This window comes from Pantoea sp. Lu_F5_004 (assembly GCF_051136245.1).
In the GTDB taxonomy this organism is placed as follows: domain Bacteria; phylum Pseudomonadota; class Gammaproteobacteria; order Enterobacterales; family Enterobacteriaceae; genus Pantoea; species Pantoea agglomerans.
Genome location: NZ_CP194946.1, coordinates 2975512 through 3030534, shown reverse-complemented (window position 1 = coordinate 3030534; position 55023 = coordinate 2975512). Strand labels below are relative to the sequence as shown.

Here is a 55023-nt window from a genome sequence, read left to right as displayed (position 1 = left end):
TTTCGTCCAGCTCCATGCTGCCAAGCACGGTACGCATATTGGTCATGGTCAGGTTCAGAATCGCCTGCTCAAGATTGCTGACTTCATACGCGGCACGCGCCGGGTCAACGACCTGAATAAAGCAGACTGCATCGATGGTGACGTTGGCATTGTCTTTGGAGATGATCTCCTGCGAGGGAATATCGAGTACCTGTTCCATCATGTTGATCTTACGACCCACTCGATCCATGAACGGCACCACCAGGCTTAATCCTGGCTGCAGGGTGCGGGTATAACGGCCAAAGCGCTCAACCGTCCATTGAAAACCTTGTGGCACGATCTTAACGGTGGCCCAGACCGCCACCAGCGCCAGAATAATCAGGGCAGGAATTACAGTTATCATACAACCTCCGCGTTGTCAGATTAACGGGCCGAGTCGCTTCGGCCCGTGGTGCTGCCGCTTAGTAGAGCAGGGAATAGAGCTGACGGCGATAACGCGCGGCAAGTGCATCGCCGGTACCCAGCGCCGCCAGAATCTCCTGCAGCATTTTACGCGCCTGGCCATCAGCGGCATTAAGATCGGATTTCAGGAAGCTGAACAGCAGTTCCAGCGCTTCTTCATTACGACCCACCTGATGCAGCTGTAACGAAAGTTTAGCAGCCAGCCCGGCGTTAGTCGGGTCAGCCTCCAGCTGGGATTGCAGCTGCTGAATCTCCGGCGTATCCGCTGCCTGTTTCAGCAGATCGATCTGCGCCATCAGGCTCTGATAGCGGGTATCCTGATCCTGCAATGGCACCACTTTCAGCACCGCTTCCGCTTCATCGCTGCGGTTAAGGGTAATCAGTACGTCAGCCAGCAGGAAACCGATCTCGCTGGACTGGTTGCTCAGCTGCCACGCATCCTTTAACAGCGGCAGCGCCTCCAGCGGTTTACCTTCCTGCATCAGCGCCATCGCCTGCTGCGCTTTCAGCTCTTCTTCGCGCGGCAGGACTTTTTCCAGCAGGGCGCGGATCGCTTCTTCCGGCTGCGGTCCCTGGAAGCCATCAACCGGCTGACCATCCTGGAACAGATAGACGGTCGGGATTGAACGCAGACCAAACTGCGACGCCACCCTTTGCTCTTTGTCGCAATCCAGTTTTGCGAGAATAAACTGACCCGCGTACTCCTGCGCCAGGCGCTCCAGCACAGGCGTCAGCTCCTGACAGTGCTGGCTGCGCTCAGACCAGAAGTAGAACAGCACCGGCAGCTGCATCGACTGCTCAAGGGTCTGCTGCAGGTTAGATTCGTTGATGTCGATGATAGAAGCTTGTGGTGACATGGATAAGTCTCTTTGCAAAAAGTGTTCTAAGAATATGGGGCCAACTGGCCCGGCTTCAAGCGCTATTGCGCATGGCTGATTAATGGCTGCGCAAAATGCGATCCAGCATCCAGCCGGGCAGTAACCGTTTTAGCAGGCTCATTATGTGTGCGACCAGTGTCACCGGATAGCGTAAACGCGGATGTTTACTCTCGAGTGCATGACGAAGTTTAGGCAGAATGGCTTCCGGTGGCAGGGTAAAACGTGCCGCGATGCCAGGGTTGCGCACCGGGTTATGCTGTTCGCCCTGCGTCACATTGTCGGTAAAACGGGTCTGAATCGGACCCGGTTCAATCAGGCTGACCCGGATTCCGCGGCTGCGCACTTCAAGCCGCAGCGCATCGCTCCAGGCTTCCAGCGCATATTTACTGGCGGCATAGGCACCCCGGCCTGGTGTGGAGATCAGCCCCAGCACCGAGCTGGTATTAATAATGCGGCCGTCGCCGCTGGCCTGCAACGCCGGTAACAGACGCAGTGTCAGCTGATGGACGCCGAAAAAGTTGCTGGAAAACTGCTGTTCCAGCTGCTGGCGGGAGAGGGTGTGCAGCGGGCCATAGAGACCAAATCCGGCGTTGTTAAATAGCGCCGTCAGACGGTTATCGCAGAGCGCGATAACCGTGTCGGCAGCCTGATCCACACTTTGCGGATCGTCGAGATCCAGTTGCAGCCCGGTAAAGCCCACTGTTTCCATGCGGGCGACATCCTCTGCTTTACGGCAGGCGGCGATCACCCGGTAACCCCGCGCCAGTAAATCGTGGGCGGCAACCAGGCCAATACCGCTGGAACAACCTGTAATCAGAATGGTTTTTTGCACAAATTTACACCCTTTTAATTAGCTTTAATAATCAATAAGTTAAGTTATACCCGTTAATGCTTTTATGTTGTGGATTAACAGTTTGTCGCCCGCATCGGCTGGCAGAACGGGCGGTAAACGGGGCTATACAGCCCCGCAAAAATGCCCGGTTTCAGATTTTACGTCTGAGCAGAAAGACCAGTGTGCTTAATTGACGGGTGGCAGTCCCATTTGTGTGATTTCAGCAGAATGGTTTTTGTTCAGATTAATTTGGCACTGGTCGATATATGACTGGTAGTCGTATGCGTCCTCGTTAAGCTCTGTAGCTACAGACAGGCAAAGTTGAGTCCGGTAATCCTTCCATTTTTTTTGCGCATCCAGAAAGCGCCGAGAGTAAACGTCTCCGGACGTTTCTTTGCTGGACTCTTTTCCATTAAAAGGGCCGACATTATTGGCTTTGATTCTCTTAACTGTATCCGCTATTAGCGCATCCAGCGCTTTATTGCTGTTGTCTCTTTTGGCAGACAGACAGTTATATGCAGTTGGTATGTCTTCATTCTGTTTGAAGCAGGCGTCACGTTCTGGCCCTGATGATAATTCAGCCTGCGCCATAGCAGGTGCAATAAGAGCGACCATTAGAATTAAGACTTTTTTCACTGTAGATACCTTATTCTGTTTCTGTAGTTTTCGTAGGTCATGTATGTAGGACTACTTTTAATATGGGCTATTAATGCGGGCTTACCTTCAATTGCGGCCTGAAACAGTGCTCTGGCATTGTGAACACCCTGATAGAAAATATCGGTTACGACATCTCGAATTTTGGGGTCTAACTGTTCCCATGCCGGGGCAGAAGGCATGGATTGTGCTATTCGCCGATAAAGGTTAAGGGCTTCGTTCCGTTTAACCCTGTATGCAATTTCAAAAAGTCGGATTTGTTGATTGTGGGTTATCTCGCCGACCAACGGACCATAAACCTTAACAAACTGTTCTGCGTGCCGCCCTTTCAGACCAGCTGCTTTAGAGCACAGAACGGCTTTATATTCTTCAATCCCAGCTTGCCTTAGTGTGGAGTAGATTTCACCAGCAGATCTACTGCCCATATCATAGCCTCGACCAAGTGTAACCCCCGAAAAACTCGTGGGCGGCCATTGAAGAATGCGTGAAAAATTGGGATAGCGGCGCTGTTTGAAGGGCTCCACGGCGGTTATATAGTCGGTGCCTTCGGCGTCAAAAGTAATTTGTCCCTGGCTGACTCGTAAGGGGCCAGAGGTATTAGAAGGCCGCCAGCCAGGTGTGGTTGCTTCACTTATTGCCCTGATAAACCATGTGTCGGCTGGCTGAACCAATCCACTCGGCGAGAGGTTCAGCAACGGCTGATACCAGCGTATAGCCTCAGTGGTGGCAGTATCGCATTGTCCATTTGTTGGGAGCCTGCGACCCGTTGCGAACTGATAGCCAGCATCATTTATCAGGCGTTGGATTGATTTAACTTCATCGGGATTATTGGTCCCACAAGCGCCGACAGATGAAGTCAGGCGAAATATGCGAGGGACGTGATAGCGGTGATAGGGCATATACATTCCTTTGCAGCTAAAATTCCGTGCAGAAATATTAACCAGTTGGAGAGGGCAGCGCCAACTTATATGCGACTGTTAAAATGCTAATTTAAGATGCATTAAAGTGAATTTTAAGGAACGGCAGAATTATCTTTTCGCATTGATATTGTTTAGAGAGGAAGCCTGGACTCTTAGAGATGGCAAAGCGGTCGAAAATCTCCGTCGCCACCTTGCCGTTATTTAATGCTTTTGCATTTCTTTACCCTTTTTGCGCATCCCGGCGCGCTACGGCTGCTTAACTAAGGGGGCAAGATCTTTTGCCATCAACTGGGCGATAAAAGGCTGGGCATCAGGATTAGGATGAATACCATCCTGCTGCATCCACTCGGGTTTCAGATAAACCTGCTCCATGAAAAAGGGCACCAGAGGAATGTTATGCTGCTGCGCTAATCTGGGATAGATGCCGCTGAACGCTTCGGTGTAGCGGCGGCCATAGCTGGCAGGCAGACGAATCTGCATCAGTAGCGGCTTCGCATTGGCGGCTTTAACGTCGTCGATAACTTTACTCAGATTCTGCGCGATATCGTCGGGCGGGAAACCGCGCAGACCATCGTTACCGCCCAATTCGATTAACACCCATTGCGGCTGATGCTGTTTTAATAGTGCGGGCAGGCGCGCCAGCCCCTGTGCAGCCGTATCACCGCTGATACTGGCGTTGATCACTTTAGGTTTTTGCTGCCACTGCTTATCGAGCAGGCTGGGCCATGCCGCAGTGGCAGACATGCGATAGCCCGCACTCAGGCTGTCGCCCAGCACCATCAGCGTATCTGCAGTAGCAAGACGCGACACCAGCAGAAGAATCAATAACAGGAAGGGATAATGCCAGCGGAAAACATTGTTGAAGTTCATCATCTTACTAAGTCCGTCGGTCAGGGAGAGCATCAGCTAACCATCCTTACCGGAGTTGAGTTGGTTGTCAAACCAGCTGAGACCATTGCGCTGATTGGCGAGTCCGGTTCCGGCAAGTCAACCCTGCTCGGAATTCTGGCCGGGCTGGACGATGGCAGCAGCGGCGAAGTCCACTTGCTGGGGCAGCCCCTGCACCAGATGAATGAAGAGCAGCGCGCGGCCCTGCGTGCCCGGCAGGTCGGCTTTGTGTTTCAGTCATTTATGCTGGTGCCGACCCTGAATGCCCAGGAGAACGTGCAGTTGCCGTCGCTGCTGCGCGGCGACAGCGACCGTCAGAGCCGTGAACAGGCGAAAGAGCTTCTGACGCTGCTCGGACTGGGTGAACGTCTGCATCATCTGCCCGCCCAGCTTTCAGGCGGCGAGCAGCAGCGGGTGGCGCTGGCCCGCGCCTTCAGTGGCCGTCCTGGTCTGCTGTTTGCCGATGAGCCGACCGGCAATCTCGATCGTAAAACCGGTGACCGCATCGCCGATCTGCTGTTTTCCCTTAACCGCGATTTTGCCACCACGCTGATTCTGGTGACGCATGACGAGCAACTGGCGGCGCGCTGCGATCGTCGCCTGCGGCTGCGCGACGGTAAATTGTGGGAGGAGCAATGATCTGGCGCTGGTTCTGGCGCGAGTGGCGTTCGCCTTCGCTGCTGATTGTCTGGCTGGCCCTGACGCTGGCGGTGGCCTGCGTGCTGGCGCTGGGGTCGATCAGCGATCGCATGGAAAAAGGGCTGAATCAGCAGAGCCGTGATTTTATGGCCGGTGACCGTACGCTGCGCAGCAGTGATGCAGCGCCAGAAGCCTGGCTGGCAAAAGCAGCTGAAACCGGTCTGACGGTCAGCCGTCAGCTGACCTTTATGACCATGACCTTTGCCGATCAGTCACCGCAGCTTGCCTCAGTAAAAGCGGTGGACGATCGCTACCCGATGTTTGGCACGCTGCAGACGCAGCCGCCAGGGCTGAGGCCGCAGGCGGGTACCGCGCTGGCGGCACCGCGCCTGATGGCGCTGCTGAACCTGAAAGTGGGCGACACGCTGGAAGTGGGTGATACCCAGCTGCGCATCAGCGGGGAGGTGATCCAGGAGCCGGATGGCGGCTTTAACCCGTTTGAGATGGCGCCGCGTCTGCTGATCAATCTGGCGGATGCCGCCAAAACTGGTGCGATTCAGCCAGGCAGCCGCATCACCTGGCGCTATAAGTTCTCCGGTAATCCCGATCAGCTGGCCAGCTATGACCGCTGGATTGAACCGCAGCTGAAGGCGGACCAGCGCTGGATCAGCGTGGAGAACTCGGAAGATGCATTAGGCCGTTCGATGCAGCGGGCACAGCAGTTCCTGCTGCTCTCGGCCTTGCTGACGCTGATGCTGGCGATTGCGGCCGTGGCGGTCGCCATGAGCCACTATTGTCGCAGCCGCTACGATCTGTTGGCGGTGCTGAAAACCCTGGGTGCGACGCACGGCGCGTTGCAGCGGCTGATCATCGGTCAGTGGCTGGCGGTGCTGCTGCTGGCGGCGATTGCCGGTGGCCTGGTGGGGCAGGGCGTGGAAGCGATCCTGATGGCGATGCTGAAACCCGTGCTGCCTGCCAGCTTACCGGCGGCGAGCGTCTGGCCGTGGATCTGGGCGGTGGGATCGCTGTTTGTGATTTCGCTGCTGGTGGGTCTGCGCCCTTATCGTCTGCTGCTGGCGACGCAGCCGCTGCGGGTGTTGCGACGTGATGCGGTGGCGAATCTCTGGCCGCTGAAGATCTATATTCCGGTGATGATCGCGGTGGTGGTGACGCTGTTAGCGCTGCTGGTTGGCGGCAGTAAAATGCTCTGGGCGCTGCTGGCGGGTGTGGTAGTGCTGGCGGGATTGCTGGCACTACTCGGCTGGGGAACCCTGCTGCTGCTGCGTCGGCTGGTAGTGCGCAACCTGGCGTTACGACTGGCGATCAACCGGCTGCTGCGCCAGCCCGGCATGACGCTGAGCCAGCTTGCGGCCTTTTCGCTGTCGTTCATGTTGCTGGCGCTGCTGCTGGTAATGCGTGGCGATCTGCTGGATCGCTGGCAGCAGCAGTTACCGGCGGATAGCCCGAACTTCTTTCTGCTGAACATGACGGCAGATCAGGTGCCGCAGGTGCGTGATTTCCTGCAGTCGCATCAGATCACGCCCGGGACCTTTTACCCGATTGCGCGGGTACGGCTCAGTGAACTCAACGGTAAACCGGCCGATCCGAAGCTGGATAATGCCCTGAACCGTGAACTCAACCTGACGGAACTGGCCGATCGCCCGGATCATAATCCGCTGGTGGCAGGCAACTGGCCACCCAAAGCGGGTGAAGTGTCGATGGAAGTGGAACTGGCGGATCGGCTGGGGCTGAAGCTCGGTGATACCCTGACGTTCGATGGCGATACGCAGACCTTCAGCGCGCGCATTACCAGCTTGCGTAAAGTGGACTGGGAAAGCCTGAAGCCGAACTTCTTCTTTATCTTCCCGCCGGGCGCGCTCGACAGCCAGCCGCAGACCTGGCTCACCAGCTTCCGCATGGAGGCGAATCCTGTTCTGCTGGCGCAGCTTAACCGTGCTTTTCCGGCGCTGAGTCTGCTGGATATCGGCAGCATTATGCGGCAGATCGGTCAGGTGCTGGCGCAGGTCAGCCAGGCACTGGAGATCATGGTGGTGCTGGTGACCGCCTGTGGCGTGTTGCTGCTGCTGGCGCAGATTCAGGTCGGTATGCGTCAGCGGCGCCAGGAGCTGGTGGTCTATCGCACGCTGGGTGCCGGTAAACGCCTGCTGCGTACGACGCTGTGGTGTGAGTTTGCATTGCTCGGCGTGGTCTCCGGCGTGGCAGCGGCGATGGGGGCAGAAGCGGCACTGTGGGGATTACAGACTAAGATTTTCGACTTCCCGTGGCAGCCTGACTGGACCCTGTGGCTGGCGCTGCCGTTGTGTGGCGCGCTGCTGTTGTCGCTGTGCGGTGGCTGGCTGGGGATCCGATTACTGAAAGGGAAGGCGCTGTTCAGGAAGTTTGATGCGGCGTAAGGGAGTGCTGGAATAAGGCGGCACAGGCCGCCTTTGACCTTGAACCCGATCGCACCGTTACCGGCGACTGAATCTGTCTGACCGGTGTCGACCCTGGCTCACCGGCGTATGCGTCCATCACATTAATCTTCTGAGCCGCCTGATAAAGGCATTATCAGGCGGTGCGGAGGATTACAGTTTTTCAACCGCCCAGGCGATGCCGCTGGCGTACTCTTCCGGTAGCTGCGGCACCAGCGCGTTAAGGGCAGCACTGAGCCGTTCTGTATCGCTGTCGGTCAGATTCAGATGGCCCACTTTACGACCCGGACGCACCTCTTTGTCATACCAGTGCAGATGCACCAGCGGTTGTTGCAGCCAGCTCAGATTCACGTCAGTACCAATCAGATTAACCATCGCCGACGGCGCAAACACCACCGGCTGCGGTAATGCCAGGCCAAGAATGGCGCGCAGATGCAGCTCAAACTGGCTGATCGACGCACCGTTCTGCGTCCAGTGCCCGCTGTTGTGGACGCGCGGCGCCAGCTCATTGATCAGCAATCCGTCTGGCGTAACGAAACACTCCATCGCCATTACGCCGACGTAGTTCAGTTCCTGCATTATAGCGCTCAGCATCGCTTCAGCCTGCTGCTGCTGTGCCTGATCCGCCTGCGGCAGCGCAACGCTGGTGCGCAGAATGCCATCCTGATGCAGGTTATGCGTCAGCGGATAGAACACCACCTGGCCATCGTGACCGCGCGCCCCCACCAGTGAGACTTCACCGGAAAAGTTGATGCCCTGCTCAACGATACATTCGCCGTAGCACGCCTCCGGCAGGGTGTGAGTCTCATCGGCACGCAGACGCCACTGACCCCGGCCGTCGTAACCGCCGGTGCGGCTTTTCACAATCGCTAACTCGCCCAGCGAGTCAAACACCGCTGGCCATTCGCTTTTGTCCGCCAGCAACTGCCACGGCGCGGTGGCCAGTCCCAGCTGATCCAGCAGCTGTTTCTGCGTCAGACGATCTGCCAGACGCGGAAATATATCGCGGTTAACAAAGGCCGGATGGCTGGCCAGCTCTCGCGTCAGCGCCGTCTCCGGCCAGCGTTCGATTTCGGCGGTGATCACGCTGTCGGCGATAGGGAGCGCGGTGGGATCGGCGTCCAGGCCTACCGGATACACCGCGATGCCCAGCGGCTCACCCGCCTGACGCAGCATACGACCTAACTGGCCGTTGCCCAGTACGCAAACCGGCTTCATGCATCCACCCGCGGATCGGGATGGTTCAGCACCTCATCGGTCTGGCTCTGACGCCAGGTGGTCAGGCGTAACGCCAGCGCACTGTCATGCAGCGCCAGAATCTGCGCCGCCAGCAGCGCGGCATTGGCTGCGCCCGCCTTGCCAATCGCCAGCGTACCGACCGGAATACCGCGCGGCATCTGCACAATTGAATAGAGGCTATCGACGCCGCTCAGTGCTGCGCTCTGAACCGGCACACCCAGCACCGGCACCAGCGTTTTTGCCGCCAGCATACCCGGCAGATGTGCCGCGCCACCTGCGCCAGCAATAATCACCTGAAGACCCTTGTCGGCTGCCGTTTCGGCGAAGCTGAACAGTTTATCCGGGGTGCGGTGCGCAGAGACCACTTCAACATCAAAAGGGACGTCCAGGCTGGAGAGGATTTCAGCGGCGAACTGCATGGTGGCCCAGTCACTTCTGGAACCCATAACAATGGCGATGCGGGCCGGGGCGTTGGATGACATGCGGTCAACTCCTGTGAATGAACAAACAGACCTGGCCGGGCGGACAGGTTTTGAAGGGCACCGAGAATAGCATGAGAAGCACGCAAGGAAAACGGTTGCGTCGGGCTTAAAGTCGTGGATTTAACCGCAGATTAAAAGTCGAAATGGATAAGCTGAATGCCACTGGCGTCGAGCTGGATCATGGAACCCCGGCTGTGCCAGGCACCCAGCACCGCGCGTTGCGCCGGTTCACCCTGCAGGCTCAGCGTATGAATCGCAGGGCGATGAGTGTGACCGTGAATCAACAGCGGCACCTGCTGGCGCAGCATAGTGGCGACGACTGCTTCCTGATTCACATCCATGATGGTCTGGGATTTATGCTGGTTGGCCTGTTTACTGTCGGCGCGCATCCGGGCGGCAATGCGTTTACGGATCCACAACGGCAACGCGAGAAACAGCCGCTGGATCCAGGGATTATGCACTTTGGCCCGAAAACGCAGGTAACCCGCATCGTCGGTACAGAGCGTATCGCCGTGCATGATCAGCAACCGATGGCCGTAGAGCGTCAGCACCTGCTCTTCCGGCAGCAGCGTCATGCCGCAGGCCTGCGCGAAGCGTCGGCCAATCAGGAAGTCGCGATTGCCATGGATAAAGTAGACCGGAACCGGCAGGGCGCGCAGGGCGCGGGCAACCTGCTGATGCAGTGGATTGGGATCGTCGTCGCCAATCCAGGCTTCAAACAGATCGCCGAGAATATAGAGCGCGTCGCAGTGGGGCGCTTCGCGCTGTAAAAAATGCAGAAAACCGGCGGTAATCGCCGGTTCTTCCTGACACAGATGGAGATCTGCGATAAACAGCGTGCGCGACATTACTCGCTGACGGTCACTTTCTGGATAACGACGTCGTCTTTTGGCACATCCTGGTGCATACCGCTGCGGCCGGTAGAGACCGCTTTGATCTTCTCGACCACATCCATACCTTCAACCACTTCAGCGAACACGCAGTAGCCCCAGCCCTGAACGCTTTCGTCACGGAAGTTCAGGAAGTCGTTGTCAGCTACGTTGATGAAAAACTGTGCGGTCGCAGAGTGCGGCGCAGAGGTACGTGCCATGGCCAGCGTACCTTTGGTGTTTTTCAGGCCATTGCTGGCTTCGTTCTGAATTTCGGCTTTAGTTTCTTTCTGCTTCATGCCCGGCTCGAAGCCGCCGCCCTGAATCATAAAGCCGTTGATTACGCGGTGGAAAATGGTGTTGTCGTAAAAACCTTCACGGCAGTAATCCAGGAAGTTCTGTACGGTTGCCGGCGCTTTATCATCGAAAGTTTTGATTACGATATCGCCATGGTTCGTCTGGAAAGTTACCATTTTTGTCGTCCTGTAAAGGTTGTCATCAGTTGCTGAGGTCGCTCTGTCGATGGGCGTCCCCCTTTTTGTCGACCGTTCTTATATCATAATTTCCAATGACGCGTCAGCAGCGCGGCGCAGTTGGCTTGCTTTGCGTCGCGCGAGCGATAAAAATACGGCACAATGTCTGGATACTTAAAAGTGCCAACCACACGCGAAAACGGAACCGTTCAATGCTTAAGATTTATAACACCCTGAGTCGACAGAAAGAGGAATTCAAACCCATTCATGCCGGTAAAATCGGGATGTATGTTTGCGGCATCACGGTGTATGACCTCTGTCACATTGGTCATGGGCGGACGTTCGTGGCGTTTGACGTGGTGGCGCGCTACCTGCGTTACCTCGGTTATCAGCTTAATTATGTACGTAACATCACCGACATTGATGACAAAATCATCAGGCGCGCCAACGAAAACGGCGAGAGCATCGAAACCCTGACCAACCGCATGATTGGCGAGATGCACAACGACTTCGCCGCGCTGGGGATTCTGCCGCCCGATGAGGAGCCGCGCGCTACCCGTCACATCGCTGAGATTATCGAGCTGGTGGAAACACTGATCGCTCGCGGTCACGCTTATGTGGCGGACAATGGCGACGTGATGTTCGATGTGCTCAGCGACACCGATTACGGCGCGCTGTCGCGTCAGGATCTGGAGCAGTTGCAGGCGGGTGCGCGCGTTGAAGTCGCCGACGTGAAGCGCAACCCGATGGACTTCGTGCTGTGGAAAATGTCCAAAGCGGATGAGCCAGCCTGGTCATCGCCGTGGGGTAACGGTCGTCCCGGCTGGCACATCGAGTGCTCGGCAATGAACTGCAAACAGCTGGGCACCCATTTCGATATCCACGGCGGCGGCTCCGATCTGATGTTCCCGCACCATGAAAACGAAATCGCCCAGTCGAGCTGCGCCCATGACGGCCCTTACGTCAACTACTGGATGCACTCCGGCATGGTGATGGTTGACCGCGAGAAGATGTCCAAATCGCTCGGTAACTTCTTCACCGTGCGTGACGTGCTGCAACATTATGATGCGGAGACGGTGCGTTACTTCCTGATGTCCGGTCACTATCGCAGCCAGCTTAACTACGGCGAAGATAATCTGAATCAGGCGCGTGCGGCGCTGGAGCGTCTCTATACGGCACTGCGTCACACCGACAGCAGCGTGCCTGCCCACGGCGGCGAAGCCTTTGAAGCGCGGTTCCGCAGCGCAATGGATGATGATTTCAACACCCCGGAAGCCTATTCGGTACTGTTCGACATGGCGCGAGAAGTGAACCGCCTGAAAAGTGAAGATGGCGCTTCAGCGCACGGGCTGGCGTCGAAGCTGCGCGAGATGGCCAACGTGCTGGGCATCCTTCAGCAGGATCCTGAGCTGTTCCTGCAAAGCGGCGCGCAGGTCAATGACGAAGAGGTTGCCGAGATTGAGCACTGGGTGAAAGCCCGTGCCGATGCGCGCGCCGCCAAAGCCTGGGCGGAAGCGGACATCGCGCGCGACAAGCTTAATGCGCTGGGTGTCATCGTCGAGGATGGGCCACAGGGCTCCAGCTGGCGTCGAAAATAAACCGGAGAGGGCGAGCAATCGCCCTTTTTTATTATGGCGATTGAACAGATTCAGATCCGTGGCTTCCGCTCGATACGTAACCTGACGCTGTCGCTGCAGCAGCTGAATGTGGTGAGCGGTCCTAACGGCTGCGGTAAATCCAACCTCTACAAAGCGGTGCGGCTGCTGCATGAGGCGGCCAGCGGTCGCCTGGCACTGGCGCTGGCTGAAGAAGGCGGTATTCAGAAAGCGATGTGGGCGGGCGGCTTACGCCGGGGCGATCGCCGACACGATCCAAAGCGCCTGGAGCTGGCCGTGGTGATGGATGACATGGATTACCAGCTGGAGATTGGCTTTCCCGAGCCGCTGGTGACCAGCCTGTTCAATCTTGATCCGCTGGTGAAGCAGGAGCGACTCTGGCTGAGCGGTCAGCAGCGCCGTCCTTCCGCCTGTATTATGCAGCGCGAAAATCAGACCGCCTTTCTGCACAACGTTGAGGGCGAGCGCGTCGCCTATCCGGCGGTGCTGCATCCCGAAGAGTCGCTGTTTGGTCAGCTTGGCGAACCCCATCGCTATCCGGAGCTTTCGCAGCTGCGCGAACGTCTGCAGCAGTGGCGCTTCTACCATGAGTTCGCGGTCTGGCCTGGCTCACCGATACGGGTGCCGCAGATTGGCGTGCGTGCGCCGGTGCTGAGCCATGATGGCAGCAATCTGGCGGCGGCCTGGGCGACCATTGTTGAGCGCGGTCATTCCGAACTCCTGTCTGAGGTGATGGAACAGGCGTTTCCCGACAGCCAGTTTGATGTCGATGTGCAGAATGGCCGTTTCCAGATGCTGATGTCGCGCCAGGGCATTCTGCGTCCGCTGGAGATCGCCGAGTTTTCTGATGGCACGCTGCGGTTTCTCTGTCTGGTTGTCGCACTGCTCAGCCCGCGTCCGCCGGCCTTTATGGCACTGAATGAGCCGGAAAACAGCCTGCATGAAGATCTGTTGCCTGCGCTGGCGCGCTTAATCGCCGAAGCCAGCGAGTTCAGTCAGCTCTGGATTACCAGCCATTCACCCCGGCTCGCGACGTTGATAGCGCAGCATACGGCGGTGAATCATATTGTACTGGAACAGCGGGAAGGGGAGACGTGCGTGAAGGGAGATGAGCGGGTGTAACAGCGTCCCCGCAGGGACGCCCGGAAATCACTCGACCACAGTAATGCGGAAACCCGCGAACTCTACGGTCTGACCGGCTACGATTTTGCAGCGCTTGCGGGTTTCTACCGCACCGTTGACCTTCACTTCACCCTCGGCAATCACGACTTTCGCCTGTGCGCCGCTCTGAACCCATCCTTCCAGTTTCAGCAGGTCACACAGATCAACGTGCGGGAATTTACCCAGTGAAAAACTTGTCATTTATACTACCTCTTTATCATGAAACTCTTCGCACGCCTGCAGCGTGTTTTGAATCAGTGTAGCTACTGTCATCGGACCAACACCGCCCGGCACCGGGGTAATGTAGGAGGCGCGCTCGGATGCACTGTCAAAATCAACATCACCCACGACTTTGCCGCTCTCCAGCCGGTTAATGCCCACGTCGATGACGATGGCGCCCGGTTTGATCCAGTCACCCGGAATAAACCCTGGCTTACCCACTGCAACGACCAGCAGATCGGCATGCTCAACGTGATGGCGCAGATCTTTGGTAAAGCGATGAGTGACGGTCGTGGTGCAGCCCGCCAGCAGCAGTTCCATACTCATCGGACGACCAACAATGTTGGATGCGCCAACCACCACGGCATTCAGGCCATACGTATCAATATTGTAGCGCTCCAGCAGCGTCACGATACCGCGTGGCGTGCAGGGACGCAGGGTTGGCGCACGCTGACAGAGGCGACCGACGTTATAAGGGTGGAATCCATCGACATCTTTATCAGGCGTGATGCGCTCCAGCACTTTGACATTATCAATGCCGGCTGGCAGTGGCAGCTGCACCAGAATGCCATCGATTTCGTCGTCCTGATTGAGCGCATCAATCAGCTCCAGCAGCTCAGCTTCGCGGGTCGTGGCAGGCAGATCGTAAGAGCGGGAGTGGAAACCGACCTCTTCACAGGCGCGGCGTTTGCTGGCCACGTAGATCTGCGATGCCGGGTTTTCACCCACCAGAACCACTGCCAGACCCGGCGCGCGTTTTCCGGCGGCCAGACGCTGCTTCACTTTTTCCGCAACCTCAACGCGCACCTGCTGCGCAATCGTTTTACCGTCAATAATTTTTGCTGCCATCAGAGAGGAAATCCACTGTGTTGTGTTGAATCGGGGAAGGGGGGTATTTTGTCAGAAGCGCGGCGCGCTGTCAGTTACAGTTTCAGCCGCGTATGTGCTTTCCGGCTTTTTCGTCGCGACGAGTGCCAGCCTGCATGCGTATGATATCTGCAGGACAATCCGGGGACGATGTAATGATTTGGATAATGCTTGCTACTCTGGCGGTGGTGTTTGTCGCTGGATTTCAGCTGCTCACTGCTGGCTCACGCCACGCCGCTCAGCGGCTCAGCAAACGGCTGCAGCTGCCACCTGTACAGGTGGAATCAATGATCTCTATGATGGGGAAAGAGGCGGCGAAAGAATTTACCGACTATCTCAGTAAGGATAATGAAACGCACCTGCATAATGGCGCAGCGGTACTGCTGATCTGGCAGGTGTTCATTGTTGACGGCAGCGAGGAGAACAGCCAGCGCTGGCATGCGATTCTCAGTCGAGCCGGTTTTCCACCGCTTATTAGCCGCCAGCAGCTGCTGCTCGCGCTGGGCTTTCTGCGCCAGCTGGAACCGGACATCCAGGAGCTGCATGCACTTCGTGAGCAATACAATGCGCGTTTCACAACACAAGGGATTGAGCTGGAAGGAGAATTTACCGACAACAGTAAACTCGTGTTGCTCAGCGAATGGCGCAGGCGCCACTGACGTCAATTGGTCATTACCGCAGCACTTCGCTGCGGAGAAACGGCAAAAACGTTGACGTACCCGCTTCCCGACGTATAATCCGTGCCATCTCCATGCGCCCTTAGCTCAGTTGGATAGAGCACCGGCCTTCTAAGCCGTAGGTCACAGGTTCGAATCCTGTAGGGCGTACCATATTTTCTTCTGTTAACATCCTTTCCAGTCTGCTTTTTCCTTTAAAATCAGAATATAACTATTATCTGTGGTCCAGGGTCACCTATTGCGTTCTTGTTTCGATTGGGGGCAGGATAGGGGGCATTGCCAGGTTCAATCAACTGGATGCCCCAAATGAAGCTGACAGCCCGACAAATTGACTCTGCTAAGCCAAAAGAAAAGTCATACAAACTTTCGGATGGTGGTGGTATGGATCTTGAAACATTTCCAAACGGAGCCAAAAGCTGGAGACTCAAATACCGTATAGCTGGTAAAGAGAAGCGGGTGTAGTGGCATAGTAAGCTCCGGCTCGTTCTTAGCAGATCATGAACGGTAAAATATTCAATATCACCCATAACATTGGGCGGTTGCTTCTTCCTGCCAGGCTCAATACCGCAAAGCTTCGCTATGGCCCTGTTAAGAGGGGCTTTTCCCATGTGCTGGGACTTGCTTATACGGCGATTAGTGAAGACATAATTCACTCTGACAATTAGTTCTTCCAAAAATCTCCATTAGATTTTATGTGAATTATATTGACAAAAATAAATCTGTGTTAAAGGGATTATAAATAAAAATGGAGGGTTTTATGAGTAAAGATAAAATGAAAGATGAACAAATATCATTTGCTGAGGCAAAAGGGTTTCTTAACAAAGTGCATGATTATTTAGTAGATTTACTAGAACAAAATAAAATCACTGAAAGCTATAGAATGTATCCTGCTGAAGATTTTTTATATTATTTTTAGAGAGTATTACGCCTCTCAGGATTGCTTAAATATCGTGAGCATAGTTGAATGTTTTGAATTAATCGAACTTGTTGAATGCAATAGTGTTGACTGGTGTTTTTTTTCAGCCTTAGCATCTGATGTTGATACTAATAAGATTATAAACATAATTAAAACAAAAATGGTTGAAGAAGAGAAAAGAAAAATAAATTCTGTTCTTGTTAAAGAAGATGGTGTAGTTATTAAAAAAGAATTTAGTCAAGAGAGTTTTTAAATAGCCTGACTTACCTGGTCAAACTATTTAAATTTTGAAGAGATTTGGTAAAAATATCTTTTTTATTTTAACGTTACTCTACCATCAGAACTCTGTATATATGTTTTATCGCCTATATTTATAAATGCTTTTCTGTCAAGGCTCCCTCTTATAACTAATGCTATGCTATTATATACACATTTCTTATGCTCGCCATTAGTATCATCAAAGCAGGTATAGTCATCAATTGAACCATCTCTGGTTCCTGTTGGTAACTTTTTATAACCATCGAAGTTCATGATGATAACAGTGAAGTTATCTGGGGTGTTGATAATATGATATTTATTCTGAAGCGAATCTTTGTTTTCTAACCACCATTTTAGTTTTCCTTCTGTAGTCATCGGTAAATTTTCTACAAAAACTGCACCATTATCAACTCTGACTATTTTTGCTGGTCTTACAGCAATCCATATGCAATATACTGATATTAACAAAATCAGAACTGCTCCAATCCTTTTGTATTTAAACATTGTTTTCTCCTGTCAATGTTATAGTTGCTTCGAAATTTGTGAAAAATGGCTTTTGAGCTAAATGCTTAGCCCTCTGTAGAACGAACCATATTCTAAAGAAACTAATTGAGTTGAATTTAGCTTTTAAGATATCTTGTTTATCTAAGCCAAAATGGTCTTGTGCTCTGTATTTGATAGTCGCAGTATATTTATTACCCTGGAAGGTCAGGCTTTCTATAGAAATTTCCGTGCTGTTTATGTCATGGACGGTAATGCCCATTCCATTGACGAAATCTTTCCATCTTGTGTATTTTGGTAAACGACTTTTAGATAATACATTTGAAAAATGTTCTTTCGTCAATTGTGACTTATTAAAATCAAATTGCTCGATAGTGTTTTTAATTATGGATAATGTGCTATCGACAGAGTTGTCACGCAAAATGAGATTTCTGTAGGCATTATTCATAAACGGATGCTGAAAATCATTTCCATTACTACGTTGCATGTGATTGAAAAGATTTATGATCAAGCCCTGGTATGGTCCTCGGAAAGAAAAGGCATAGGACTGAGATCGTAGCTCATCATATAACATCGCAATGGCTTTTTCTCTACTAACTGGATGTATAGAATTAGTAGCAGGATGCTGATAGGAGGGACCAAAAGTAGTCCAGTCGATGAAAGTTGATACTTGCCCGAGATGATAATGCTTTTTCAATATATCAGCATCCATGTCGCCACTTTGCATGTCATCAGCATTTCTGTCATTGAATCTTTTTTTTGTAGTGAAGATGATAAGTTTTTTGTCGATTCCTTTCATTCAAAATCAATCCCTTTCAGTCAAATGATTAAGTATTATACATTTTCTGTTTGTGAGGTAAATTAAGAATTTTTTTAACATTTACTATGTTCAGAGTCATTTACGCCCACATAATCATGCAGTGATGAACCTCAGCCGTGAGAGTGGTCGTTTTCTAAGGGGGCATTTTTGGGAGCAGATCACAAATTGAAATAAAAAAATCACATATAGAGCAGTAGACTGGTCAGAAGGTTTGAATCCTGTAGGGGTACCAAATTCTCCCTTCTGAAGCTTCTTAAAGTCTACTAATTCCGCGAATATCAAGGCGTTTAGCCAGGTTAATTTATTCGGATGTCTATTAGCATCTATTGAAAGTCACACTCATCTGGTGTGCAATCCCGTTCTGATCTGCTCCCCTCTAACCGGCATCATAGGCCACCGCGGGTTCAGCCCCTTGAGGTACTTGTGGATACCGTCGATGAACAGCTTCTTGAATGTCGCTTCGTTATCGTTGGTTAGCTTTGCGATATAGCCAGACACCGATAAAGGCCAGCAGAGCAGAAAGCACCGCCTTAACTGCAATCACTGTGAATTCGAAACTATCCATAGCGCCTTCACCATCACCGCTAATGTGGCCTTCTACCAGGGATCTGATGATGCTTTCAGGTATGAGAAACCAGGTTGCGGAGAAGATTATAATAAATATCAGTATTTTCATCGCACTACACACTTTGTGAAATCAGGAACATCAATGCGGCCGTATGCTGGTAATCCTCCTTTCATAAAACCACGTCCCATTCTTACGGCTCCTTGATCGCTGCCCTGATATCCCTTCCGACCAGCGAGTCTATTGGTTATCCCTTCTGTACAGCGCCCCCTCCTCGATGCGCTCTCCGCCTGGCAGAGTACAGTAACCTGATTCACCATCCGGGCCCTTAACTATGTCCAGCTTGCCGCCCATCTTTTCACAATACACAGAGGCTGGGTTAGCCATGCCCACAGCGTGTTGTCTGTCATTATGGGATACACAGGCTGTGAGTAAAAAAGTGGTCGCTGCGATTGTAATTGTTTTCATTTTTAACCTTATCTGAAGAGATTGAGGAGGGTTAATTGTTATATCCACGCTGCTTCATCTCGCGCTGGCTTTTCTGTTTAATTAACCGGCTATTGTGACCCTGGGTAGCCATTGAAATCAGATCATAACCTGGGCTTAATCCCGCCAGTTAGTGTGGATTTATACATGCATCGTGACCATCCGGGATGATTGCAGAAGCCGGACCAGCCAACCGGTATACATCATTTATTACTCAGTCAGACCCGATGAAGTAACTACTGTCGCGGTCAACGCCACCGATAACCGTGAATGCACATATCGAATGTCTCTTCCGTGTCCCCGAGATAATTTTAGCGTTGCAATCTGTCACCTCGCCGTTACGAGGTTTTTATATTTCCGCTTGCCAATAAAAAACCCGCCGAAGCGGGTTTTTATGTTGATAAAGTTTATGCTGCCATCTTTCGGCATTGCTCTGCACAGAGATGGCAGGCTTTTGAGCATTCCTGACAATGGTCATGTTCGTGCTTACCACACTCATCTCCGCATTTCTGACAGACATCAGCGCAAACGCGGCAAAGTTCTTTGGCAAACTCACTTTTTAAGGTCATAAACTGAGCTGCCAGGCGGCATATGTTGGCGCATTGTATGTCCATCCTGATGCATTCACGCATCATTTCAAGCTCCTCTTCAGCCAGGCATGATGCGGCACAGTTATCACAAGCTGCTGCGCAGAGATAGCAGGCTTCGATGCACTTTTTGAATTCGTCAGTCATGTTTCCTCCTTAGCTAAGGTTGACTCTTAAGTCTGAGAAAGATGCCTGATTTTGCAAGAGAGTAATAAGTTAATAACTTTTTCAGCACTTCGCTTACCTGATGATGTGCATCACATTTTTCTCTTACCTCTGGATCGTATCTCATCAGGGTATAGCCAGAGCTGCGTTGGCCACACCAACCGGCTTTCAGCAGCTGTATTGCTGGCCGCTTATTCGTCAGCAATACAGGCGCATCGATAGAGCACTTAAGGAGGGGCAGCCAACGCGGGATTAACGGGTTACACCACAGCAATGACAGCAGCCCAGACAATATCATCGGGCGGTACCGGTGCCGCCCATGTAAACAGGTGGGTTAGCCTGGCTCTGGTTCACTGTGCTATATTTTGCTCGTATCGCAACGGCATTCAGGATGAATCAGATGAGCGAATTTGAGCAAGAACTCTATAATAACGGCTTCTCCGCTAAAGAGGTCGGTAAACTCAAAAGTATTATAAAAAAAGACGAGTCAAAAAAAGATACACTTCAGAGCCTCGTAATTGATCTAAGTAAACGCTTCTGGGGCGGAGTTATTGCTCTTATTATTTTGATGCTTATTGGACTGGATGGCATTTTCAATGCAGAGGCTTCAGATTCCATTCCATATATTGTTGTTCTGACGTTTGCATTCCTTGTGGTCTATTTTGTTACGCCTCTGAACTTAGCATGGAAATCATATAAATTCACCAGAGGATGTAAGCGCTGATTTTTGTCGATTGTTAATTGCCGGATTTTTCGCACTCATTTTATAGTAGTACGATTCTTACAAAAACATAGTGGGTAAATAGAAAATCTTTATTTTGCGATAGCAATCTGATAATAACCATTTAATAATTCTCCAGAAATGATTCAAATCTGTAGGTTATCTGACCTCTCATTATAAAAGGCGATTAAAACAGGGGAGCGCTACGCTGGCGGGGAAAAACATCCTTTAAATATAAAAACGCGGCTAATCATTGCCAGCAATACTAACTTGCCGCTCCCCAATCAAAAGCGGCATCCTTTTACCTCAACGCCACTAACCCGTAACCACACCCGACAAAGCCAGAACCTGTTTCTGTTTCCTGGCGGGCAGCTTATTCAGCTGCGCTAACGCGTTAACCAGCTGCTCATCGACCGGCTCTGGTGGTTTCACGGTCAGCACAATACGGCCCGCCGTGACATTTACTTCTACTTCGGTGCCAGTGGTAAATCCGGCGGTAGCCAGCCACTGGCCTTTCATGATAATCGACGGAATAGGCGCGTAACTGGGATACCGGCTGGCATAACTCACCGTTAATTTGCGCTGGGTAACGGAAGGGGGTTCTGAATTTAAACCAACTGCATTACACTCTGATTCAGTCATGATCTCTATTCTCACTCAATAGTGGTTGTGATTAGCGATACAGGGGTGCTCCAACACCTCTGTATCGCGCTAAATACCTGTACATATAATCAACTAATACGAATAAAGTCCAGATGAAAATCAATGGAAATCAATGAAAATCAGCGAGGCTGCTCTCAATTTAAATGCTAATACTTGCGGCGTAGATCTCAAAATAAAGTAATTAACTGCAATGCTACCAGGCAGCATAAAACAGATAAATGATTTTTTTAGTGGAAATGAAATAATAGTTTTCACCTGGTCACGCTTGTTTATAAATCGCTGTAAATCCTGACGTCAGCGAAATTTTTATCGCGCCCATAACGATTACTGAAACCATAAACGCTGCCACCCAGTATCCCGGATAAAAAAATCCCATACCACGCTACAGCACAGATCATCGTCACACCTTTTTTTCCTTCCGCCGCAATGCCATGATGACCGCTTCAAAACCTCCGCTTACGACAACCCGCCACCGGGCATAAAAAGAGGGAGCACCCCATCATGGAAAGTAAAAATCTGACAGATATTGCTGAGGTATTTCCTCAGTTAGCGATCGATCTGAAATATGCCACCGCCGATAACCTGACCGGCCAGCCGATTTACAAAGACCCGCGCTGTCTGCTGCACGTTGATGCGGCTAAAGCACTGGCAAAAAGCATCGAAATTGCAAACGTTGCGGGCTATACGCTGCTGATCCTCGACGCGTACCGGCCACCCGAAGCGCAGGCAATTCTGTGGAGTGCCTGCCCGAATCAGAACTATGTTGCACCGCTGACGCGCGGATCAAACCACAGCCGCGGCACGGCGGTAGACGTTACGCTGATAGACGAGCGTGGCGAAATCGTGGATATGGGTACCGGCTTCGATGAGATGAGTGAGCACTCCCATCCTTATCATCCTGATGTGGCGGTTCAGGCGCAGCGCAACCGGCTGATGCTCAATGCCATCATGCTGGGTGGCGGCTTTAACGGCATTGCGACCGAATGGTGGCATTTTGAATTGCCTGGTTCCGAAAGTTACCTGCTGATAGACGGCGTATTCGGCTGTTATTCCGCACCGCTGGCTGAAAATATCAGTCTGTGACGGTTTCCGGCGGGCGGAATCAGGGCAGTCAATGTCCAGGTCTGTTATCGCCAGGTCGTTTTAAGCATTGTGAAATATAAAGCAGTAATAGATGAAGAATGGGCAGGGCAGTACGCAGGAGTTACTTAACAGAATTATTGAAATAAGCCGTGGCGGGCGCCACGGCTAATGTTTTAAGCAGACTGCCACTCACTTTCAACATCCGCTTTGGCTTTAGAAAGGATGACTTTATTATCATCAACTTCTTTCACCCAGCTGAATGGAATAATGTGGTGTTTGCCGCCCGCTTCAGGATCGCTTTTCGCCAGCTTAATTTTGTCGTCGCCTTCGAAGTGGTCGACAATCCCGACATGTTCGCCATTCACATCAACAACCTGCGCGTGATCTAAAATCTCTGATTTATCTACCATGGTGGCTTAATCCTTATATTTAATGAGTTCAGTTGCCCTCAGACAAAACAAGCCTGGTTGTTAAATGCTGTTTTCGCCAAGGGATTAACAAAATGAAATAGTTCAGTGAGCTGGACCTGGTCGTTGTTATTTATTGCCGGCAGGAGAATAAAGGGCATATAAGCGAAACCGCAAACAGAGCCGGAGTGTCTGCAGCCACGGGTCTGCTGACCTCACTGCCTGCCACATCGACACCATCAGATTTGCCGCAATCGTCTGCCGCCCGTTCACCAATCAACGCTATGATAATCAGGTCAATCGCCACACCGCAGATCGGCCAGCACGCGGGCGATTTAACTTACCCAAAGGAGTGCCTATGACAACAGTCAGTTCCATTACCACTGAAGGTGGCGTCTGGATTAATCAGCCGCCGGTACACAGTCTGGATGGCGATACGCTGAGGTTCGAAACCGCGCTCAACAGCGATTTCTGGCAGCGTACCTGGTATGGCTTCGAACGGCACAGCGGCCATGCTTTTGGCTTCTGGGTGGAAAACGACTTTACCGTTCAGGTGCAGGTGAGGGCGGATTTCAGTCAGCTCTACGATCAGGCCGGGCTGTTTATTCAGGATAACGAAACGCACTGGGTTAAGGCGGGCATTGAGTTTAACGATGATCAGCCCGCCATTGGCAGCGTGGTGACGCGCGAGTTTTCCGACTGGTCTACCGGCGTGTTTCCTGGCGATGCGCGACAGTTCTGGCTGCGTGCCACGCTGGAAAATGCGGCCTTAAGAATTCAGTACTCCACCGACGGCGTGAGCTGGCCGCTGTTACGGCTCTGCCCGTGGCCCGGTCAGGCACGGCGGTTTGTCGGAGTGATGGGCTGCTCGCCTGAACGTGAAGGGCTGGCGATGAGTTTTACGGACTTCGCTATTACTCCACCGCTCGGCAAAGCACTGCACGATCTCTCCTGACCCAGGCGGCGCATTGCATATCGTCGCAGAATCGGCTTAATTGTCAGGTCAGAATTTGCGGTGACGCGTCGCCCGTGCAAGACGACGCCTTTACAGGGAAAGCTATGCGTTGCGCCACCTCGTTTATCCCGCTGCTGGTCATCAGTTGCTGCGCCGGATGGGCACAGCAGGCCACTGCCGATACCGTCTGGCTGAATAATGGCGATCGGCTGACCGGCACGATTCGTTATCTCAGCGACGGCAAGCTGGCGATAGAGACACACTACGCCGGTACCGTCACGCTGGACTGGAGTGCGGTCAGTACGCTCGCCAGCGAGAATCCGGTGAATGTCGAAAACAAAAAGACCGGCGAACATTATCAGGTGCGGCTCTCCTCATCCGATCCCGGCTATGTCTGGGTGGAACGCAACGAGCAGGAGCAGCAGGTCTCGTTGCGGCGCATTGATGAGTTTATGAAAGCCAAAGTCCGCAGCGATCAGCTTGCCTGGACCGGCAACATCGATGCGGGCGTGAAGGTCAAAAAAGCCTCGACCAAAACTGACGACTACAGCTTCGCGCTTAACACGAAACTGAACCAGGGAAAATGGCGTCACGATATCGGCGCGACCTACAATCGCGAGCAGGAAAACAAGGACATCAATACCGATAACTACAGCCTGCGTTACGCCTTTGACTATCTGGTCAGAGAGCAGTTCTTCTGGCAGACCCGTGCTACCTACAAGCGCGACTGGGTGGAGAATCTGTCACGTCAGGCGCTGATCGGCACCGGGCCTGGTTATCAGTTGTGGGACACCGAACTCGGCGCGTTCTCACTCTCGGTGCTGGGCGGTGCCTTTGAGTATGGCTACAGCGATGACCGGGAAGAGCGGCACTTTGGCGGCTCGCTGCGCTGGAACTATCAGCGCTATCTGCTGGGCAAGTCGGTCACGCTTTACAGCAATGGCGATGTCGGCCATTCGCTGGATGATGACGGCGTATTTATGCTGGATGCCGAAGTCGGCCTGCGCTACAGCCTGACTTCGTGGTCAACGCTGCACGTAGGCTATCACCGTAATCTGGTCAGCGGCATACCGGATACCCTGAACGAAGGCATTTTCTCTACCGGATTGGGGCTGAAGTGGTAAGCCGCTGATCGAACAGCGTCGCAGCAAATCCTTACGGTTTTTATCCGGTTACAGGCGCGGGATTGGCTAAGCTGCATGTACTGTCACAACGGGAAAGCAGAAGATGATCGTAAGCAGCAGGGTGTATCGTCCGGGATGTGCGGGCGAAGAGGTCGAAGTCGATGATATCAGTGAAGTGATCAAAGAGCCGGAAGCATTTATCTGGCTCGGGCTGTGGCAGCCAGACGCTGAGTTTATGGCGAAGATTAAAGAGGAGTTCGGCCTTCATGAACTGGCGGTTGAGGATGCGCTCAATGCCCATCAGCGACCTAAAATCGAACACTATGGCGAATCGCTGTTTATCGTGGTGAAAACGGTGTGCGCTAAGGATGACAGCTGCGAACTGGGCGAAACGCATCTTTTTGTCGGAAAAAACTTCCTGATCAGCATCCGTCACGGCGCCTCTGAAAGCTACACCCCGGTGCGGCAGCGGGCGGCTGAAAACCCGGCGCTGCTGAAGTTTGGCCCCGCTTATCCGCTCTACTGCCTGCTCGATTTTATTGTTGATCGCTATGCTGAGCTTTCTACCTCGCTGAATGAACGGGTCGGACAGATGGAGAACGATCTCTTCACCAGTGAATTTGATCGCAAGTCGGTGCAGTCGGTCTACACCGTGCGGCGTCATCTGCTGAAACTGCGCAATGCGGCGCTGCCCGTGGAGGAGATCTGCAATCAGCTGATCCATCTGCATGAAGATCTGATCCCGCGTCCGCTGCGCGCCTACATCCGCGACGTGCAGGATCACGCCCGCCATGTCGTCACCGACGCGGAAGATATGCGCGAAATGCTGACCAGCGCCATGCAGGTCAATCTGGCGCTGGTGACGGTGCAGCAGAATGAAGTGGTGAAAAAGCTGGCAGGCTGGGGTGCGATCCTGGTGATCCCGACCGTAGTCTTCAGTATGTATGGCATGAACTTCGAGCATATGCCGGAACTGAAGTCGCTGTATGGCTATCCGCTGGCGGTAGGGCTGACCCTGCTGGCCTGCGGTGGGCTGTGGGCCAAACTGCGTCGCTCCGGCTGGCTGTAAACTAACGGAATCGCACGCTGCGGCTTATTCTGTCGCTACGCTTAGGCTTATTTAAGCGTAGCGATGAATAAGATGCGTTAATAATCCTGTCTCTCAGTAAAATAAGATAATTATGATGTAAAATAAGCCTGTTATCGCTCCGCTTATTTATTGCATGCTGCTGTTGATCTGGCCGGTTTTTTATTTTTTCGCTACGCTGATAATACAATCTTATAACCCGACCATCCCGGCGAAATAAATTTTGCAGCGCTGATCTGTGGCAACGCATCTTTATCCGGAGAAAGGCTGATGATCGAACGAACTCGCCGTCCGCGCTTATTAACATCAGGACATTGCCCGTCGCTGCCTGCGCGTGGCGCGGAGGGAAAGCCCGATTGTGAATGATCACGACTGGGTGTTAATGATTGCCCGGACGCAGTTTGCGCTAACCATGGGCATGCACATTACGCTCGCAGCACTGACGCTGGGGCTGGCCCCTTTTCTGGTGTGGTTTGAAGCGCGCTGGCTGTGGGGAAAACAGCAGGCCGCCCGTGATGCGCTGCATTTCTGGCTGACGATTTTTTCCCTGACGGTAGCGATCGGTGCGGTCTCTGGTGTGGTGATGGAATTTCAGTTCGGAACCCACTGGGCACGCTTCTCTCATCAGGTGGGTGGCGTTATCGGGCCGCTGATGTTTTATGAGGTGCTGGTCGCCTTTTTCCTTGAGTCGGCCCTGACCGGCGTGATGCTGTTTGGCTTCAATAAAATCCGGCCAGGCGTGCATTTTGCTGTGACCTGTCTGGTGGCGGTCGGGGCGCTGCTTAGCGCGTTCTGGATTCTGGCTGCAAATTCATGGATGCATACGCCGGTCGGTTTCACACGCGATCAGAACGGTGTTTTTCTTGCCGAAAGCTGGCAGTCGATATTGCTGGCCCCTTCGTTTCCGTGGCGCTTCAGCCATATGGTGGTGGCGTCGCTGATTGCAGTAGCAGTGATGATCATGGGCGTGGCGGCGTGGCGGCTGCGTCATTTCAGCGGAGAGGCTGCTTCGCGACTGATGCTCAACAGCGCGCTGACCTTTCTGTTGTTTGCCGTTCCACTGCAGATCGTACTGGGCGATCTGCACGGTGAAAACACCCGCGACTATCAGCCCGCCAAACTGGCCGCGATTGAAGGTGGCTGGCATCCTCCTGCGCCGGGCGAGGGCGAACCCCTGCGACTGTTTGCGCTGCCGGATCAGCAGGCGCAGCGCAACTATCTGGAGATTAGCCTGCCCAATCTTGGATCGCTCTATCTGCGGCACAACCTCTCCGGTCATATTAAAAGCCTGAGCGAATTTCCTGCGGATGCGATTCCACCGGTGTTACCGGTCTTTTTCGCTTTTCGCCTGATGGTGGGGCTTGGGCTGATCATATTGCTGACCACACTGGCTGCGAATTTTCAGCGCTGGCGTGGACGCATGGCGGTATCAGGGCGCTTGCTGTGCTGGATGACCTGGCTTTCACCGGCAGGCTTTATTGCACTGCTGTCAGGCTGGGTGGTGACTGAAGTCGGGCGTCAGCCGTGGACGGTTTATGGCATGGTGCGAACAGCACAGAGCGTCTCACCACTGGCCCTGAGTACCACACTGAGTATTTTCCTGGCGGTACTGATGATCTACGGCCTGGTGTTCGCCCTCGGCTTACGCTATCTGCTGCGTCGGGTTAAAGGTGAACTCCCCTCGGGTGAGCCGGTGGTCATTGAGCTGAAAACGCCCCATTAGGAGTCGCTATGGCCGATTTGTCTGCGATGATCATCTGTCTCTCTTTGCTGCTCTACCTGTTACTGGATGGCACCGATCTGGGCGTGGGTATGCTGTTTTTCTGGTTTCACGACGATCAACAGCGTGAACTGATGACGCACAGCATTCTGCCGGTCTGGGATGCGAATGAAACCTGGCTGGTGCTGGCCGCGGGCGGTTTACTGGCACTGTTTCCACCGGTCTACAGTCTGCTGCTCAGTGAGTTGAGCGCGCCGCTGTTCACCATGCTACTGGCACTGGTGATGCGGGCGATGGCGCTTGAGTATCGCGCCCAGAGCAGTACCCGGTTACGCCGCTGGCTCGACCGCATCATGGCCAGTTGTTCGGCACTGGCGACGTTTATTCAGGGCTGGTGCGCCGGCATGATCATCAGCGCTCAGCCTCAGACCGGGCTGCCCGATGGGCTGAGCCTGGTTCCGCTGATGAGCGGAGCGGGATTAATGGCAATCAATTCGCTACTGGCCTGTTGCTGGATCGGCTGGCGAATCGGCGACAGAGTGCAACCCCTGGCGGAAGCGCAAAGCTGGTTATGGTGGCTGCTGGCGCTGATAATTTTTCTGTTCGAACTCTATTTTAACGCCGATATCTGGCAGCAGAGCTGGCAGCGACCGCTGGGAAAAGTAGCTGGCGTGGCAATCGTCACGCTATGGATCGTTTTGCCGTTGGCGCTCTGGCGAGCCAGGCCGCTGCTACAGCTTATTGTTGCACTGATGCTGATCGGGGCCGTGTTTATCGGGTTGCTGTGCGGCCTTTATCCGTGGCTGGTGCCGCACCAGTTCTCCATCAGTGAAAGCGCTTCATCGCCGGTCACACAGGGATTCGTGCTGGTGGGCGCAGCGATTGCCATGCCGCTGACGCTGCTCTATCACAGCTGGTCGTTCTGGATTGAACGGCGCGCTAAATGACCCAGGTCAGCTATGCTTCAGGCAGCGAGCCGTTGAGGCTGGCGTGCTTACAGGAGGTCGTCGCAGGGTGAAAAAAGATTACACAGGCAGTCGGGATTACCCGATAAAAGAAGATATCCGCTGGATACGTCGCGAATGGCTGATTCAGCGCATCGGCGAATACGTCCTGATTGCGCTGGTGATTCTGGGGGCCTGCGGATTGTTTTCTAAAGGGGTGTTGAGTAACGGCAGCGCCGCATCGCCAGATGGCGCGATTCAGGTCGAATATGAACGTTTTGGCCGGGTTGAGAGCAATATGGACATGCGTATCCGGCTTAAATCACCGCCGGCTGAGCGGTTCAGCATCATCATTGGTAACGGCGCGCTGGATAATTTGCAGATTCAGACCCTGCAACCGCAGCCACTGGAGGCGATCACCCTTGGCAGCGATCTGCGGCTGACCTTTTCGTCGCGTGATACCGGTCCGGATCACGCGATCTGGCTGGGTCTGCAGCCCCGCAATCCCGGTCACATTGCTGTCAGCGTCAGCAGCGGCGATCATCCTCCGGCCCGTTTCAATCAATGGATCTATCCCTGACAGAGGCGCTTTATGGAAACGGTATTACGTGCGGCGGGTATCTATCTGGTGCTGATGGTGGTGATCAAAATCGCCGGCAGACGCACCCTGCTGCAGATGACCTCTTTTGATCTGATACTGCTGTTGATCATCAGTGAAGCAACCCAGCAGGCGCTGCTGGGCGACGATTTTTCGGTGACCGGCGCGGCGCTGACCATTATTACGCTGGTGACGATTGATATCGTGCTGGGCAAACTGAAAAACCGTTTTCCGGTGGTGGAGCAGGTAATCGATGGCGGCCCGGTGATCCTGGTGGAGAATGGCAATCTGCTGACCGAGCGCATGAAGATGACCGGCATCAGTCCTGATGATGTGCTGGAGGCGGCGCGATCCGGGCAGGGGCTTGAGCGGTTTGATCAGATTAAATATGCCGTGCTGGAGGTTAACGGCCATATCTCGATTATTCCCCGAACCGATAACCAGGCCTGACAGGCGATCGCCCTGGCCTGACAGGAGAGTGCCGGTGCCGGGCAGGTTACGCATGCGTGATTTGTTATGCTGCACCAGGCCATTGACGCAGCACGCATTATTACCGCGTCACGCTGCGCCTGTTCTGCCGCTTCCCTTGTAATCCTGTCGATTTCGTTCAGACTGAGTATTCCACTCATGCTTTATCATCAGAGCTGGCCTGACTATCAATCAGCGTTATGCTTTTATAGTCAGGATTAAATGAATGAATTTACGCGATTTACCTTCTACCCGGTTACCGGCTGGCATATTGGTCCCCTGAACACCCATCAGGCACTGGTAGTGAAATTCGGTTATATCGATCCCGACGCCCCGCGTGAACAGGGCCCGCAGGAGACCCTGTTTCTGGGACTCACCCTCGACATGGCGAAAAAGCTGGTCGCCAATCTTTCCGAACACATCGATTACGCAGAAAAAAAGAGCACCCAGCACTAGTTTCTCACCGCGATTGGTGACGACGCCCACGGTCGGTCTGTTTTGCTGCGCTGTCGCCCGGTGCATAAACCTGTAGTGCACTGGCGATCAAACGAAAATGCGCGGGTGTCTGACCGATAATCTCACCATCTGCATTGATGTAATGGGGACGGCGCGTCTCAATCGTCAGCTCCGTGGCGCTGAATGCCCGCACGTTACGCCAGCGACCGTGAGTGCCGCGCCGCAGAAAGGGCAGCAATGCGATGAGCTGCCAGCTATGCTGTAGCTCCAGACTGTAAACATCCAGCAACCCATCATCCGGAGCGGCACGCTGTTCCACTGTCATGCCACCCCCATAAAAGCGTCCATTGCCCACCGACACCTGAACCGTTTTGATCGGCGTCCGATGGCCCTGATGCACCAGCGTAGCGCTGAAGGGACGGCTCTGCCGCAGCACCCGCAAAGCCGCCAGTGCATAACCGCCCACTCCCCAGCGTTTTTTCGATTCCGCCGTGAGGTTGCGCGCCAGTTCCACCGAAAAGCCGATGCTGGAGACGTTCAGAAACAGATGCTGATTCACTTCACCCAGGTCCACTGCGCGCAGCTGCCCTTCAGCGATAATCTTTATCGCGGACTCCAGGCTGGCAGGAATGCCCAGCGTACGGGCAAAATCGTTGGCGGTGCCCAGCGGTAAAATACCCAGCGGCAGGCCGGTCTGCATCAGCCCCGGCGCGGCCGCATTAAGCGTGCCGTCGCCACCGCCGACGATCACCGCATCAACGCGATGGGCATACGCCGCGATTAATTCGCTGTAGCTGCGGGTATCATCTCTGGCCGGTTGCAGCAGGGTGAATCCGGCCTGAGCCAGCAGCGACTGTGCGCGGCTGGCCTCGGCGCGTCCTTTGCGTGAGCGCTGATTAATCAGCAGCAGGGCAGTTTTCTCCTGTTGAGACATACTTTTGCGTTATCCCGATGTCAAAATGGCTGTAACGAGACGGCAAGTACAGCACTGGCCTGACCGGTGAACAACCCTGCTTGCGCTACTTTACGTAACCTGTTGAGTGCCATAAGCAGCGATAAAGATCGTCTACACTGCTAAGGGTCAGATCCACACTGAGGAGTTGCGATGACAGAACACGAATTCAGAAAATTGTTAGCCGAACAGGGTTTTGACGAGCCTCTGTTGATTGAGCGTGCAGCCGACGCCCAGTTTGATAATCACGTACATCCCTTTGAAGCACTGGCACTGATTCTCAGTGGTGACATCACCATCAGTACCGAACAAGGCGATACCACCTACCATCCCGGTGAGACATTTCATCTGCAGCCCAATGAACTCCATCGTGAGGCGTTCGGGTCGCAGGGCGTACGCTATCTGGCGGGACGTAAATATGAGTGACTGGCAATCAGCATGAAGGTTTCTGACGATCTGTTTACCCGGCTGGCACGCTCGCCGTTCCGCCAGCGTTTTCGTCTGGGACGCGCGGAATATGATTATGCGAGCAGCAAAGGCGAGCCGGTATTGCGCCAGCACGCCGCTGAGTTTGTGGCACAGCGGCTGGCGCCTGCGCAGCCTGAGAATGATGGCAAGCAGACGCCGATGCGCGGCCATCCGGTGTTTATCGCTCAGCACGCCACCGCAACCTGCTGTCGTGGCTGTCTGAGCAAGTGGCACAACATCGGACAGCACCAGCCGCTGAGCGCGGAACAGGAGGCCTATGTAGTGACGGTGTTACTGCAGTGGATCACCCAGCAGATGCAGCAGCCTGCACCGCCTGCTCGCGTCACCCGAAGCCAGCCGAAACCGGACGACGATCCGCAACTCGCACTTTGGTAATGGACGAAAAAGCTACAACCGGCGGCTTTTTCTGGTGAAAACTGGCCCTTTTTCATTCCTGGTTTATTCTTAAATCTTTCCTGGGAACACTATGCCAGGATTAAAACCTACACGGCAACGATTCATACAGAGGGAATTATGAAGAAATCAATTATTGCACTGTCTGCTATTTTGCTGGCCTCGCCGGTATTTGCTGCTACCACCACAGACAACACCGTTGCGGAAGCGCATAAAGGCGCCGATACCGCGAAGGAAAAACTGCATCAGACCCAGAACGAAGGCAAAGAGCTGAAGCTGAAGTCTGAGCACGCCGCTGAAGGCAAAAGCGATACCACCGGCAGTAAAATCACCGAAGGTACGCAGAAAGGCTGGCACAAAACCAAAGAAGGCACTGAGAAAGGCTGGGATAAAACCAAGCAGGGTGCTGAAGATCTGAAAAACAAAGCGACTAACTAATTCGCGGTTGTTCTCAGGTTAAAAAAACCCACCGAAAGGTGGGTTTTTTTATGGGTGATAAAGCCGACTCGTAATGCCCCTGGCAGCAACGCATAAGCTCAACGCGCAGGGAACACGGTCAGAAGAGGAAAGCGTCCCGCGCCTGGGACAAAAACGCCGGGAGCGTTTTTGAACAACGCAAAGCGTTAGCCCGTTTACGGGCGCACCTCAGGGATGAGGTGCGTAATCGCGCGGGCCGAGCATGCCATGGATGGCGGGTTTTGCGCCTTTCCGATCTGACCGTGTTTCCTGAGCAGGCCTCGCTCTCACTGCGATACTAACCTGAGTTTGCCTGGCACGGATTACGCTTTCTTTTCCGCTGTTTCTTTCTCCGAGGCGGCTAACGCCGCGACTTTCCTTTCCGTCTCTGCAGCCGCATCGGCGGAGGCCGCCGCCGCTTCAGCCGCAGCCTCTGCCGCAGTATCGGACTGTTTCTTACCTTCTTCGATAAACTCTTCGTCGATGGCTTCGATGTTTTCGCGGTTATCGCGTCCGGAGAGCAGGTTCCAGCAGGCGATAAACAGGGCGGCAATCACCGGACCGATAACAAAACCGTTGATGCCGTAAATCTCCATGCCGCCCAGCGTGGCGATCAGAATCAGATAGTCAGGCATTTTAGTGTCTTTGCCGACCAGCAGCGGACGCAGGATGTTATCCACCAGTCCGACAATCACTACAAAGAAGCCCACCAGGAACAGCCCTTTCCACAGAGCACCGGTGGCGAAGAAGAAGATCGCCGCAGGCACCCAGATAATGGCGGAACCGACTGCCGGAATAAGAGAGAGGAAGGCCATCAGTGCGCCCCACAGCAGGCTGCCGTCGATACCGGTAAACCAGAATGCCAGCCCGCCGAGAATACCCTGAACAATACCGACCACCACCGTGCCTTTCACCGTCGCACGCGCCACGGCCGCAAACTTCACCATCAGGTGATGCTTCACGTAGGTTGAGAGCGGCAGCGCTTCCAGGATCAGATGCACCAGATAGGAGCCATCTTTCAGCAGGAAGAACAGCAGATAAAGCATCACGCCAAAGCCGACGGTGAAGCTGAATGTCCCTTTACCGATGATAAAAGCGCTGCCTGCCACATACTGACCGCCCTTGAGGGCAAACGAGGAGAGCTTCTGCTGAATCTGTTCGGCGTTATCCAGGTTATTTTCAGCCAGATAATGTTTTGCCCAGCGCGGCAGATGCTGCAACAGATCGGCGAAGACCGCCGGGAACTGCGCCGAATTGGTCTGCAGTTTGTGATAGACCGCATTGGTTTCGACGACCAGCGATGAGGCGATAATGGCCAGCGGTGTGAACACAATCAGACAGATACAGAGCAGGGTAATCAACGCGGCCAGGCCATTGCGTTCGCCCATTCGGACCCGCAGATACGTTTTCAGCGGATGGAAAATCACCGCCAGAATCGCCGCCCATAAAATCGGCGAGAAATAGGGCGAAAGCACCTCGAAAAAAGCGAGGGTGGCGATAGCCAGAATCAAAATGAAAAACCCGATGTTCAATCCTTTAAAACGCATGGAAAAACCTCATCTCGAACAAACTCTGATAAACCCGACGCGCGAATTTTCTGTGTCTGGCTTTGCTTATGCGGCGGCCTCGTCACTGATTATCGGTCAGGCTTTGCTTTTTAAACGCTGCTGATGACAGCATCATGCTGGCTAACTGTTTGAAAGGTCTGGCAGAAGTGATGAACGGGCAATGTGCGTTCGCTGCGTGACTTCTTATAGGTAACACGCTGCAACTGACAGCAGCGCGCTGGATCCTACATTAGCGTAGCGGTTTCGACCATTATTGGTAGGTCAGAGACTCATGATCCCGGAGGATGCTGCCGATAACAGTGTTAACTGGATAAAAAACAGGCAATGAAAAATGAGTAAACAGAGCGTTTTAATTGTGCTGCTGACGCTGGTATTAAGCGGCTGCGCCACAAAGCAGTATCCGCAGGCGTCCGCGGTCACCCCGGAAGAGACGGCGATGCTGAATTGCAGCGCGCTGGATCAGGAGCTGGTGAAAGCGCACAGCGTGCAGAGTGATATTGAGCAGACCGGCCAGTTCGATGCACTGACCGTACTGGGCTTTGTCGGGGATTTCGGGCTGGGCAATGGCATTGCGAAATACAATGCCAGCCAGAAGGCGGAGCGGCGACTGACTCAGCTGCAGTCGCTGAAAGCCGCGAAGTGCAGTCAGCGGCTTTCGTAGCGACTGCGCCGGGTCAGCCGAGCGTCCGCTCGCTGACATGCTGCAGCCGGACATTTTCGGCGGCGCGTTTACCGGCAAGGAAGGCGTGATCCGAGTTGTAATATTCCCACTCGCTGTAGCGGCCTGACAGATGAATGTCCTGGGTCAGCAGCCACTGGCGGATCAGCGCCACGTTAGCGCTGCGCGCATGGTCATAGACCACGTAGGCGTAGGGCATATCCACCTCTGAGGCGCAGAGCAGCGGATCGTCCGCGGTGATCATGCCAACTCTGATGCAATCCTGACGGCAGCGCTCAATCAGCGCATCCCCCGCCAGCGACAGCGGATTGGCCGCGTTATAGGTGATTTCGCAGGTTAAGCCGAAACCGCCCGGCGGGTTGCAGTGCGGACTCGCATTGCCCTGCACAAAGATGCGGTGAAACAGCGTATCGCCAGGATAGTAAATCCAGTGCTTTTCGGTCAGGTCAGCGCGGCCAATCCCCAGATTCACGCAGCGCACCGAGACAAACTGCAGCTGCTGCGCCGCCCGTTGCACACTCTCCGGCACCTCGTCGCCCATCAGTTTAATCAGCTCCGGCAGCGGCATGGTGCTGATTAATTGCTCATAACGGTAGTGGCGACCATCCGCCAGCAGCGCGACGTGCGCCTGCGGGTAGAGGCGGGTCAGGGTGGCATCCGTTTCCAGCGTACATTTCAGGTGCGGCAAAAAGCCGGACATCAGGGCCTGGAAACCACCGCGCAGCGGATAGCCGAAACGGGCGTTGGGGCCAACCGGCTTCGCCAGCGGTTGCAGCGCGCCATCAATGATCTGCGCCAGGTCGGGCAGCGGCACGCGTCCGCCCAGCCACGAGGTTTCCATGTCGGTCAGCGGCACCTTCCACAGTTTCTGGTTGTAGGGCAGGGCGAAGTGACGCGCGATGCCTTTACCCCAGGTGCGCATAATAAAGTGCTGGAAATCCTCTTCGCCTTCCACCACGCCTGTGCTGCTGCCCTCATCGGGGATCGCGCCATCCGCACAGCAGTCCCGCCGCGCCCGTGCACGGTCCAATGGGACAGCGGCGGCGGCCGTTTCACCATAACGCGCCTCGATAGCGCCCAGCACGCACTCTTTTACCACCTCGACCGGCAAGCCGTGCAGCGCGGACTGGAAAGGATAGCGGGTATAAACGCCGTCGCTGTAGACCCAGGCTTCACGCGTCTGCCAGTGCAGGTTGTCGCCCAGCAACATCTCATACAGCTGTAACACGTAGGGATCCTGCGAGAACATAATGTGACCGGCATAGTCGAAGGTAAAACCCTGATCGTCAATTGAGCGGCACCAGCCGCCAGGGGTGCTATTTTTCTCCAGCAGCACCGCGCCTTCGCCGTAATGATAACCGGCGCTCAGCCCGGTTGGCCCGGCTCCGATAATCAGGCAGGGCACGGCTTCACTCTCCAGCATCAATGGGGTTAACGGCGTGATATTCGCCTGTGCGCTGCCCTGGCTGACCGAACTTAGTGCGGGCTGACGTTGCGTCAGCGCCTGCTGGATCAGTCCATGAATCTGTTCAGCGGTGCGATCCCATGAGGTGGCGTCGACCTTTGCCTGCATCCGTCCCGCCAGCGCCAGCCGTTCTGCGGCACCGATCGCCATCGCCTGTTCACAGGCGGCAATAAATTCAGCGTGGCTCTCTGCCACCGCCACTTCCTCTGCGTAATGCCGCGCTACGTCAATAATCGCGGTACTGACAATCGGCAGCTGCGCCGCCATATACTCCAGCACCTTGGTCGGTGAGATGTAGCGCGTCGAGGCATTGATGGCAAACGGCATCAGACAGACATCCCAGCCTGCCAGAAACTGCGGCAGCGCCTGATAGGGCTGCTGTCCGAGCCAGTGAATATTGTCGCGCTGCGGCAGGCTGGCGGGATCAATTTTTACCACCGGGCCAACCATAATGATCTGCCATTCGGGGTGGCTGTCCGCCAGCGCCGCAATCAGCGGCAGGTCTATGCGCTCATCCAGCACGCCGTAATAGCCAAGACGCTGTGCCGGAATCGCATCCTGCATCGGATGACGATTGCTGCGATCGCGCGCCTGCTCAAAGTGGATAGCATCAACGCTGCTGGGAAAGCAGTAAACCTGAGGATGTTTGTCACGTTTCGCTTCATAGAGGCTGGTGCCGCCGGTAAAGACCAGATCGGCGCGGGTCATCAGCGCGGATTCGCGCTGCTGTAGCTGGCGCGGTGCATTCTGAAAAGCGGAAAGCTCATCCATGCAGTCGTAAATCACCAGTGACGGATTAAAAGGGGTCAGCAACGGCAGCGCCATCGGCGTATAGAACCAGATCAGCGGCTGTTCATCTTCCTCCAGCAGCGGCGTCAGCAACAGCAGTAGCGGGGCGATCTGGCTGTCGTGGAAACCAGGCGCGTCGCTGTCGGTATGCGGCTGGATCACCGTGATGTTAGCGGCAGGCGAGCTCTGATGCAGGCCCTGTGGCCCCGCCTGCCAGACCGGCTCTTCGACAAACAGCACGCGATAGTGCTGTGCCAGTCTTGTCAGTAGCTGCTGCGGACGCTGAAAAACAAATCCCCAGCGTAAATGGCTGAAAACAATGAGAACAGGTGGTTTCATAGGGTGCTCCTGACAGGGGTGTTTTGAGGAGTGGATGTGCTGCAAAAAGCGCTGCGCCTGACGTAATGCGTCGGCATAAGGCTGCTGTAGCTGGCGGGCATAGGGATCGGCCCCCAGCAGATCGAGATCCCACAAACCGCTGCGGGTCCAGAAAGTCGTCTCCTCCCATAAGGGACGATCGAGGATCGGATAGAGGCAGATGCCGTGCAGCTCAACGCCTGCCAGTTGCGCCTGCGCAACCTGCGCGGCGATCTCAAGGATCCAGCTTCCGCGTCCGCTGCCGACGTGGCTGGTTTCCGCCAGCAGCAGTGGCCGCTGATAGCGCTGCCAGACCTGTTGCAGCATCCGATGCAGCGGCAGGCGTCGGCTGTCGCCCAGATGCCAGTAAAGCCGCCGGTTTGATCCCTGCTCCCACTGATTGTCGTGGTAGTAATTCACGCCAATCAGATCGAGATAGCGTGGGGCGCCCCCCAGTTCCGGGTTGCGCCTGCCGCTCAGCATGTCCCATGCCTGATACTGGGTGTCACACATCTCACGTGCCAGCACGTCGCTGGCCGGATCGGCGGGATCGGGCACGATATGGATCAGTGGATCACAGTGCAGCAGACGGGCTCGCGGATCGGCCAGCCAGATGGCATCACAGGCTGCCAGCGTAGCGCGCACCAGCTGCTGCTTGGCGGCATCCGCCCGATCCGCCTCAGCGATCGCCTCACAGGTGAACAGCCCTACCGAGATACCCCAGCTGACAAAGGAGATCTCATTCATCGGAGAGTAGACCGGCGCCTGCTGATACCAGGGGGCCAGGAAGCGGGCCAGTGCGCCACAGAAGGCGGCGAAACGGCTGACAAAGTCGTGGTCAAACAGGCTGACGCCAGCGGGCCAGCCGTAGTGGCAGATTGTCCAGCTCAGCTGAATGCCCTGCTGCTCTGCGGCCTGCATCCGGGCCGCGACCGTCGAGAAGTCATAGCGGCCATCGTGCTCACATAACCGCCAGCCGACGCTTTCGCGCACTGTGCGAATGGAAAAGGGGGCCAGCGCGGCATAATCCTCTGCTGCACGCGCCTGATGCTGGTTAAGATCGTTCATCGACAGCGCAAGGCCGGCAGGATTGATATGATCGGCACCTTCGTAGCCGGCCTGCCAGAAACTGGAAAAGGGCGTCATGGCATCTCCCGAAAAAAAGCAACACGCTTCCCGCTGACGAGCCGTCGTGAAACGGGTCAGGGCGTTAGGGTATGCATTGCAGACTGATCGATCTGACCACTCTGAACGGACGGGCGATCCATGCCATAAGCCACAGACACTGAGTTGCAGGCATCAGGGCCTGTCGCGGTGTGGACGAGTGAGATAGCAGGTACAGACCAGTGACGCTATCGGCAGAAAAAGGCTGGCTTCTCTGGATGTTAACGGGGTTTACGGAAGCCTTACTGGAAAGTATAGGCAGTAAGGTTTGCTTCGCAATTTATTGAAGTAAAAAGAAAAAAGCGCAGCGGTAAAATTTATCCAGCCATAAACAGGAAGTTTTAACCTGCGGTTTTGCAAATGACTCGCTAAGCGCAGCGTGAACAGAGTCAGCGCCATTTTCAGCTTTGTTAACCTTTTCCTCAACATGCAGAGAGGTCAGACTCGCCTGCTTTCGCGTTACAGCTTCGCTTGCCTTTTAGCGGGCTGGCGACAAGATTTACTTATCACTGGCCTGAATCTGCGGGTCATCAACGGGTGATGCGACGATGCGCGCCCCCTAAAACAGGATGTTTTACAGACTATGTTCTCATTCGACTGGCACCGTTTCTTACTTAACGATCAACCGGCCACCTTTTTGTTTGAGGTGGTGGTACGGGTCATGATCGCCTATCTGGTGGTGTTCACCTTTCTGAAAATCTCAGGACGACGCGGTGTGCGCCAGCTGTCGCTGTTCGAGCTGGTGGTGATCCTGACGCTGGGTTCCGCGTCTGGTGATGTGACATTTTACGATGATGTGCCGGTGCTGCCGGTCATTATGGTGTTTGTAGTCCTGCTGGCGCTCTACCGCTTCACGACCTGGCTGACGGCGCACAGCCCGCGTTTTTCACGGTTTATTCAGGGCGACGTGATTACCCTGATTAAAGAGGGATTGTATGTGCTGGAGAGTCTGGATCGACTGAATATTTCCGAAGATGAGTTTTATATGGAGTTGCGCCAGAGTGGTGTGGAGCATCTGGGGCAGATCCGGCTGGCGCTGGTGGAGGTTGATGGTCAGCTCAGCCTCTACTTCTACGATGACGATGAGATGCGCGCCGGGTTAAGCGTACTGCCGCCCGAGCATCGGCAGGATTACAGCACTGTACCGGTCAGCGCGCTCTATGCCTGCACCCATTGCGGCCAGACGCAGATCATTGAGGCTGAGCAGCAGGCAGTCTGCCCGCGCTGTCAGCGACAGCGCTGGTCCGCGGCACTGACCGTGCGTCGGCTGCATTAGTCGCCAGCATCCGCTCCGTGTTCAGGACTTGTCGCGTTTGCATCAGCCGGGTTAACGTCGGCGAAGCAGGCACTGAGCGGGCGCTTTTGCTGCCCACCGGCAGCGAAATTATCCGCACTCAGCCAGGCACTCAGGGCGCGCTGAACATCCGGCCATTCACGGTCAATAATTGATAGCCAGTCGGTATCGCGATTACGTTGTTTACGCGTCATTACCTGACGAAAACGGCCCTCAAAGCGGAACCCCAGCCGTTCTGCCGCGCGTCGTGATGCGATATTGGTTGAATCACAGCGCCACGCCACCCGCCGATAGCCGAGCGAAAAAGCCTGTTGCAGCAGCAGATAAATCGCCTCGCTGCCGATGACACTGCGCTGCATCAGCGGCGACCAGGTGACGTGGCCGATTTCAAGCGTGCCGTGTCCGGGCTCAATGCTGGCGAAGCAGACCACACCGCAGGGCTGCTGATTTGGCGAGCAGACCGTGAAGGACACCAGGGCTGCATCTGCCACTTTATCCGCAATCCAGCGCTGCATCTGCGGCAGAGAGGCGGGCCGCTCCGCGCTCAGCCAGGTCCAGTCGCGATCATCCGGTGCGAGCATAAATGCCTGCAATAGCGGTTCTGCATGATCGATGCTCAGCGGCAGGAGAAGGCAGTGCTGACCCGTGAGTGGCATACAGGGTGGCCTGTTGACCGGTTGCCAGTCGGGCAGAGCCTCACCCACCGGCTGATCAAACTGATTGAGGTTCAATAGCATTCTCCTGAAAGAAAACGGACGGTTAGCCGGGAAACTTATGATGCCGGGCTGACTGGCTATCCTGAACCGCGGTTAAACCCGTCGCAGTTTGTTCCCGCTTACCACAAAACTTTGCCTGTTACTGACAGAAAATGAAAACCCTTCGGGCAGCATAGCGGCACCATTACCAAAGAGGTGTGCGTATGAAAGTGAGGCTGGCCAGTGCATTACTGTTTTTGCTGCTATCGTTTGGCGCGTTTTCACAACAGGTGATCAGCGAAAGTCATCCCCATTCACGCAGTGCGCGAGTGCTGGAGCAGGGCAGTCAGGTGGATACGGCGGATTCGCCGGATGAACATCTGCTGGAGAGGCGGGAGTGGCGAAGCAGCCTGCAGCGCAAGCCGTTCTGAGATGAGATCCCCGGCGGAGAACGGCCGGGGAGCCAGGGTTAAGTGTTTCAGACCCGTTGTGAAATTATATTGTGGCCTGGGTCGCTGCCATGCCCGGCACCAGAATCACCTTGCGGCACTCCTCTTCGCGTTTGGCGAAAATATCGTAGCCACGCGCAGCATCTTCCAGCGGCAGATGGTGGGTCACAATCTCTTCCGGCGTCAGATGGCCCTGTTCGATCAGCTTCAGCAGATCGGGCAGATAGGCGTGTACGTGGGTCTGTCCCATCTTAAAGGTCAGTCCTTTGTCAAAGGCGTCACCAAACAGGAAGCCATGAATGAATCCGGCGTAGACGCCCGGCACGCTGACGATACCACCACGCCGCACTGCGGCAATACACTGCCGCAATGCTTTACCGCTGCTGCCTTCCAGTTTGAGATTGGTGAGCACGGTTTCGGTCATGCTGCCTTTTGCCTCGAATCCTACTGCATCAATCACCGCATCCACACCGCGATTGCCGGTGCTGTGTTCGATAATCCAGCCGGCCGGGTCATCGATCTCATCGAAGTTAATCGGGATAACACCGTAGCGCTCGCGGGCAAAGTTTAAGCGGTAGTTGTTGTGGTCAATCATATAGATCTGTTCGGCACCCTGCTGTCGGGCGCAGGCGGCACTGAGCAGGCCAACTGGTCCGGCACCGAAAATCGCCAGGCTGGAGCCGGGTTTCACCTCGGCGTTTTTCACCGCCTGCCACGCGGTGGGCAGAATGTCTGACAGGAACAGCACTTTCTCATCCGACAGCACCGACGGCACTTTAAACGGGCCGGTATTGGCTTTCGGCACCCGGACATATTCCGCCTGTCCACCGGGCACACCGCCATAGAGTTTGCTGAAACCAAACAGGGCCGCGGGCGGCGTGATGTTCTTCCGGTTCAGGATGGCACCCCGTCCGCTGTTGGTATTTTCACAGGCAGCATACTGGCTCATCAGGCAGAAAAAACAGTCGCCACAGGCGATAACAAACGGGATCACCACCCGATCGCCTTTGGCCACGGCGGTCACTGCGCTGCCTGCCTCAACCACTTCACCCATAAACTCGTGACCAAAGATATCTCCGTGCCCGGTACCGGGGATTTTGCCGCGGTAAAGGTGCAGGTCTGAACCGCAAATGGCGGTGGCGGTCACGCGCAGAATAATGTCATCTGCGGCTTCCAGACCGGGATCGGGCACGTTATCGACGCTGACTTTATGGGGGCCGTGATAAGTTAATGCTTTCATCTGTTCATCTCCTGATGATTAGGGACGGCGGCCAGACCAGGAGGCATGGCCACGCACGGGAAAGACTCAGGAAACCTGAAATCGAAACCTGTCAGAAGTGTAGTAATCCTTTGAGAAGTAAGCAGAGCGGTGGGGCAGGCTGGCCAGTTTCAGCCGGGCTGACAGGGCGGCTGCACCTGCGCTGTGGCGACCGTTACGGCTCGGGTGTCGGGTTGCCAGAGAGCGAGGTCGGCAAACGCACGACGATAAACCGTGTCGATTTGTGCCGGAACCTGTTTGATGTAGTGCCAGGCATGCTCACGCGTTTCACCGGTGAGCTGCTGCAGATAGTGCCGCGCGTCGTCCAGCGTCGGGATCTGGCCTTCGACACCCGCCATGCGGGCAGGCAAAGCGGTCCAGATCAGACCTTCTATGCCTTTGGTCTTAGCCCACTCAGCCAGTGGCCCTGCGGAGGTCGCTGTCACCGTCATCATTCCGATGCCATCGATGCGGCTCTCCGGAATGGCCTCACGCAGGCGCAATGCGCGGCAGGCGCTCTCAAGTGAGGCGGTATTCAGCCAGGCCCAGTACACCGGCACCGGGCTGGCATTAAGGCAGATCGCGGTCGACAGCTCACCGCCGTCAGCGATGCGCACAAACTCAATCGGTAGCTCAGGACCATCATGATGCCACTGACTGGCCACCGGCAGTGCGTCAGCTTTCCAGATTAACGATCCCCATCCGAGACAGGCAATTTTCATTCTCTTCTCCTGTGCACCTGTCGGCATGATCGCGACAGAATCTGTTTAAGCGTAGCCCGTTGCGCTGAACCGTTACAGGGATCACCTTTTTAGGGGCGGTAAAATCGCCACAAAGATGGCATGATCGCCGCGCAGCCACTTTGCACAACCTGACGGTTTTTTCAGCAATTCATGCGTGTTTATCTGCACGGCTTGAACTTTTATCGTCATGTAGTGTAAAAAGTGGCGCACGCAATCGATTACCTATGCACGGGCGGATCAGCATCACGTTGACTGATCCGGTTGCAGCTGAGGCGGAGAGTGGGGCGGACATTTGCCTGCCTGACGGCTCAGGTTACTGGCGGCTTTTAAAACGGAAAATCTGATGAAAACCACGCAAACTGGCACGCTGGGCGCGCTTGAGAGTGACGTCGATACGGGATGGCGCAAAACCGACACCATGTGGATGCTGGGTTTATACGGCACGGCGATTGGGGCGGGTGTGCTGTTCCTGCCTATCAATGCCGGCGTCGGCGGGCTGATCCCACTGATTATCATGGCGATACTGGCGTTTCCGCTGACCTTTTTTGCACACCGTGCCCTGACCCGATTCGTTCTCTCCGGTAAAAATCCGGCCGGGGATATCACCGAGGTGGTCGAGGAGCATTTTGGCGTTGGTGCGGGCAAGCTGATTACGCTGCTCTATTTCTTCGCTATCTACCCGATTCTGTTGATGTACAGCGTAGCGATCACCAATACGGTTGAGAGCCTGATGGTGAATCAGCTCGGCCTGGTGCCGCCACCGCGTGTGCTGCTGTCGCTGCTGCTGATTGTCGGACTGATGACCATTGTGCGTTTCGGCGAGAAGATGATTGTCAAAGCGATGAGCGTGCTGGTTTATCCCTTTGTGGCGGTGCTGATGCTGATGGCCTGCTATCTGATCCCGCACTGGCACGGCGCTGTGCTTTCGACCCTGAACGTTCAGCCCGCGGGCAGCAGCCTGTGGATGACGCTGTGGCTGGCGATTCCGGTGATGGTCTTCTCGTTTAATCACTCGCCGATCATCTCCTCATTCGCGCTGGCAAAGCGGGAAGAGTATGGCGATGCCGCAGAGAAAAAGTGTTCGCGCATTCTGGCCTGCTCGCACCTGATGATGGTGGTGACGGTGATGTTCTTTGTCTTCAGCTGCGTGCTGAGCCTGTCGCCTGAAGATTTACACGCCGCCAAGTCGCAGAACATCACCATTCTTTCCTATCTGGCGAACCATTTTAAGGTGCCGATGATCGCCTGGCTGGGACCGCTGATTGCCATTGTGGCGATCACGAAATCGTTTCTCGGTCACTATCTTGGCGCGCGCGAAGGATTTAACGGCATGGTTAATAAGGCGCTGCGCAGTCGCGGCAAAACCATCGCGCCCGCCAGACTGAATCGCCTGACCGCACTCTTTATGCTGCTGACGACCTGGCTGGTGGCGACGCTGGACCCCAATATTCTCGGCATGATTGAGACGCTTGGCGGGCCGGTCATTGCGATGATTCTGTTCCTGATGCCGATGTACGCTATCCAGAAGGTCCCCGCGATGCGCAAGTACAGCGGTCACATCAGCAACCTGTTTGTGGTACTGATCGGACTGATAGCCATCTCCGCAATCTTCTATTCGCTGGTGAAGTAACACTTAGCGCAACAGGCGCATCTCAATTCCCCTGGGATGCGCCCGCCATACGCCATTCTCTCCGTGCACCTCCACGCATTCAGCAATATCGCCCCGTGATTTAAGCCCGCAGTCACGTCGTTAACGCCTTCTCTCAGACGCATCTGGTTAGCAATAGTTACATTTGGTACTTATCAGCATGATAGAGTTAACGCGAATAATTATTATTCCCTAAAAGGACAGGAGAAAAATGAAAATCGGGATAATTGCTGCCACCACACTTTTACTGTCAACCGCCTGTGCGGCTACCACCTATCCGGTCACGGTGACCGATATGGATGGTCAGAAAATTACGCTGCAAAAAGAGCCGCAGCATGTGATTTTACAGGATGGGCGTGACGTGATGGCGCTGGCATTACTGGATCGCCAGAACCCGTTTCAGCGTGTCGTTGCCTGGAACAACCTGCCGAAAAAGCAGGATACCCAGACCTGGGAGCTGCTGAAGCAGCGCTGGCCGCAGGCGGCATCGATTGTTGATATGGGCTTTAACGATCAGGGGCAGGTCAATCTGGAGAGCGTGCTGGCGAAGCAGCCCGATCTGATGATTGCGCAGCTGCGTGCCAAACCGGCCCTGACGCAGTCAGGCGTGCTCGCCACCCTGAAAAATCTCCATATCCCGGTGCTTTTCCTCGATGATGAACTCCATCCGAAAGAGAACACCCTGAAGAGCGTGAAAGTGCTGGGCACCGTTCTGAATCGCGAAGCCGAGGCGAAAGCCTACGCCGATTTTTACCAGCAGCGCTGGCAGATGCTTCAGCAGAAGATTGCGCAGGTGCAGCACAAGCCAACCGTGTTTATTGAACCGATTGCCGGTAACAGCGACAACTGCTGCTTTACCCACGGTCATAACGGCTGGGGCGCGCTGGTGGAAGCGGTCGGTGGCAAGAATATCGGTTCTGCACTGCTGCCCGGCAGCTCTGGATTTGTGTCGCTGGAGAAGATTATCGCCATGAAGCCGGACGTCTATATCATGACCGGCTCCAAACGCCCGAACAGTAACGTGCTGCCGTTTGGTTACGGTGCCAGTCAGACCGACGTAACCGCCACCTTTAACCGCCTGCAGAGCCGCACCGGTCTGGAGCAGATCGAACCGGTGAAACAGAAACGGGTGTATGGCGTTTATCACCATTTTTATAATCACCCTTACAACATTATCGGCATGGAAATTCTGGCAAAAGATCTCTATCCGGAAGTGTTCCGCGATCTGGACCCGACGGCTGATTACCACCATATCGTGACGCACTTTACCGGGTTACCGGATGCGCCATTGATCCTCAGCACGCCATAACCGCAAAACTGTCAGGGTGCGTTTCAGCATCCTGACTTTTCACCGGACATCATCCGTCAACCAGAGCATGATTTTCAGTCAGCGCAGGCTGCCCACTGAATATCTGGATTGCGTCAGCAACGTTGTCATCGCATGTCCTGTGTTAAGAAATCGCTAAGCAAGCGTAATAGTGTGTAAGTTACCGGATTTTAAGACTTTTACAGATGTCTCCCGCCACGATTATTGCCATGATGCCGATCAACGGTGCCTGAACAGCCGTTATTTTCGGAGGCAGTATCATGAAAAAAACAACATTAACGCTTATCGCTTCACTTTTGACATGCAGCACACTCTTTTCTCAGGCCTCACGGGCAGACGATCGTGATGACGCGCACCGCATGCCTGTGCCGCATCAGAACGGTGACCATCGTGCTGACAGTCGCGGTTCTGACCAGAATCAGGAGCGCGGCAACAACCGTCATGACAGCGTCAATCATCGCCCGGATCAGGACAATAATGGTCGGGGCAGAGAGGCACGTAATGACCGCGACCATTTCGCCTGGCAGGGGCACGACTTCCGTCGCGGGCATCCTGTCCCGCAGGCGTACCGCGGCGACCATTACCGCGTAGCCGACTGGCATGAACGCGGTCTGCGTGAACCGCCGCGCGGTTATCACTGGGCAAACATCGACGGCAACTATGTGCTGATTGCTGCCGCAACCGGGGTAATTACCGCGCTGGTGCTGAACAGCGCGCTGAACTGATCCCCAGGGGATGGCTGCGGCCATCCCTCTTTCTTTCCGTTTTGCTGCGCCAGCGGCTATCCTGACACTCCACGCTGAAAATTCCCTGTGTAAGGAGTCATGATGACGACGGTTAAGATGGTTGCAGTAGATATGGATGGCACCTTTCTGGACGATAACAAGCAGTACAATCGATCCCGCTTTCTCGACTGCTATCAGCAACTCACCGCCCGTGACATCAAATTTGTGGTGGCCAGCGGCAATCAGTATTACCAGCTCAAATCCTTCTTCCCGGAGATCGCCAGCGATATCGCCTTTGTAGCCGAAAACGGCGCATGGATTATCGATCGTGATGAGGAACTGTTTTGCGGTGCCTTTGAACGCCGCGATGTTGACGCGGTGATCGATACCCTGCAAAACGGCGACTATCCGGGTCTGCGTTACCTGCTGTGTGGCCGGGAGAGCGCCTGGTACTTCGACGGCATGGAAGAGAACTGGCTGAAGAAGATGCGCCATTACTGTCACCGGCTGAAGCCGATTCATCATCTGGATGAGGTGCAGCATGACCGGCTGTTTAAGTTCGCGCTGAATCTCTCTGATGACTATATCGAGCCACTGATGGCGGATATTGAACGTCTGCATCAGGGGCGAGTGGCAGCGACCTCAAGCGGTCACGGCTCGGTGGATTTGATCGTGCCGGGGAATCATAAAGCGCACGGTCTGGATCTGCTGGCACAACGCTGGGGGATCGCGCACGACCAGGTGCTGGCCTTTGGTGATGGCGGTAACGATCTGGAGATGCTCAGACAGTCTGGCTTCAGTTTTGCCATGGACAACGCGCCACAGCGGGTGAAACAGGCGGCACGCTATGCCGCGCCTTCTAACAACGAGCAGGGCGTGCTGCAGGTGATTGAGCAGATGCTGGCAGGTGAGGGGCCTTTTAGCGCCACGCAGGCTTAGCCGTCTGGCGCTGCGATTAAGCCAGGGCGGTTAGCGCCGTGATTCAGCCAGCCGCCTGGCTCAGAGAGCGGGTGCAACAGGATAGCGCTGAGGAGCAGCAAAGCCGGGCGAGGCTGGCAGGCCCGGTTGTGCCTGGTCAGCGAATGCGGGCAACGCGGCTCCTGATCACGCCGTGATTTCCCAGGCCTGCGCGATCATCATCTGCATCTGTTCGCGGCTGTAATTCACCAGCGAATTTTTGCTGTTGGCTCGCGCCAGAATCCACTCCACCTCGGCGCGGCTCAGTGAAGGGCCATCCTGCCAGAATGGGGTGATCGCCTGCTGCTGCAGCCACTGTTTCAGAAACTGCGCCGGTGAGTCCGTGGTTTCGCTGAAGAGCTGCGGGTGCAGTTCCGCCATCAGCTTACGCTGCAGTGGCTGTTCGCTGTCGGACAACAGATCCAGGAACGGAAACAGCAGACGTCCGCACACTTCACCGTGATGGAACGGCTTTATCGCGCCCAGTTCCCCCGCAATACCGTGGATCACCCCCAGACCCGCACTGCTGAGACTGACACCCCCCAGCCACGACGCCATCATCATCGCTTCCCGTGCCGCGTCGCCAGCAGCATCCTCGCGATTAAGTGCAGGCCATGCCTGAACAAACTGACGCAGGCCGGTCAGCGCCAGCTGGCGGGTAAAGAGGTTGCCTTTGCCGGAGAGATACGCTTCGAACAGGTGGGTAAACGCATCAATACCGCAGGTCGCCAGCACCCGGTCAGGCGCACCTTTCAGCAGATCGGCATCGAGAATTGCCACTTCCGGCACAAAGACCGGGTGGCGCAGTGACGCTTTTATCTGAATGTCACGCTGGTCAGTCACTACCGCATTTTGCGTCACTTCACTGCCGGTACCGGCGGTGGTCGGGATAGCGATCAGCGGCAACGTGATGGGCTGAACCGCGGTGTCACCCACTTTTTCCAGATAGCGGGCGGTTGGCAACGGGTGTTGTACCATCGCGCTAAATGCTTTCGCCGCATCCAGTACGCTCCCGCCGCCAATCGCTACGACCCGATCGACATGACCGCGCCAGCGCGCAACCCAGCCATCAATCTCGGCGGGTGAGGCTTCATGGCTGACAATTTCATAGCCGATAATGTGATCGTTGAGTCCGGCTTTTAAACGGGCATAGGCCGCGCCCTGCAGAAAAGATTGTCCACAAAACAGCAGGGTAGGCTGTGGCCGGACGGCCAGCAGCGGCACCAGTTTATCCAGGCTGCCCCGGCCAAAGAGGGTTCGTTGATTACTGTACAGCTCACTCAGGTTCTCACTCACCAGCGCATCCTTTTTACATTTCGCTAAAATCTGAGTGTAACGAAAAGCAGGACGCCGGGACCGGCAAACTTTCTGATAACGCATTGGCAAAAAGTTGATCACCTTCGCAAAACAGAAATTCACCCCCGGCGGGGTGGTGCTTTCCTGCTGATGTTACCCTTAACATGTTATCGGTAACAGCGTTTGTCGGGATGTGTAAACATCTTACAGCGCACTGTTTTGTAGCCCTCAGGGGATCATGATAATAAATCGACACTGAATGATGTTCAGTGCACAAGGTGGAGAAAAGCTATGCCATTACTCTATGTGGCGATTGGCGTCGCGTTACTGCTGCTGCTGATGATTCGCTTTAAGCTTAATGGATTTATCGCGCTGATCCTGGTGGCGCTGGCGGTCGGTGTGATGCAGGGCATGCCGGTTAATAAAGTGATTACCTCAATCAAAGCGGGCGTGGGTGGCACACTGGGCAGCCTGGCGCTGATCATGGGCTTTGGTGCCATGCTCGGTAAATTGCTGGCCGACTGCGGCGGTGCGCAGCGTATTGCCACCACCCTGATTGAAAAATTCGGTACTAAGCATATTCAGTGGGCGCTGGTGCTGACCGGTTTTATCGTCGGATTTGCGCTGTTCTATGAAGTCGGCTTTGTACTGATGCTGCCGCTGGTGTTCAGCGTGGCGGCGTCGGCACGTGTGCCGCTGCTCTATGTCGGGGTGCCGATGGCGGCTGCCCTGTCAGTGACGCACGGCTTTCTTCCGCCGCATCCTGGCCCGACCGCAATCGCGACGCTGTTTAACGCTGACATGGGTAAAACGCTGCTGTTTGGTACGCTGCTGGGTATTCCTACGGTGATTCTGGCGGGTCCGGTCTATGCCCGCTTCCTGAAAGGCATCGACAAACCGATTCCTGAGGGTCTCTATAACCCGAAAACCTTTACCGAGGCGGAAATGCCTGGGTTTGGCGTCAGCGTCTGGACGGCACTGGTACCTGTGGTGCTCATGGCACTGCGTGCGGTGGCGGAGATGCTGCTGCCTAAAGGCCATGTGCTGCTGCCCTATGCGGAGTTCTTTGGCGACCCGGTGATGGCGACACTGATTGCGGTGCTGATTGCAATCTTCACCTTTGGACTAAATCGCGGCCGCACGATGGAACAGGTCATGGATACCCTGACCGACTCGATCAAAATCATCGCCATGATGTTGTTGATCATCGGCGGTGGCGGTGCCTTTAAACAGGTGCTGGTGGACAGCGGCGTGGATAAATATATTGCCAGCATGATGCATTCTACTCAGCTGTCGCCAATCTTTATGGCCTGGTCGATTGCCGCGGTGCTGCGTATTGCTCTGGGGTCTGCCACGGTAGCGGCCATTACCGCCGGGGGAATTGTGGCACCGCTGATTGTCACCAGCGGTGCCAGCCCGGAACTGATGGTCATCGCCGTAGGGTCCGGCAGCGTGATCTTCTCGCACGTTAACGACCCGGGCTTCTGGCTGTTCAAAGAGTATTTCAACCTGACGATTGGCGAAACCATCCGCTCCTGGTCGGCGCTGGAAACCATTATTTCGGTCTGTGGTCTGGTGGGTTGCCTGCTGCTCTCCTGGGCGATTTAACCTCTGGCCGCTGGCAAGCCTGCCAGCGGCTCTCTGCTTTCGCGTCTCTCCCGCTGCTTTTTTGGACTTTGAACATCCCGTCGTGCTTGCTGCCCTTGTTGCCGGTTAAGCCGGAAAGGCGGGATGTGCGGGACAGACAGCATAAAAAAGGCCGCAAAATGCGGCCTGACAGAGAAGATTCAGTCTGAATCTGCCACGTTAATGAGGCGGTTCAAAACCGGCTTTCACCATCTGTTCCCGCAGCGCGTGTGCAATGTCACGGTTGCCACCGGTAACCGGGTAGATAACGTTATTCACCACATCATCAAGGTAGTGCTCGTCAAACTCCTGCAGAGAGAGCTGCGTGCCGCCTTCATCGTTGATGGCGAAAGTCCCTTTGATGTGGTTACCGCTGTTTTTTGCCTTGAGGCTGTAGCGGCCCATGCTGGTATTAATCGTGCTCATAAGATCTCCTCGCGACTCATTTTAAATCTCATCACTATTGAGGCCTGCCTTGCCGCATAAATTTTAGCCAGGAGTGTTCTGTAAAACGAAGAAAGAGAGCCGTTAAAAAGCGGTGTTGCGATCGTTATCTCAGAATTTAAATAAAGCTCAGGGTTGATGAACTTATGACCAGTTGAGCCGTAAGTGAAGCGGCAGGGCGCTTTTTCCTGTCTATACTGCTTACAGGAAAAGTGTTTAATTGGTGAGGGGAAAGGAAATGAAAATTATTCTGTGGATTATCGCGATCATTTTTATCGTGGGCTTACTGACCCTTACAGGGGTGTTCAAACTGATTTTCTGATATCTGTTAACGCTTCAGCAACAGCGGGCACCTAATCAGGTGCCCGAAATGTATTCTTGCTGGCCAACAGAGTGTGTGTAATGGGATCCATCGGCGTATTGGGCAGCAGATCCTGTGAGCCCAGAGGTTTCTTACAGTATGCGCAGCAGGCACCATGAAAGTTTCGCTGATCCTCGCGGTAATCAGTAAAAACGAATCGGGCGCTTCCACATTGACCGCAACGTATCTTCATCACCATCCTGTGTCTCACCCTCCTTTTACTCAGCATTTACGGATGCCCGTGCCGGACCGGTTAAGCGGACCTTATCTATTACGAGGCAATATTATTTCAGACTGCGATAAGAAAAGTAGTTTCTTATGCTTGTGATTGTTTGTTGCCAAATGCGAACTTAACTACTAAAAAGCACTTCATTGATCCTGATCAGTGTTTCTTTACTGTTGGCTAAAATATCCGCGAATAGCCTGCTATGACTGATGATAATGGCATTGCCAGCTCATTTTTTTTGGAGAAGGAGCGAGATCTGCGCCAGTGAATTTAAGATTTGTCGTATAAAAAATAGCCGCTGCCAGGGCGGTGGCCTGAAAAAGCAGAAAAACATGTTTAAGGTGAAGGGACTTACCGTCCGGATGATAGAAAAAAATGCCCTTTTAGCGGCGTAAACGTCATTAAGAACAGGAATATATCTTAATCAGATTTTTCTTTTTAACGTCAGTAACGTAACCGCTTAAAATTAAAAAGGGTTTCGTTTCCAGCAGGTTAGGGACCGATACCCGATCTGCGTCTGATACGCGTTGAGCGATGTTTCGCAAGTCGAAAAGCAGGAAAGTGTGATGGATGTACAGAATGTCGATATTTATCACTTTTTCATCAAATCATGCTGGACAAATCCCTCAGCAATTGCTGTACTAGACCCCGACACAGTTTAGTGTCCATTTTTCATGTAAAGGTAATATAGATGTCTAAGATCAAAGGTAACGTTAAGTGGTTTAATGAATCTAAAGGATTCGGTTTCATTACTCCTGAAGATGGCAGCAAAGATGTATTCGTACATTTCTCTGCAATCCAGAGCAACGGCTTCAAAACTCTGGCTGAAGGTCAGCGCGTAGAGTTTGAAATCACCGACGGCGCTAAAGGCCCATCTGCTGCTAACGTTATCAGTCTGTAAGTTAACAGTCAGAATTCTAAAAACCCGCCTTATGGCGGGTTTTTTTATGGCTGTAATCTGCGCTTCATCCCCTCTGTCGTACCCTCACTATCGGCGGCTTGCCGCACAAACTGCGCGGCGGTTCACACTAAATAACCGTAACATATTTATAACAACCTGAGATGCAGCTTTTTGGCTTGCGACGCTATATAACTGTGCGACAGAACCCGGTGAGTGAGGAGGCAGGATGAACATACGTCAGGCAGAATTGAAAGACAGTTTTGCGTTGAGTGCATTACTGAGCGAGTTAGGCTACGGCGGCACTGAGAGCTTTATTGAACAGCGCCTGGCGCAGTTATGCAGCGATCCCAGTGAAGCGCTGTTGGTGGCTGAGCATGGCAGTCAGGTGCTGGGTTTTCTTTCCCTGCACTTTATTCCTCAGCTGGCGCTGGCCGGTGATTTCGCCCGCATCAGCTATTTCTGCATTGCAGAAGGTGAGCGCAGTAAAGGCGTCGGCCAGCAGCTGATTCAGCATGCCGAAATGCTGGCGACTCGTCGTGGCTGCGATCGTATGGAAGTCCATTGCCATCAGTCACGTCTTAAGGCGAATCAGTTCTACGCCCGTGAAGGCTATGTTGAATCTCCCTGTTATCTCATCAAAGATCTGCAAGCGAGTTAAATTCCCGTCCGCTGGCGATGACCAGCGCCCCGGCAATCATCTCCCGCTGTTCATCCCTGAGGCTGGCGATACTGACGCGAATAAATTGGGTAGGGCCAAGCCGACAGCGCTCGCCTGGCACGACCGCAATACCGCGGGCAGCCAGCGTAATCATGGCAAACTGCTCTGAAGTCACCGGAATATAGAGGCTTAATCCGTCGCGAAGCGGCAAATCAAGCCCACGCTGTGCCAGCGCCGCGAGCAATGCTTCACGCCGTTGCCGGTAGGTCGCGCGTGCGGTGGCGATCTGTTGTTGCGTTTCCTCATCCTCCAGCAGCCACGCCACCGCATCCTGCAGAATGCGGCTGGTCCAGCTGACGCCAAAATTTCGCCATGACTGAATGCGCCTGACCATTTCCGAGGTGGCAGAGAGCACTGCCAGCCGCAGATCCGGTCCATAGGCTTTGGAAAACGAACGGACGTGCAGCGTGCGTTCAGGAAAGATTGAACCCAGGCTCCAGCTCGCCTCCGCAGAGAGATCGCCAATACCATCATCCTCAACGATCAGTGTGTTGCTCTGTTGCAGAACCTGCGCCATTGCCTGACGTCGCGCCGGGCTGATGCTGTTCCCGGTGGCCGAGTGGGTGCGGGGCTGATAGATCAACATTACCGGTGCCTGCTCCAGCAGGAGAGACAGAACCTCAGGCAGCGGCCCTTGATCATCACACGCCAGCGGCAGAATCTCTGCGCCGACGTTATCCAGTATATCGAGCAGCCGGGTCGCGGTTGGATCTTCAATAATCACGCGGTCACCCGGCGAGACCAGGGTTTGCACCAGCAGATTCATTGCGTCAAAACCGCCATCTGTCGCCAGAAACGCCTCTGCTGCATAGGGCCAGCGCGGCGCGATCGCCCTATGCAGCGGCGCGGAAATCGCCTCACGGGTGTAGCTGTTGAGCTGCGGTGAGTGCAGGGCCGCCTGCAGCGCACGTTGCAGGTCAGGCAGCAGGGCGGGGTCGGGTGCGGCGAGGGTCAGATCGGCGCGGATGTTATCGCCGTAGTTGCCGATCTTCTCAAAGCGAATCGGACGCGGCATCACCGTATTACTACTGACCCAGACACCACTGCGCCCCTTGCCCGCCAGCACTTTCTGCTTTCTGAGTTGCGCCCAGGCAGCAGAAACGGTTGCCGGGCTGACACCCAGCTGCTCCGCTATCTCCCGCACCGCAGGCATCTGCATACCTGTCGCGATCTGTCCGTCACGAATCAGCGCGGAGGCTGCCTGGGCAATGCCTTTCACCGAAGGCGATTTTATCTGGCTGCAAAACCAGTTGAGGTCGACGCTCTCTGTCATAAGAAAATACTTTGTTCAGTAACAAATTAATGATTGTTCAGGTAAGTATTCCGGATCTAGTATCAAATTCAAGCACTATTTTAAGCCCCGTCCCGACGGTGCAGCGTAAACGGAGAGATCATGGCAAGGCTACTCATCAGACTGGCGGTACGCGACTGGGACTACTTCACCCCGCTGGCGCTGGGCGATATCAGACCAGAAGGTTTTGAACTGCAGATCGACCGCGTCGGCACGCTGGTGAATGATCTGGCGACCAGCCCCGACTATGACGCGGGCGAAGTCTCTTTCAGCCGCTATGCTCAGGGCCGTGCCAGAGGAGACGAAACACTGCTTGGCCTGCCGCACTTCCTGATGCGCGGCTTCCGCCAGCGCTGCATTATCACCACCAGCAACAGCTCCATCACCACGCCTGCGCAGCTGAAAGATAAGAGAATCGGCGTCACCGGCTGGCAGGATTCGGGCAATACCTGGACACGCACGGTGCTGCGTGAAGCGGGCGTCGAAATCGATGATGTGTTCTGGTATGCCGGTCGTCTTACGGCCGATCATCCGATTGTCGATCGGCTGGCGGGATTTGGCCGTCCGGGCCGCATTGAACCGGCGCCCGACGAGCGACCGCTGATAGAGATGCTGCAGGCGGGTGAGCTGGATGCCATCTTCACGCCATTTATGCCGGAGGGCTTTTTCCTGCCGGGTTCGGGATTACGTCAGTTGCAGACCGATTTTTATCAGGCGGAGCGGGACTACTTTAATCGTGTCGGCTATGTGCCGGGCATCCACATTCTGGCGTTGAAACCGGCACTGGCGGCGGCGCATCCGTGGCTGCCAGCGGCGTTAAGTGAGGTCATCGATCGCTCTTACCGGCTGTGGATGCAGAAAAGAGAGAAATATGCCGACACCACGCCGTGGCTGCTGGACGATTTGCGACGCACTGCGCAGGAATTGCCCGCTGACTGGAA

The 55023-nt window shown here is 54.6% G+C and carries 59 protein-coding genes, 1 tRNA gene and 1 pseudogene (2 of these 61 cut by a window edge); 33 read left to right on the top strand and 28 right to left on the bottom strand.

Going from position 1 to position 55023, the window contains the following annotated elements; genetic code table 11:
* The 6 genes from ACR8BN_RS14170 to tesA form a co-directional block, all read right to left on the bottom strand.
* Positions 1 to 382 carry the start of an SPFH domain-containing protein gene (locus ACR8BN_RS14170; protein WP_010259065.1) on the bottom strand. It extends 533 nt beyond the left edge of the window, so only the first 382 of its 915 coding nucleotides appear in the window; it begins with the start codon at positions 380 to 382; its stop codon lies off the left edge, out of view.
* Positions 383 to 440: 58 nt separating this feature from the next.
* Complete coding sequence (locus tag ACR8BN_RS14165; RefSeq protein WP_022626096.1) at positions 441 to 1298, bottom strand: thioredoxin family protein; 858 nt, start codon at positions 1296 to 1298, stop codon at positions 441 to 443.
* A gap of 79 nt (positions 1299 to 1377) precedes the next feature.
* Positions 1378 to 2151 carry an SDR family oxidoreductase gene (locus tag ACR8BN_RS14160; protein WP_163842037.1) on the bottom strand — a complete coding sequence of 258 codons (774 nt, stop codon included), beginning with the start codon at positions 2149 to 2151 and terminating at the stop codon, positions 1378 to 1380.
* Positions 2152 to 2337: 186 nt separating this feature from the next.
* Positions 2338 to 2787, bottom strand: a complete 450-nt coding sequence (locus tag ACR8BN_RS14155) for a lysozyme inhibitor LprI family protein (RefSeq protein WP_080701257.1) — start codon at positions 2785 to 2787, stop codon at positions 2338 to 2340.
* Positions 2784 to 3704: a peptidoglycan-binding protein gene (locus tag ACR8BN_RS14150; protein WP_434747044.1), complete on the bottom strand. Its 921-nt coding sequence runs from the start codon at positions 3702 to 3704 to the stop codon at positions 2784 to 2786. Before ACR8BN_RS14150 ends, ACR8BN_RS14155 begins: the two co-directional genes overlap by 4 nt.
* A 267-nt stretch (positions 3705 to 3971) precedes the next feature.
* A complete protein-coding gene (tesA, locus tag ACR8BN_RS14145) occupies positions 3972 to 4598 on the bottom strand; it encodes a multifunctional acyl-CoA thioesterase I/protease I/lysophospholipase L1 (RefSeq protein ID WP_434747043.1) in 627 nt (208 codons plus the stop codon).
* Between tesA and ybbA the strand changes: the two genes are divergently transcribed.
* The gene (gene ybbA, locus ACR8BN_RS14140) at positions 4566 to 5252 is read left to right on the top strand and encodes a putative ABC transporter ATP-binding protein YbbA (protein ID WP_033756810.1); all 687 of its coding nucleotides are present in this window, start codon (positions 4566 to 4568) and stop codon (positions 5250 to 5252) included. The two genes, tesA and ybbA, sit on opposite strands and share 33 nt — an antisense overlap.
* Positions 5249 to 7666, top strand: a complete 2418-nt coding sequence (gene ybbP, locus ACR8BN_RS14135; protein WP_434747042.1) for a putative ABC transporter permease subunit YbbP — start codon at positions 5249 to 5251, stop codon at positions 7664 to 7666. The genes ybbA and ybbP overlap by 4 nt, the downstream gene beginning before the upstream one ends.
* Before the next feature lie 171 nt (positions 7667 to 7837).
* On the opposite strand, the gene purK is transcribed toward ybbP, so the two are convergent.
* The 4 genes from purK to ppiB form a co-directional block, all read right to left on the bottom strand.
* Entirely contained in the window at positions 7838 to 8902 is a 1065-nt protein-coding gene (gene purK, locus ACR8BN_RS14130) for a 5-(carboxyamino)imidazole ribonucleotide synthase (protein ID WP_115765148.1), read from the bottom strand.
* Positions 8899 to 9405, bottom strand: a complete 507-nt coding sequence (purE, locus tag ACR8BN_RS14125; RefSeq protein WP_010259054.1) for a 5-(carboxyamino)imidazole ribonucleotide mutase — start codon at positions 9403 to 9405, stop codon at positions 8899 to 8901. Before purE ends, purK begins: the two co-directional genes overlap by 4 nt.
* Before the next feature lie 131 nt (positions 9406 to 9536).
* Positions 9537 to 10253 (bottom strand): UDP-2,3-diacylglucosamine diphosphatase, encoded by a 717-nt coding sequence (gene lpxH / locus ACR8BN_RS14120; protein ID WP_031592136.1) that lies wholly within the window; start codon positions 10251 to 10253, stop codon positions 9537 to 9539.
* Positions 10253 to 10747, bottom strand: a complete 495-nt coding sequence (gene ppiB, locus ACR8BN_RS14115; RefSeq protein WP_010259052.1) for a peptidylprolyl isomerase B — start codon at positions 10745 to 10747, stop codon at positions 10253 to 10255. Before ppiB ends, lpxH begins: the two co-directional genes overlap by 1 nt.
* Positions 10748 to 10959: 212 nt before the next feature.
* On the opposite strand from ppiB, the gene cysS reads away from it, so the two are divergent.
* On the top strand, positions 10960 to 12345 hold the full coding sequence (gene cysS / locus ACR8BN_RS14110; protein ID WP_010259051.1) for a cysteine--tRNA ligase: 1386 nt from the start codon (positions 10960 to 10962) through the stop codon (positions 12343 to 12345).
* 33 nt (positions 12346 to 12378) lie between these two features.
* Positions 12379 to 13485 (top strand): AAA family ATPase, encoded by a 1107-nt coding sequence (locus ACR8BN_RS14105; RefSeq protein WP_434747041.1) that lies wholly within the window; start codon positions 12379 to 12381, stop codon positions 13483 to 13485.
* 27 nt (positions 13486 to 13512) lie between these two features.
* Here the strand turns inward: ACR8BN_RS14105 and ybcJ are convergent, their stop codons facing one another.
* Together ybcJ and folD are read right to left on the bottom strand one after the other, a co-directional pair.
* Complete coding sequence (ybcJ, locus tag ACR8BN_RS14100) at positions 13513 to 13725, bottom strand: ribosome-associated protein YbcJ (RefSeq protein ID WP_003849455.1); 213 nt, start codon at positions 13723 to 13725, stop codon at positions 13513 to 13515.
* Positions 13726 to 14592, bottom strand: coding sequence for a bifunctional methylenetetrahydrofolate dehydrogenase/methenyltetrahydrofolate cyclohydrolase FolD (folD, locus tag ACR8BN_RS14095; RefSeq protein ID WP_010671240.1), 867 nt, complete (start codon positions 14590 to 14592; stop codon positions 13726 to 13728). It lies immediately after the preceding gene.
* Positions 14593 to 14765: 173 nt separating this feature from the next.
* Between folD and ACR8BN_RS14090 the strand changes: the two genes are divergently transcribed.
* From ACR8BN_RS14090 to ACR8BN_RS14070, 5 genes and pseudogenes are all read left to right on the top strand, one after another.
* Positions 14766 to 15269, top strand: coding sequence for a DUF1198 family protein (locus ACR8BN_RS14090; RefSeq protein WP_434747040.1), 504 nt, complete (start codon positions 14766 to 14768; stop codon positions 15267 to 15269).
* A gap of 94 nt (positions 15270 to 15363) precedes the next feature.
* Positions 15364 to 15440 (top strand) — tRNA-Arg (locus ACR8BN_RS14085).
* Positions 15441 to 15593: 153 nt separating this feature from the next.
* A pseudogene (locus tag ACR8BN_RS14080) lies at positions 15594 to 15746 on the top strand (Arm DNA-binding domain-containing protein); the annotation flags it as partial.
* A 298-nt stretch (positions 15747 to 16044) separates the two neighbouring features.
* Complete coding sequence (locus ACR8BN_RS14075) at positions 16045 to 16203, top strand: hypothetical protein (protein WP_434747039.1); 159 nt, start codon at positions 16045 to 16047, stop codon at positions 16201 to 16203.
* 34 nt (positions 16204 to 16237) lie between these two features.
* Positions 16238 to 16456: a hypothetical protein gene (locus ACR8BN_RS14070; RefSeq protein WP_434747038.1), complete on the top strand. Its 219-nt coding sequence runs from the start codon at positions 16238 to 16240 to the stop codon at positions 16454 to 16456.
* 62 nt (positions 16457 to 16518) lie between these two features.
* On the opposite strand, the gene ACR8BN_RS14065 is transcribed toward ACR8BN_RS14070, so the two are convergent.
* The 5 genes from ACR8BN_RS14065 to ACR8BN_RS14045 all read right to left on the bottom strand — a co-directional run bounded on the left by ACR8BN_RS14065 (position 16519) and on the right by ACR8BN_RS14045 (position 19567).
* On the bottom strand, positions 16519 to 16965 hold the full coding sequence (locus ACR8BN_RS14065; RefSeq protein ID WP_425029115.1) for a DUF943 family protein: 447 nt from the start codon (positions 16963 to 16965) through the stop codon (positions 16519 to 16521).
* A complete protein-coding gene (locus ACR8BN_RS14060; protein ID WP_434747037.1) occupies positions 16958 to 17761 on the bottom strand; it encodes a DUF3289 family protein in 804 nt (267 codons plus the stop codon). The genes ACR8BN_RS14065 and ACR8BN_RS14060 overlap by 8 nt, the downstream gene beginning before the upstream one ends.
* 484 nt (positions 17762 to 18245) lie before the next feature.
* Positions 18246 to 18458 (bottom strand): hypothetical protein, encoded by a 213-nt coding sequence (locus ACR8BN_RS14055; RefSeq protein ID WP_031592123.1) that lies wholly within the window; start codon positions 18456 to 18458, stop codon positions 18246 to 18248.
* Between the two features lie 129 nt (positions 18459 to 18587).
* On the bottom strand, positions 18588 to 18701 hold the full coding sequence (locus ACR8BN_RS14050; RefSeq protein WP_434747591.1) for a putative hemolysin: 114 nt from the start codon (positions 18699 to 18701) through the stop codon (positions 18588 to 18590).
* Positions 18702 to 19240: 539 nt separating this feature from the next.
* Positions 19241 to 19567 (bottom strand): four-helix bundle copper-binding protein, encoded by a 327-nt coding sequence (locus ACR8BN_RS14045; RefSeq protein WP_109653474.1) that lies wholly within the window; start codon positions 19565 to 19567, stop codon positions 19241 to 19243.
* Between the two features lie 418 nt (positions 19568 to 19985).
* Here ACR8BN_RS14045 and ACR8BN_RS14040 point away from each other — a divergent pair, with 418 nt between their 5' ends.
* Complete coding sequence (locus tag ACR8BN_RS14040; protein ID WP_434747036.1) at positions 19986 to 20309, top strand: hypothetical protein; 324 nt, start codon at positions 19986 to 19988, stop codon at positions 20307 to 20309.
* A 312-nt stretch (positions 20310 to 20621) separates the two neighbouring features.
* Here ACR8BN_RS14040 and ACR8BN_RS14035 read toward each other — a convergent pair whose 3' ends face one another.
* Positions 20622 to 20948 carry a SymE family type I addiction module toxin gene (locus ACR8BN_RS14035; protein WP_434747035.1) on the bottom strand — a complete coding sequence of 109 codons (327 nt, stop codon included), beginning with the start codon at positions 20946 to 20948 and terminating at the stop codon, positions 20622 to 20624.
* Positions 20949 to 21470: 522 nt separating this feature from the next.
* Here ACR8BN_RS14035 and ddpX point away from each other — a divergent pair.
* Entirely contained in the window at positions 21471 to 22052 is a 582-nt protein-coding gene (gene ddpX / locus ACR8BN_RS14030) for a D-alanyl-D-alanine dipeptidase (protein WP_208002357.1), read from the top strand.
* A gap of 173 nt (positions 22053 to 22225) precedes the next feature.
* Here the strand turns inward: ddpX and ACR8BN_RS14025 are convergent, their stop codons facing one another.
* The gene (locus ACR8BN_RS14025) at positions 22226 to 22462 is read right to left on the bottom strand and encodes a DUF2171 domain-containing protein (RefSeq protein ID WP_003854080.1); all 237 of its coding nucleotides are present in this window, start codon (positions 22460 to 22462) and stop codon (positions 22226 to 22228) included.
* A 355-nt stretch (positions 22463 to 22817) separates the two neighbouring features.
* On the opposite strand from ACR8BN_RS14025, the gene ACR8BN_RS14020 reads away from it, so the two are divergent.
* From ACR8BN_RS14020 to ACR8BN_RS13985, 8 genes are all read left to right on the top strand, one after another.
* Positions 22818 to 23414, top strand: coding sequence for a DUF1349 domain-containing protein (locus ACR8BN_RS14020; RefSeq protein WP_434747034.1), 597 nt, complete (start codon positions 22818 to 22820; stop codon positions 23412 to 23414).
* Positions 23415 to 23518: 104 nt separating this feature from the next.
* Positions 23519 to 24538 (top strand): DUF481 domain-containing protein, encoded by a 1020-nt coding sequence (locus tag ACR8BN_RS14015; protein ID WP_434747033.1) that lies wholly within the window; start codon positions 23519 to 23521, stop codon positions 24536 to 24538.
* 103 nt (positions 24539 to 24641) lie between these two features.
* Complete coding sequence (locus ACR8BN_RS14010) at positions 24642 to 25607, top strand: magnesium and cobalt transport protein CorA (protein WP_010259025.1); 966 nt, start codon at positions 24642 to 24644, stop codon at positions 25605 to 25607.
* A gap of 376 nt (positions 25608 to 25983) precedes the next feature.
* On the top strand, positions 25984 to 27348 hold the full coding sequence (locus ACR8BN_RS14005) for a cytochrome ubiquinol oxidase subunit I (RefSeq protein ID WP_424997799.1): 1365 nt from the start codon (positions 25984 to 25986) through the stop codon (positions 27346 to 27348).
* An 8-nt stretch (positions 27349 to 27356) separates the two neighbouring features.
* Complete coding sequence (locus ACR8BN_RS14000) at positions 27357 to 28292, top strand: cytochrome d ubiquinol oxidase subunit II (RefSeq protein WP_069025926.1); 936 nt, start codon at positions 27357 to 27359, stop codon at positions 28290 to 28292.
* Positions 28293 to 28359: 67 nt separating this feature from the next.
* Positions 28360 to 28869, top strand: a complete 510-nt coding sequence (locus ACR8BN_RS13995) for a hypothetical protein (protein WP_039391242.1) — start codon at positions 28360 to 28362, stop codon at positions 28867 to 28869.
* A gap of 12 nt (positions 28870 to 28881) precedes the next feature.
* Positions 28882 to 29337, top strand: coding sequence for a DUF421 domain-containing protein (locus ACR8BN_RS13990; protein WP_031593243.1), 456 nt, complete (start codon positions 28882 to 28884; stop codon positions 29335 to 29337).
* Between the two features lie 240 nt (positions 29338 to 29577).
* Positions 29578 to 29811 carry a hypothetical protein gene (locus ACR8BN_RS13985; RefSeq protein WP_031593242.1) on the top strand — a complete coding sequence of 78 codons (234 nt, stop codon included), beginning with the start codon at positions 29578 to 29580 and terminating at the stop codon, positions 29809 to 29811.
* 4 nt (positions 29812 to 29815) lie between these two features.
* Here the strand turns inward: ACR8BN_RS13985 and ACR8BN_RS13980 are convergent, their stop codons facing one another.
* Complete coding sequence (locus ACR8BN_RS13980; RefSeq protein ID WP_208002354.1) at positions 29816 to 30745, bottom strand: lipid kinase; 930 nt, start codon at positions 30743 to 30745, stop codon at positions 29816 to 29818.
* Positions 30746 to 30916: 171 nt separating this feature from the next.
* On the opposite strand from ACR8BN_RS13980, the gene ACR8BN_RS13975 reads away from it, so the two are divergent.
* The 3 genes from ACR8BN_RS13975 (at position 30917) to ACR8BN_RS13965 (ending at position 32083) form a co-directional block, all read left to right on the top strand.
* Positions 30917 to 31189: a cupin domain-containing protein gene (locus tag ACR8BN_RS13975; RefSeq protein WP_031593239.1), complete on the top strand. Its 273-nt coding sequence runs from the start codon at positions 30917 to 30919 to the stop codon at positions 31187 to 31189.
* A 12-nt stretch (positions 31190 to 31201) separates the two neighbouring features.
* Entirely contained in the window at positions 31202 to 31627 is a 426-nt protein-coding gene (locus tag ACR8BN_RS13970; protein ID WP_424997800.1) for a DUF4186 domain-containing protein, read from the top strand.
* Between the two features lie 138 nt (positions 31628 to 31765).
* A complete protein-coding gene (locus tag ACR8BN_RS13965) occupies positions 31766 to 32083 on the top strand; it encodes a hypothetical protein (protein WP_010259015.1) in 318 nt (105 codons plus the stop codon).
* Positions 32084 to 32424: 341 nt separating this feature from the next.
* Here ACR8BN_RS13965 and ACR8BN_RS13960 read toward each other — a convergent pair whose 3' ends face one another.
* Positions 32425 to 33648, bottom strand: a complete 1224-nt coding sequence (locus tag ACR8BN_RS13960) for an AI-2E family transporter (protein WP_311967181.1) — start codon at positions 33646 to 33648, stop codon at positions 32425 to 32427.
* Between the two features lie 352 nt (positions 33649 to 34000).
* Here ACR8BN_RS13960 and ACR8BN_RS13955 point away from each other — a divergent pair, with 352 nt between their 5' ends.
* Positions 34001 to 34330, top strand: a complete 330-nt coding sequence (locus ACR8BN_RS13955; protein ID WP_010259013.1) for a hypothetical protein — start codon at positions 34001 to 34003, stop codon at positions 34328 to 34330.
* A 13-nt stretch (positions 34331 to 34343) separates the two neighbouring features.
* On the opposite strand, the gene ACR8BN_RS13950 is transcribed toward ACR8BN_RS13955, so the two are convergent.
* Entirely contained in the window at positions 34344 to 38105 is a 3762-nt protein-coding gene (locus tag ACR8BN_RS13950) for an NAD(P)-binding protein (protein WP_434747032.1), read from the bottom strand.
* Between the two features lie 601 nt (positions 38106 to 38706).
* Between ACR8BN_RS13950 and ACR8BN_RS13945 the strand changes: the two genes are divergently transcribed.
* Complete coding sequence (locus ACR8BN_RS13945; protein WP_039391253.1) at positions 38707 to 39399, top strand: DUF421 domain-containing protein; 693 nt, start codon at positions 38707 to 38709, stop codon at positions 39397 to 39399.
* Here the strand turns inward: ACR8BN_RS13945 and ACR8BN_RS13940 are convergent.
* Positions 39396 to 40148 (bottom strand): GNAT family N-acetyltransferase, encoded by a 753-nt coding sequence (locus ACR8BN_RS13940; protein WP_064704631.1) that lies wholly within the window; start codon positions 40146 to 40148, stop codon positions 39396 to 39398. The genes ACR8BN_RS13945 and ACR8BN_RS13940 overlap by 4 nt on opposite strands.
* Positions 40149 to 40336: 188 nt before the next feature.
* Here ACR8BN_RS13940 and ACR8BN_RS13935 point away from each other — a divergent pair, with 188 nt between their 5' ends.
* Positions 40337 to 40543 (top strand): hypothetical protein, encoded by a 207-nt coding sequence (locus tag ACR8BN_RS13935; protein ID WP_031593233.1) that lies wholly within the window; start codon positions 40337 to 40339, stop codon positions 40541 to 40543.
* Between the two features lie 64 nt (positions 40544 to 40607).
* On the opposite strand, the gene ACR8BN_RS13930 is transcribed toward ACR8BN_RS13935, so the two are convergent.
* Complete coding sequence (locus tag ACR8BN_RS13930; RefSeq protein ID WP_010259005.1) at positions 40608 to 41801, bottom strand: zinc-dependent alcohol dehydrogenase; 1194 nt, start codon at positions 41799 to 41801, stop codon at positions 40608 to 40610.
* A 149-nt stretch (positions 41802 to 41950) separates the two neighbouring features.
* Positions 41951 to 42541: a hypothetical protein gene (locus tag ACR8BN_RS13925; RefSeq protein WP_083068726.1), complete on the bottom strand. Its 591-nt coding sequence runs from the start codon at positions 42539 to 42541 to the stop codon at positions 41951 to 41953.
* A gap of 364 nt (positions 42542 to 42905) precedes the next feature.
* Here ACR8BN_RS13925 and ACR8BN_RS13920 point away from each other — a divergent pair, with 364 nt between their 5' ends.
* From ACR8BN_RS13920 to ACR8BN_RS13905, 4 genes are all read left to right on the top strand, one after another.
* Positions 42906 to 44192 carry an HAAAP family serine/threonine permease gene (locus ACR8BN_RS13920; protein ID WP_191938337.1) on the top strand — a complete coding sequence of 429 codons (1287 nt, stop codon included), beginning with the start codon at positions 42906 to 42908 and terminating at the stop codon, positions 44190 to 44192.
* Positions 44193 to 44421: 229 nt separating this feature from the next.
* On the top strand, positions 44422 to 45519 hold the full coding sequence (locus ACR8BN_RS13915) for an ABC transporter substrate-binding protein (RefSeq protein WP_434747031.1): 1098 nt from the start codon (positions 44422 to 44424) through the stop codon (positions 45517 to 45519).
* Positions 45520 to 45797: 278 nt separating this feature from the next.
* Complete coding sequence (locus ACR8BN_RS13910) at positions 45798 to 46262, top strand: RcnB family protein (protein ID WP_031593229.1); 465 nt, start codon at positions 45798 to 45800, stop codon at positions 46260 to 46262.
* A gap of 102 nt (positions 46263 to 46364) precedes the next feature.
* Positions 46365 to 47201 (top strand): Cof-type HAD-IIB family hydrolase, encoded by an 837-nt coding sequence (locus tag ACR8BN_RS13905; protein WP_033756869.1) that lies wholly within the window; start codon positions 46365 to 46367, stop codon positions 47199 to 47201.
* A 165-nt stretch (positions 47202 to 47366) separates the two neighbouring features.
* Here ACR8BN_RS13905 and ACR8BN_RS13900 read toward each other — a convergent pair whose 3' ends face one another.
* Positions 47367 to 48515 (bottom strand): iron-containing alcohol dehydrogenase, encoded by a 1149-nt coding sequence (locus tag ACR8BN_RS13900; protein WP_434747030.1) that lies wholly within the window; start codon positions 48513 to 48515, stop codon positions 47367 to 47369.
* Positions 48516 to 48806: 291 nt separating this feature from the next.
* On the opposite strand from ACR8BN_RS13900, the gene gntT reads away from it, so the two are divergent.
* On the top strand, positions 48807 to 50123 hold the full coding sequence (gene gntT / locus ACR8BN_RS13895) for a gluconate transporter (RefSeq protein ID WP_010258995.1): 1317 nt from the start codon (positions 48807 to 48809) through the stop codon (positions 50121 to 50123).
* Between the two features lie 198 nt (positions 50124 to 50321).
* Here the strand turns inward: gntT and ACR8BN_RS13890 are convergent, their stop codons facing one another.
* Positions 50322 to 50567, bottom strand: coding sequence for a hypothetical protein (locus tag ACR8BN_RS13890; protein ID WP_010258994.1), 246 nt, complete (start codon positions 50565 to 50567; stop codon positions 50322 to 50324).
* A gap of 1296 nt (positions 50568 to 51863) precedes the next feature.
* Between ACR8BN_RS13890 and cspE the strand changes: the two genes are divergently transcribed.
* Together cspE and ACR8BN_RS13880 are read left to right on the top strand one after the other, a co-directional pair.
* The gene (gene cspE / locus ACR8BN_RS13885; RefSeq protein ID WP_006118399.1) at positions 51864 to 52073 is read left to right on the top strand and encodes a transcription antiterminator/RNA stability regulator CspE; all 210 of its coding nucleotides are present in this window, start codon (positions 51864 to 51866) and stop codon (positions 52071 to 52073) included.
* Between the two features lie 226 nt (positions 52074 to 52299).
* On the top strand, positions 52300 to 52731 hold the full coding sequence (locus ACR8BN_RS13880) for a GNAT family N-acetyltransferase (protein WP_187515242.1): 432 nt from the start codon (positions 52300 to 52302) through the stop codon (positions 52729 to 52731).
* Here the strand turns inward: ACR8BN_RS13880 and ACR8BN_RS13875 are convergent.
* Positions 52709 to 54064 carry a PLP-dependent aminotransferase family protein gene (locus ACR8BN_RS13875; RefSeq protein ID WP_069025934.1) on the bottom strand — a complete coding sequence of 452 codons (1356 nt, stop codon included), beginning with the start codon at positions 54062 to 54064 and terminating at the stop codon, positions 52709 to 52711. The genes ACR8BN_RS13880 and ACR8BN_RS13875 overlap by 23 nt on opposite strands.
* A 120-nt stretch (positions 54065 to 54184) precedes the next feature.
* Between ACR8BN_RS13875 and ACR8BN_RS13870 the strand changes: the two genes are divergently transcribed.
* Positions 54185 to 55023 carry the 5' portion of a nitrate ABC transporter substrate-binding protein gene (locus ACR8BN_RS13870; protein ID WP_434747029.1) on the top strand. Its footprint extends 130 nt past the window's final position, so 839 of the gene's 969 nt are visible here — the first part of the coding sequence; the start codon lies at positions 54185 to 54187; the stop codon falls past the right edge of the window.

What these genes read in the sequence shown, in the direction of transcription:
- ACR8BN_RS14165 (WP_022626096.1), bottom strand. Translation starts at nt 1,298, where the DNA reads ATGTCACCACAAGCTTCTATCATCGACATCAACGAATCTAACCTGCAG.
- ACR8BN_RS14150 (WP_434747044.1), bottom strand. Translation starts at nt 3,704, where the DNA reads ATGCCCTATCACCGCTATCACGTCCCTCGCATATTTCGCCTGACTTCA.
- ybbA (WP_033756810.1), top strand. Translation starts at nt 4,566, where the DNA reads ATGCCAGCGGAAAACATTGTTGAAGTTCATCATCTTACTAAGTCCGTC.
- tesA (WP_434747043.1), bottom strand. Translation starts at nt 4,598, where the DNA reads ATGATGAACTTCAACAATGTTTTCCGCTGGCATTATCCCTTCCTGTTA.
- ybbP (WP_434747042.1), top strand. Translation starts at nt 5,249, where the DNA reads ATGATCTGGCGCTGGTTCTGGCGCGAGTGGCGTTCGCCTTCGCTGCTG.
- purK (WP_115765148.1), bottom strand. Translation starts at nt 8,902, where the DNA reads ATGAAGCCGGTTTGCGTACTGGGCAACGGCCAGTTAGGTCGTATGCTG.
- purE (WP_010259054.1), bottom strand. Translation starts at nt 9,405, where the DNA reads ATGTCATCCAACGCCCCGGCCCGCATCGCCATTGTTATGGGTTCCAGA.
- lpxH (WP_031592136.1), bottom strand. Translation starts at nt 10,253, where the DNA reads ATGTCGCGCACGCTGTTTATCGCAGATCTCCATCTGTGTCAGGAAGAA.
- ppiB (WP_010259052.1), bottom strand. Translation starts at nt 10,747, where the DNA reads ATGGTAACTTTCCAGACGAACCATGGCGATATCGTAATCAAAACTTTC.
- cysS (WP_010259051.1), top strand. Translation starts at nt 10,960, where the DNA reads ATGCTTAAGATTTATAACACCCTGAGTCGACAGAAAGAGGAATTCAAA.
- ACR8BN_RS14105 (WP_434747041.1), top strand. Translation starts at nt 12,379, where the DNA reads ATGGCGATTGAACAGATTCAGATCCGTGGCTTCCGCTCGATACGTAAC.
- ybcJ (WP_003849455.1), bottom strand. Translation starts at nt 13,725, where the DNA reads ATGACAAGTTTTTCACTGGGTAAATTCCCGCACGTTGATCTGTGTGAC.
- folD (WP_010671240.1), bottom strand. Translation starts at nt 14,592, where the DNA reads ATGGCAGCAAAAATTATTGACGGTAAAACGATTGCGCAGCAGGTGCGC.
- ACR8BN_RS14090 (WP_434747040.1), top strand. Translation starts at nt 14,766, where the DNA reads ATGATTTGGATAATGCTTGCTACTCTGGCGGTGGTGTTTGTCGCTGGA.
- ACR8BN_RS14075 (WP_434747039.1), top strand. Translation starts at nt 16,045, where the DNA reads ATGAGTAAAGATAAAATGAAAGATGAACAAATATCATTTGCTGAGGCA.
- ACR8BN_RS14065 (WP_425029115.1), bottom strand. Translation starts at nt 16,965, where the DNA reads ATGTTTAAATACAAAAGGATTGGAGCAGTTCTGATTTTGTTAATATCA.
- ACR8BN_RS14060 (WP_434747037.1), bottom strand. Translation starts at nt 17,761, where the DNA reads ATGAAAGGAATCGACAAAAAACTTATCATCTTCACTACAAAAAAAAGA.
- ACR8BN_RS14055 (WP_031592123.1), bottom strand. Translation starts at nt 18,458, where the DNA reads ATGAAAATACTGATATTTATTATAATCTTCTCCGCAACCTGGTTTCTC.
- ACR8BN_RS14050 (WP_434747591.1), bottom strand. Translation starts at nt 18,701, where the DNA reads ATGGGCGGCAAGCTGGACATAGTTAAGGGCCCGGATGGTGAATCAGGT.
- ACR8BN_RS14045 (WP_109653474.1), bottom strand. Translation starts at nt 19,567, where the DNA reads ATGACTGACGAATTCAAAAAGTGCATCGAAGCCTGCTATCTCTGCGCA.
- ACR8BN_RS14040 (WP_434747036.1), top strand. Translation starts at nt 19,986, where the DNA reads ATGAGCGAATTTGAGCAAGAACTCTATAATAACGGCTTCTCCGCTAAA.
- ACR8BN_RS14035 (WP_434747035.1), bottom strand. Translation starts at nt 20,948, where the DNA reads ATGACTGAATCAGAGTGTAATGCAGTTGGTTTAAATTCAGAACCCCCT.
- ddpX (WP_208002357.1), top strand. Translation starts at nt 21,471, where the DNA reads ATGGAAAGTAAAAATCTGACAGATATTGCTGAGGTATTTCCTCAGTTA.
- ACR8BN_RS14025 (WP_003854080.1), bottom strand. Translation starts at nt 22,462, where the DNA reads ATGGTAGATAAATCAGAGATTTTAGATCACGCGCAGGTTGTTGATGTG.
- ACR8BN_RS14020 (WP_434747034.1), top strand. Translation starts at nt 22,818, where the DNA reads ATGACAACAGTCAGTTCCATTACCACTGAAGGTGGCGTCTGGATTAAT.
- ACR8BN_RS14015 (WP_434747033.1), top strand. Translation starts at nt 23,519, where the DNA reads ATGCGTTGCGCCACCTCGTTTATCCCGCTGCTGGTCATCAGTTGCTGC.
- ACR8BN_RS14010 (WP_010259025.1), top strand. Translation starts at nt 24,642, where the DNA reads ATGATCGTAAGCAGCAGGGTGTATCGTCCGGGATGTGCGGGCGAAGAG.
- ACR8BN_RS14000 (WP_069025926.1), top strand. Translation starts at nt 27,357, where the DNA reads ATGGCCGATTTGTCTGCGATGATCATCTGTCTCTCTTTGCTGCTCTAC.
- ACR8BN_RS13990 (WP_031593243.1), top strand. Translation starts at nt 28,882, where the DNA reads ATGGAAACGGTATTACGTGCGGCGGGTATCTATCTGGTGCTGATGGTG.
- ACR8BN_RS13985 (WP_031593242.1), top strand. Translation starts at nt 29,578, where the DNA reads ATGAATGAATTTACGCGATTTACCTTCTACCCGGTTACCGGCTGGCAT.
- ACR8BN_RS13980 (WP_208002354.1), bottom strand. Translation starts at nt 30,745, where the DNA reads ATGTCTCAACAGGAGAAAACTGCCCTGCTGCTGATTAATCAGCGCTCA.
- ACR8BN_RS13975 (WP_031593239.1), top strand. Translation starts at nt 30,917, where the DNA reads ATGACAGAACACGAATTCAGAAAATTGTTAGCCGAACAGGGTTTTGAC.
- ACR8BN_RS13970 (WP_424997800.1), top strand. Translation starts at nt 31,202, where the DNA reads ATGAAGGTTTCTGACGATCTGTTTACCCGGCTGGCACGCTCGCCGTTC.
- ACR8BN_RS13965 (WP_010259015.1), top strand. Translation starts at nt 31,766, where the DNA reads ATGAAGAAATCAATTATTGCACTGTCTGCTATTTTGCTGGCCTCGCCG.
- ACR8BN_RS13960 (WP_311967181.1), bottom strand. Translation starts at nt 33,648, where the DNA reads ATGCGTTTTAAAGGATTGAACATCGGGTTTTTCATTTTGATTCTGGCT.
- ACR8BN_RS13955 (WP_010259013.1), top strand. Translation starts at nt 34,001, where the DNA reads ATGAGTAAACAGAGCGTTTTAATTGTGCTGCTGACGCTGGTATTAAGC.
- ACR8BN_RS13950 (WP_434747032.1), bottom strand. Translation starts at nt 38,105, where the DNA reads ATGACGCCCTTTTCCAGTTTCTGGCAGGCCGGCTACGAAGGTGCCGAT.
- ACR8BN_RS13945 (WP_039391253.1), top strand. Translation starts at nt 38,707, where the DNA reads ATGTTCTCATTCGACTGGCACCGTTTCTTACTTAACGATCAACCGGCC.
- ACR8BN_RS13935 (WP_031593233.1), top strand. Translation starts at nt 40,337, where the DNA reads ATGAAAGTGAGGCTGGCCAGTGCATTACTGTTTTTGCTGCTATCGTTT.
- ACR8BN_RS13930 (WP_010259005.1), bottom strand. Translation starts at nt 41,801, where the DNA reads ATGAAAGCATTAACTTATCACGGCCCCCATAAAGTCAGCGTCGATAAC.
- ACR8BN_RS13925 (WP_083068726.1), bottom strand. Translation starts at nt 42,541, where the DNA reads ATGAAAATTGCCTGTCTCGGATGGGGATCGTTAATCTGGAAAGCTGAC.
- ACR8BN_RS13920 (WP_191938337.1), top strand. Translation starts at nt 42,906, where the DNA reads ATGAAAACCACGCAAACTGGCACGCTGGGCGCGCTTGAGAGTGACGTC.
- ACR8BN_RS13915 (WP_434747031.1), top strand. Translation starts at nt 44,422, where the DNA reads ATGAAAATCGGGATAATTGCTGCCACCACACTTTTACTGTCAACCGCC.
- ACR8BN_RS13910 (WP_031593229.1), top strand. Translation starts at nt 45,798, where the DNA reads ATGAAAAAAACAACATTAACGCTTATCGCTTCACTTTTGACATGCAGC.
- ACR8BN_RS13905 (WP_033756869.1), top strand. Translation starts at nt 46,365, where the DNA reads ATGACGACGGTTAAGATGGTTGCAGTAGATATGGATGGCACCTTTCTG.
- gntT (WP_010258995.1), top strand. Translation starts at nt 48,807, where the DNA reads ATGCCATTACTCTATGTGGCGATTGGCGTCGCGTTACTGCTGCTGCTG.
- ACR8BN_RS13890 (WP_010258994.1), bottom strand. Translation starts at nt 50,567, where the DNA reads ATGAGCACGATTAATACCAGCATGGGCCGCTACAGCCTCAAGGCAAAA.
- cspE (WP_006118399.1), top strand. Translation starts at nt 51,864, where the DNA reads ATGTCTAAGATCAAAGGTAACGTTAAGTGGTTTAATGAATCTAAAGGA.
- ACR8BN_RS13880 (WP_187515242.1), top strand. Translation starts at nt 52,300, where the DNA reads ATGAACATACGTCAGGCAGAATTGAAAGACAGTTTTGCGTTGAGTGCA.
- ACR8BN_RS13875 (WP_069025934.1), bottom strand. Translation starts at nt 54,064, where the DNA reads ATGACAGAGAGCGTCGACCTCAACTGGTTTTGCAGCCAGATAAAATCG.